The sequence below is a fragment of the Mangrovicoccus algicola genome (genome assembly GCF_014903745.1).
Classification (GTDB): domain Bacteria; phylum Pseudomonadota; class Alphaproteobacteria; order Rhodobacterales; family Rhodobacteraceae; genus Mangrovicoccus; species Mangrovicoccus algicola.
In genome coordinates this window covers 1-42,696 of sequence record NZ_JACVXA010000044.1, presented here as the reverse complement: position 1 = coordinate 42,696, position 42,696 = coordinate 1, and the positions used below count along the sequence as shown (strand labels likewise).

At 69.5% G+C, this 42,696-nt stretch carries 43 protein-coding genes and 1 riboswitch; of the genes, 21 read left to right on the top strand and 22 right to left on the bottom strand.

What is annotated here, in order from left to right:
• Both ICN82_RS14200 and greA read right to left on the bottom strand, forming a co-directional pair.
• Nucleotides 1-314 (bottom strand): hypothetical protein (locus ICN82_RS14200; protein WP_226898500.1); only part of this gene is annotated, 314 nt, incomplete at its 3' end.
• 156 nt (nucleotides 315-470) lie between these two features.
• The gene (gene greA / locus ICN82_RS14195) at nucleotides 471-941 is read right to left on the bottom strand and encodes a transcription elongation factor GreA (RefSeq protein ID WP_193183938.1); all 471 of its coding nucleotides are present in this window, start codon (nucleotides 939-941) and stop codon (nucleotides 471-473) included.
• Nucleotides 942-1,316: 375 nt separating this feature from the next.
• Between greA and ICN82_RS14190 the strand changes: the two genes are divergently transcribed.
• The 4 genes from ICN82_RS14190 (at nucleotide 1,317) to ICN82_RS14175 (ending at nucleotide 6,354) form a co-directional block, all read left to right on the top strand.
• Nucleotides 1,317-2,960: an electron transfer flavoprotein-ubiquinone oxidoreductase gene (locus ICN82_RS14190; RefSeq protein WP_193183936.1), complete on the top strand. Its 1,644-nt coding sequence runs from the start codon at nucleotides 1,317-1,319 to the stop codon at nucleotides 2,958-2,960.
• Between the two features lie 112 nt (nucleotides 2,961-3,072).
• A complete protein-coding gene (gene grxB, locus ICN82_RS14185; RefSeq protein ID WP_226898499.1) occupies nucleotides 3,073-3,720 on the top strand; it encodes a glutaredoxin 2 in 648 nt (215 codons plus the stop codon).
• A gap of 98 nt (nucleotides 3,721-3,818) precedes the next feature.
• Complete coding sequence (locus tag ICN82_RS21670; RefSeq protein ID WP_193183934.1) at nucleotides 3,819-5,540, top strand: tetratricopeptide repeat protein; 1,722 nt, start codon at nucleotides 3,819-3,821, stop codon at nucleotides 5,538-5,540.
• On the top strand, nucleotides 5,524-6,354 hold the full coding sequence (locus ICN82_RS14175; protein WP_330999011.1) for a 4-(cytidine 5'-diphospho)-2-C-methyl-D-erythritol kinase: 831 nt from the start codon (nucleotides 5,524-5,526) through the stop codon (nucleotides 6,352-6,354). Before ICN82_RS21670 ends, ICN82_RS14175 begins: the two co-directional genes overlap by 17 nt.
• A gap of 9 nt (nucleotides 6,355-6,363) precedes the next feature.
• Here ICN82_RS14175 and ICN82_RS14170 read toward each other — a convergent pair whose 3' ends face one another.
• Nucleotides 6,364-7,365, bottom strand: coding sequence for a polyprenyl synthetase family protein (locus ICN82_RS14170; RefSeq protein WP_193183930.1), 1,002 nt, complete (start codon nucleotides 7,363-7,365; stop codon nucleotides 6,364-6,366).
• A 55-nt stretch (nucleotides 7,366-7,420) separates the two neighbouring features.
• Here ICN82_RS14170 and ICN82_RS14165 point away from each other — a divergent pair, with 55 nt between their 5' ends.
• From ICN82_RS14165 to ICN82_RS14155, 3 genes are all read left to right on the top strand, one after another.
• Nucleotides 7,421-7,636, top strand: a complete 216-nt coding sequence (locus ICN82_RS14165) for a putative signal transducing protein (RefSeq protein ID WP_193183928.1) — start codon at nucleotides 7,421-7,423, stop codon at nucleotides 7,634-7,636.
• Between the two features lie 5 nt (nucleotides 7,637-7,641).
• On the top strand, nucleotides 7,642-8,403 hold the full coding sequence (locus tag ICN82_RS14160; protein WP_193183926.1) for a tRNA1(Val) (adenine(37)-N6)-methyltransferase: 762 nt from the start codon (nucleotides 7,642-7,644) through the stop codon (nucleotides 8,401-8,403).
• Nucleotides 8,404-8,521: 118 nt separating this feature from the next.
• Nucleotides 8,522-8,689, top strand: coding sequence for a YdcH family protein (locus ICN82_RS14155; protein ID WP_193183924.1), 168 nt, complete (start codon nucleotides 8,522-8,524; stop codon nucleotides 8,687-8,689).
• Nucleotides 8,690-9,178: 489 nt separating this feature from the next.
• On the opposite strand, the gene moaB is transcribed toward ICN82_RS14155, so the two are convergent.
• The 5 genes from moaB to ICN82_RS14130 all read right to left on the bottom strand — a co-directional run bounded on the left by moaB (nucleotide 9,179) and on the right by ICN82_RS14130 (nucleotide 13,134).
• Nucleotides 9,179-9,709, bottom strand: coding sequence for a molybdenum cofactor biosynthesis protein B (gene moaB / locus ICN82_RS14150; protein WP_193183922.1), 531 nt, complete (start codon nucleotides 9,707-9,709; stop codon nucleotides 9,179-9,181).
• A gap of 1 nt (nucleotide 9,710) precedes the next feature.
• Nucleotides 9,711-10,301: a metallophosphoesterase family protein gene (locus tag ICN82_RS14145; protein WP_193183920.1), complete on the bottom strand. Its 591-nt coding sequence runs from the start codon at nucleotides 10,299-10,301 to the stop codon at nucleotides 9,711-9,713.
• On the bottom strand, nucleotides 10,298-11,083 hold the full coding sequence (locus tag ICN82_RS14140) for a uracil-DNA glycosylase (protein ID WP_193183918.1): 786 nt from the start codon (nucleotides 11,081-11,083) through the stop codon (nucleotides 10,298-10,300). Before ICN82_RS14140 ends, ICN82_RS14145 begins: the two co-directional genes overlap by 4 nt.
• An 85-nt stretch (nucleotides 11,084-11,168) precedes the next feature.
• Nucleotides 11,169-11,891 carry an acetoacetyl-CoA reductase gene (gene phbB, locus ICN82_RS14135; RefSeq protein ID WP_193183916.1) on the bottom strand — a complete coding sequence of 241 codons (723 nt, stop codon included), beginning with the start codon at nucleotides 11,889-11,891 and terminating at the stop codon, nucleotides 11,169-11,171.
• A 67-nt stretch (nucleotides 11,892-11,958) separates the two neighbouring features.
• Nucleotides 11,959-13,134 carry an acetyl-CoA C-acetyltransferase gene (locus ICN82_RS14130; RefSeq protein ID WP_193183914.1) on the bottom strand — a complete coding sequence of 392 codons (1,176 nt, stop codon included), beginning with the start codon at nucleotides 13,132-13,134 and terminating at the stop codon, nucleotides 11,959-11,961.
• Between the two features lie 214 nt (nucleotides 13,135-13,348).
• Here ICN82_RS14130 and ICN82_RS14125 point away from each other — a divergent pair, with 214 nt between their 5' ends.
• Entirely contained in the window at nucleotides 13,349-13,912 is a 564-nt protein-coding gene (locus ICN82_RS14125; RefSeq protein ID WP_193183912.1) for a DNA-3-methyladenine glycosylase I, read from the top strand.
• 36 nt (nucleotides 13,913-13,948) lie between these two features.
• Nucleotides 13,949-14,162, top strand: a riboswitch (cobalamin riboswitch).
• Between the two features lie 47 nt (nucleotides 14,163-14,209).
• The gene (locus ICN82_RS14120) at nucleotides 14,210-14,881 is read left to right on the top strand and encodes an energy-coupling factor ABC transporter permease (protein WP_193183910.1); all 672 of its coding nucleotides are present in this window, start codon (nucleotides 14,210-14,212) and stop codon (nucleotides 14,879-14,881) included.
• Nucleotides 14,882-14,906: 25 nt separating this feature from the next.
• Here ICN82_RS14120 and ICN82_RS14115 read toward each other — a convergent pair whose 3' ends face one another.
• The gene (locus tag ICN82_RS14115; protein ID WP_193183908.1) at nucleotides 14,907-15,467 is read right to left on the bottom strand and encodes a TlpA family protein disulfide reductase; all 561 of its coding nucleotides are present in this window, start codon (nucleotides 15,465-15,467) and stop codon (nucleotides 14,907-14,909) included.
• Between the two features lie 31 nt (nucleotides 15,468-15,498).
• Here ICN82_RS14115 and argH point away from each other — a divergent pair, with 31 nt between their 5' ends.
• The 7 genes from argH to aspS all read left to right on the top strand — a co-directional run bounded on the left by argH (nucleotide 15,499) and on the right by aspS (nucleotide 24,152).
• Nucleotides 15,499-16,890: an argininosuccinate lyase gene (gene argH, locus ICN82_RS14110; RefSeq protein ID WP_193183906.1), complete on the top strand. Its 1,392-nt coding sequence runs from the start codon at nucleotides 15,499-15,501 to the stop codon at nucleotides 16,888-16,890.
• Nucleotides 16,887-17,180 carry a hypothetical protein gene (locus tag ICN82_RS14105; protein ID WP_193183888.1) on the top strand — a complete coding sequence of 98 codons (294 nt, stop codon included), beginning with the start codon at nucleotides 16,887-16,889 and terminating at the stop codon, nucleotides 17,178-17,180. The genes argH and ICN82_RS14105 overlap by 4 nt, the downstream gene beginning before the upstream one ends.
• Nucleotides 17,180-17,344: an argininosuccinate lyase gene (locus ICN82_RS14100; protein WP_193183886.1), complete on the top strand. Its 165-nt coding sequence runs from the start codon at nucleotides 17,180-17,182 to the stop codon at nucleotides 17,342-17,344. Before ICN82_RS14105 ends, ICN82_RS14100 begins: the two co-directional genes overlap by 1 nt.
• 99 nt (nucleotides 17,345-17,443) lie before the next feature.
• Nucleotides 17,444-18,166: an NlpC/P60 family protein gene (locus tag ICN82_RS14095; RefSeq protein WP_193183884.1), complete on the top strand. Its 723-nt coding sequence runs from the start codon at nucleotides 17,444-17,446 to the stop codon at nucleotides 18,164-18,166.
• Nucleotides 18,167-18,257: 91 nt separating this feature from the next.
• Complete coding sequence (gene lysA / locus ICN82_RS14090; RefSeq protein ID WP_193183876.1) at nucleotides 18,258-19,547, top strand: diaminopimelate decarboxylase; 1,290 nt, start codon at nucleotides 18,258-18,260, stop codon at nucleotides 19,545-19,547.
• A gap of 146 nt (nucleotides 19,548-19,693) precedes the next feature.
• Nucleotides 19,694-22,225: a TIGR02302 family protein gene (locus ICN82_RS14085; RefSeq protein WP_330999010.1), complete on the top strand. Its 2,532-nt coding sequence runs from the start codon at nucleotides 19,694-19,696 to the stop codon at nucleotides 22,223-22,225.
• Between the two features lie 151 nt (nucleotides 22,226-22,376).
• On the top strand, nucleotides 22,377-24,152 hold the full coding sequence (gene aspS / locus ICN82_RS14080) for an aspartate--tRNA ligase (RefSeq protein ID WP_193183874.1): 1,776 nt from the start codon (nucleotides 22,377-22,379) through the stop codon (nucleotides 24,150-24,152).
• An 84-nt stretch (nucleotides 24,153-24,236) separates the two neighbouring features.
• Here the strand turns inward: aspS and ICN82_RS21540 are convergent, their stop codons facing one another.
• The 5 genes from ICN82_RS21540 to ICN82_RS14060 all read right to left on the bottom strand — a co-directional run bounded on the left by ICN82_RS21540 (nucleotide 24,237) and on the right by ICN82_RS14060 (nucleotide 27,751).
• Complete coding sequence (locus ICN82_RS21540) at nucleotides 24,237-24,368, bottom strand: hypothetical protein (RefSeq protein WP_269142413.1); 132 nt, start codon at nucleotides 24,366-24,368, stop codon at nucleotides 24,237-24,239.
• A 132-nt stretch (nucleotides 24,369-24,500) separates the two neighbouring features.
• Nucleotides 24,501-25,340, bottom strand: coding sequence for an NgoMIV family type II restriction endonuclease (locus ICN82_RS14075; protein WP_193183872.1), 840 nt, complete (start codon nucleotides 25,338-25,340; stop codon nucleotides 24,501-24,503).
• 1 nt (nucleotide 25,341) lies between these two features.
• A complete protein-coding gene (locus ICN82_RS14070) occupies nucleotides 25,342-26,319 on the bottom strand; it encodes a DNA cytosine methyltransferase (RefSeq protein WP_226898497.1) in 978 nt (325 codons plus the stop codon).
• 5 nt (nucleotides 26,320-26,324) lie between these two features.
• Complete coding sequence (locus ICN82_RS14065; protein WP_193183870.1) at nucleotides 26,325-26,939, bottom strand: S-adenosylmethionine-binding protein; 615 nt, start codon at nucleotides 26,937-26,939, stop codon at nucleotides 26,325-26,327.
• Nucleotides 26,940-27,031: 92 nt separating this feature from the next.
• Entirely contained in the window at nucleotides 27,032-27,751 is a 720-nt protein-coding gene (locus ICN82_RS14060; protein ID WP_193183868.1) for a response regulator, read from the bottom strand.
• A 159-nt stretch (nucleotides 27,752-27,910) separates the two neighbouring features.
• On the opposite strand from ICN82_RS14060, the gene mce reads away from it, so the two are divergent.
• Nucleotides 27,911-28,315, top strand: coding sequence for a methylmalonyl-CoA epimerase (gene mce / locus ICN82_RS14055; protein ID WP_193183866.1), 405 nt, complete (start codon nucleotides 27,911-27,913; stop codon nucleotides 28,313-28,315).
• Between the two features lie 3 nt (nucleotides 28,316-28,318).
• Nucleotides 28,319-28,606 (top strand): DUF1467 family protein, encoded by a 288-nt coding sequence (locus ICN82_RS14050; protein ID WP_193183864.1) that lies wholly within the window; start codon nucleotides 28,319-28,321, stop codon nucleotides 28,604-28,606.
• Nucleotides 28,607-28,618: 12 nt separating this feature from the next.
• Here ICN82_RS14050 and ICN82_RS14045 read toward each other — a convergent pair whose 3' ends face one another.
• The 3 genes from ICN82_RS14045 to ICN82_RS14035 are packed head-to-tail and all read right to left on the bottom strand — an operon-like array spanning nucleotide 28,619 to nucleotide 33,090.
• On the bottom strand, nucleotides 28,619-28,783 hold the full coding sequence (locus tag ICN82_RS14045) for a hypothetical protein (RefSeq protein ID WP_193183862.1): 165 nt from the start codon (nucleotides 28,781-28,783) through the stop codon (nucleotides 28,619-28,621).
• Between the two features lie 14 nt (nucleotides 28,784-28,797).
• On the bottom strand, nucleotides 28,798-31,959 hold the full coding sequence (locus ICN82_RS14040) for an efflux RND transporter permease subunit (RefSeq protein ID WP_193183860.1): 3,162 nt from the start codon (nucleotides 31,957-31,959) through the stop codon (nucleotides 28,798-28,800).
• A gap of 3 nt (nucleotides 31,960-31,962) precedes the next feature.
• Nucleotides 31,963-33,090 (bottom strand): efflux RND transporter periplasmic adaptor subunit, encoded by a 1,128-nt coding sequence (locus tag ICN82_RS14035; protein ID WP_193183858.1) that lies wholly within the window; start codon nucleotides 33,088-33,090, stop codon nucleotides 31,963-31,965.
• A gap of 173 nt (nucleotides 33,091-33,263) precedes the next feature.
• On the opposite strand from ICN82_RS14035, the gene ICN82_RS14030 reads away from it, so the two are divergent.
• Nucleotides 33,264-34,451, top strand: a complete 1,188-nt coding sequence (locus tag ICN82_RS14030; protein WP_193183856.1) for a DegT/DnrJ/EryC1/StrS family aminotransferase — start codon at nucleotides 33,264-33,266, stop codon at nucleotides 34,449-34,451.
• Nucleotides 34,452-34,545: 94 nt separating this feature from the next.
• Here the strand turns inward: ICN82_RS14030 and ICN82_RS14025 are convergent, their stop codons facing one another.
• Together ICN82_RS14025 and ICN82_RS14020 are read right to left on the bottom strand one after the other, a co-directional pair.
• Nucleotides 34,546-35,901: an ammonium transporter gene (locus tag ICN82_RS14025; RefSeq protein ID WP_193183854.1), complete on the bottom strand. Its 1,356-nt coding sequence runs from the start codon at nucleotides 35,899-35,901 to the stop codon at nucleotides 34,546-34,548.
• Between the two features lie 31 nt (nucleotides 35,902-35,932).
• Entirely contained in the window at nucleotides 35,933-36,271 is a 339-nt protein-coding gene (locus tag ICN82_RS14020; RefSeq protein ID WP_193183852.1) for a P-II family nitrogen regulator, read from the bottom strand.
• Between the two features lie 286 nt (nucleotides 36,272-36,557).
• On the opposite strand from ICN82_RS14020, the gene ICN82_RS14015 reads away from it, so the two are divergent.
• Nucleotides 36,558-38,789, top strand: coding sequence for a transglycosylase domain-containing protein (locus ICN82_RS14015; protein WP_193183850.1), 2,232 nt, complete (start codon nucleotides 36,558-36,560; stop codon nucleotides 38,787-38,789).
• Nucleotides 38,790-39,135: 346 nt separating this feature from the next.
• Here the strand turns inward: ICN82_RS14015 and ICN82_RS14010 are convergent, their stop codons facing one another.
• From ICN82_RS14010 to smpB, 3 genes are all read right to left on the bottom strand, one after another.
• A complete protein-coding gene (locus ICN82_RS14010; protein ID WP_193183849.1) occupies nucleotides 39,136-40,488 on the bottom strand; it encodes an aminotransferase class I/II-fold pyridoxal phosphate-dependent enzyme in 1,353 nt (450 codons plus the stop codon).
• A gap of 225 nt (nucleotides 40,489-40,713) precedes the next feature.
• Nucleotides 40,714-41,565: a 3-mercaptopyruvate sulfurtransferase gene (sseA, locus tag ICN82_RS14005; RefSeq protein ID WP_193183848.1), complete on the bottom strand. Its 852-nt coding sequence runs from the start codon at nucleotides 41,563-41,565 to the stop codon at nucleotides 40,714-40,716.
• Between the two features lie 102 nt (nucleotides 41,566-41,667).
• On the bottom strand, nucleotides 41,668-42,144 hold the full coding sequence (gene smpB / locus ICN82_RS14000; protein WP_193183847.1) for an SsrA-binding protein SmpB: 477 nt from the start codon (nucleotides 42,142-42,144) through the stop codon (nucleotides 41,668-41,670).
• A 201-nt stretch (nucleotides 42,145-42,345) separates the two neighbouring features.
• Here smpB and ICN82_RS13995 point away from each other — a divergent pair.
• The coding region (locus ICN82_RS13995) for a hypothetical protein (protein WP_193183846.1) at nucleotides 42,346-42,696 on the top strand (351 nt) is incomplete at its 3' end.

Genomic DNA, 42,696 nt, shown 5'->3' with positions numbered 1-42,696 from the left:
GGGACCTGCTGCGGCACCGGGGCGGCGCGCGCCGCGCGGGCATCCTGCCGCCGCTCGGCCCCCATCGCGGCCAGCGCATCGCGCAGCGTCGCCGCCTCCTGGCGCATGTGGCGCAGGGCGCGGGCCTGCTGCCACAGCAGCCCCAGCAGGACCAGCGGGACGGCGATGCCGGGCCAGCCGATCGCCTCGGGCGCATAGGCCCGCAGCGCCAGCCCCGCCGCCAGCCAGCAGACCAGCGCGCAGAGCGCCAGCTTCTCGGTCGTGCCGGGGCGGGTCGCAGCGGGTTTCGGGAAGAGCGGATCCGTTGTCTTCACGGGGCTTTCCTGTATCGGGCGGGGCCGGGTGTCGTGCGGGGCCGGGCGGCGGAACGGAACCGGGCGCCGCCGCCCCTGCTGCCAGAGAATTATCGCGGGGCGGGCGATCCGTCAAACGCGGGCGGCGGAGCCTTGCCGCCCGCGCCGGGCATGGCGTCAGAGATAGCGGATGGCGAGGATCTCGTAGGACTTGCCGCCGCCGGGCGTATGGACCTCGACGCTGTCGCCGACCTCCTTGCCGATCAGGGCGCGGGCCAGCGGGGATTTCATGTTCAGCTTGCCGCGCTCGATATCCGCCTCGGGCTCGCCGACGATCTGGTAGGTCCGCTCCTCGTCGGTATCCTCGTCGACCAGATCGACCGTGGCGCCGAACTTGATCGCGCCGGACAGCTTCTTGGGGTCGATCAGGTCGGCGCGCGAGAGGATCGCCTCGATCTCCTTGATGCGCCCCTCGATGAAGCTCTGCTTCTCGCGGGCGGAATGGTATTCGGCGTTCTCGGACAGATCCCCGTGTTCGCGTGCCTCGGCGATCGCCTTGATGATTGCCGGACGCTCCACCGATTTCAGCTTCTTCAGCTCTTCGTCTAGCCGGGCATAGCCGGCCGGGGTCATTGGTATCTTTTCCATAGGTCTCTGCGGTCGTGTTGCGGCCCCGGGGGCCAGGGCGCCGTTGCGCGGTGTCGCGCGACTTTGGCATCAGCACAGGTTGGGGTGCAAGCCGGTCCTTTGCAATGATTCCCGCCCGCCGCGCGCTCTGCCCGGAGGCGGCGCGGGGGCGACGCAAAGTTACGCCGGGGCCGTCGCATTTCGCCTTGCGGGCAAAGCGGCTGCGGGACAGTGTGCCCATCAGGCCGGTCGGCGCCCTCCCTGACCTGGCATGAAAATTGCGTCCTTGCACGTGTGCGCGCAAGGAGGTTGCGCGATATTGACGCGCCGCGGCGCGGCACGGTAAACGGCGGGCGGATAACCGACCGGATGACAGACAGGGGTCAGGGCAGGCAGATGAGTGAAGTGACGCGGGAATCCATGGAATACGACGTCGTGATCGTCGGGGCGGGGCCTGCGGGCCTGTCCGCGGCGATCCGGCTCAAGCAGCTCGATCCCGGGCTCGAGGTCGTCGTGCTGGAGAAGGGCTCCGAGGTGGGCGCGCATATCCTGTCGGGCGCGGTGCTGGATCCCTGCGGACTGGACCGGCTGATCCCCGACTGGAAGGAAAAGGGCGCGCCGCTGAGCGTGCCGGTGAAGGAGGACAATTTCTACATCCTCGGCGCCGGCGGCCAGATGCGGATGCCGAATTTCGCCATGCCGCCGCTGATGAATAACCACGGCAACTACATCGTCTCGATGGGCAATGTCTGCCGCTGGATGGCCGAGCAGGCCGAGGCGCTGGGGGTGGAGATCTTCCCCGGCATGTCCTGTTCGGAACTGGTGATGGACGGGGACCGGGTCGCGGGCGTCGTGGCGGGCGAGTTCGGCCGCCAGGCCGATGGCACGCCGGGCCCCGCCTACGAGCCCGGCATGGAGCTTCTGGGAAAATACGTCTTCCTCGCCGAGGGCGTGCGCGGGTCGCTGTCCAAGCAGGTCATCGCGAAATACGAGCTGGGCAAGGGCCGCTGCCCGCAGAAATACGGCCTGGGGATGAAGGAGATCTGGGAGATCGATCCCGAGAAGCACCGCGAGGGTACGGTCACCCACACGATGGGCTGGCCGCTGGGCAAGAACGCGGGCGGCGGGTCGTTCATCTACCATCTCGACAACAACCAGGTCTATGTCGGCTTCGTGGTCCATCTGAACTACGAGAACCCGCATCTTTTCCCCTACATGGAATTCCAGCGCTTCAAGCATCACCCGATGGTCGCGGAGCTTCTGAAGGGCGGCAAGCGCGTGGCCTATGGCGCGCGGGCGATCACCGAGGGCGGCTGGCAGTCGCTGCCCAAGCTGACCTTCCCCGGCGGCGCGCTGCTGGGCTGTTCGGCGGGGATGGTCAACGTGCCCAGGATCAAGGGCAACCACAACGCGATGCTGTCGGGGATCGCCGCGGCCGAGGCCGCGCATGAGGCGATCGGCGCGGGCCGCGCGGGCGACGAGCTGACGGGGTACGAGACCGAGGTGCGCGAGGGCGCCATCGGCAAGGATCTCAAGCCGGTGCGCAACGTCAAGCCGCTATGGTCGAAATACGGGCTGGCGGCGTCGCTGACGCTGGGCGGGCTGGACATGTGGACCAATAGCTGGGGCTTCTCGGTCCTCGGCACGATCGGCCATGGCAAGTCGGATGCGGCGGCGACCGGCAAGGCGGCGGATCACAAGGCGATCGACTATCCCAAGCCCGACGGGGTGCTCAGCTTCGACCGGCTGACCAATGTCGCCTTCTCCTTCACCAATCACGAGGAAAGCCAGCCCGCGCATCTGCGCCTGGCCGATCCGGAGATCCCGGTGAGGGTGAACCTGCCGGAATATGGCGGTCCCTCGGCGCGTTATTGCCCCGCCGGGGTGTATGAATTCGTCGGCGAGGGGGCGCAGACGCGGTTCCAGATCAATTTCCAGAACTGCGTCCATTGCAAGACCTGCGACATCAAGGATCCGGCCCAGAACATCACCTGGACCACGCCCCAGGGCGGGGACGGGCCCAACTATCCCAACATGTAGCTCCGGCTCCGGCGACGGCCCGGCGGCAGAGGCCCGCCGGGGGTTGTCTTCGCCGCCGGGGCGGTCCAGCTTCGGCGCGACGAGACCAGGGACCGGCCGGGCCGGAAGTTGCATGATGAAGCTGTACCAATACGATCACTGTCCTTTCTGCGTGCGGGCCGACATGGTCGCGGGCTGGCGGCAGGTGCCGCATGAAAAGGTCTACCTGCTCAATGACGACGAACAGGCGCATTTCGACCTGATCGGGGCCAAGATGGTGCCGATCCTGCAATATGACGACGGGCGCGCGATCGGCGAGAGCCTGGACATCGTCGCGGCCCTGGACGCGATTGAGACCGGCGCACCGCATCTCGACCCCTGGGACGAGGTTGCGCCCCAGAGCGCGGCGCTGTCCTCGGCCTCGCGCGCGGTCAGCTGCCTGCTGTTTCCGCGCAACCTGCGGCTGGGCCTGCCGGAATTCGCGACGCCGGGGGCCATCGCCTATTTCACCGAGCGCAAGGAGGCGATCATCGGCATCTCCTTCGCGCAGGCGATGGAGGAGACGGCCGCGCACAAGGCGGATGTGGAGGCGATGCTGGCCGGAATGCCGGAACTCGCGCCGCCCGGCGACAGGCTGCGGATGGGCGACGTGCTGGTCTATCCGGTGCTGCGCAACCTGACCATGGTGAAGGACCTGGCCTTCCCCGCCTGGATGCGGGCCTATCTGGACCGCGTCACGGCGATCTGCGGCACGCATCTTTATGACGATCGCGCGATCTGAGCCCCCGGGGCCGGGCCCGGCCCTGCCTGCGTGGATGGACACGCGGGGCGGGGCGCCGTAGGGTCGGGAGAAATTTGCCAGACCGGAGACGATCCACGGTGTTCCGAAACAAAGCCCGCCTTCTCGCCGCCCTGTTCTGCCTGGGGATGGCGCCTGCCGCCGGAATGGGCGGCAATGCCGGAACCTACCTGGCGGGGCGGGTGGCCGGAATGGAGGCCGACCATCTGCGCGCGGCGGATTACTTCAGCCGCGCGCTGGCGCTGGATGCGCAGAATCCCGCGCTGATGGAGCTGGCGCTGACCTCGCAGGTCAATCTGGGCAATTTCGACAATGCCGCCGCGATCATGCACCGGATGCAGGGCGCGGATGTCCATGCCAGCCTGATGGATATCGTCCAGACCGCCGAATGGGTGAAGGCGGGCGACTATGCCGCGCTGCGCGACGCCTTCGACGAGGGCTTCACGACCGGCGACCTGCTGGAGGGCTTCCTCGACCGGCTGGTGCGCGGATGGGCGGAGCTGGGCGCGGGCGACACGTCGGCGGCGCTGGCCGAATTCGATGCCGCCGCGGCCGAACCGATGCTGCGCGGTGTCGTGTTGTATCACAAGGCCCTGGCCCTGGCCGTGTCGGGGGATCACGCCGCGGCGGCGGCGCTCCTGTCGGGCGAGAGCGAGGGGCCGCTGCCGCTGTCGGGGCGCGGGCTGCGCCTGCGGGCGCAGGTGGAAAGCCAGCTGGGCCGGTTCGACCGGGCGCTGGCGGATCTGCGCGAGGCCTATGACGGCATGATCCCGCCGCAGATGGCCGATGTCGCCGCCGCGCTGGAGTCCGGGGAGGCGGTGCCGCTGGGGGTTGCCGATGCCGGGGCGGGCATCGCGGAGGCTTTCTACACCATGGCGCAGGTGCTCTATGGCCAGGCGAGCAACAGCCTGTCGCTGGTCTATGCGCAGCTGGCGCGGGAATTGAATCCCGGGAATGTCGACGCGCTGCTGATGGTGGCCAGCATCTTCGACGAGCAGGGCAATTACGAGCTGGCCGGCGATCTCTATGACGAGGTGCCGCGCGACCATCCCGCCTATCTGCAGGCCGAGTTCGGCCGGGCCGGGGCGCTGCGCTATGCCGGGCGGCTGGATGCGGCGATCGAGGTGCTGAACCAGCTGTCGAAAACCTACCCCGATCTTCTGGATGTGCAGGTCTCGCTGGGCGATGCGCTGACCGCCGATGATCGCTGGGAGGCGGCGCGCGCCGCCTATGACCGCGCGGTCGAGCTGCTGCCGGAACCCGACGAGTCGGATTGGCAGATCTTCTATGCCCGCGGCATCACGCTGGAGCGGCTGAAGCTGTGGGAGGAGGCGGAGGCCGATTTCCGCCGCGCGCTGGAGCTGTCGCCGCAGGAGCCGCGGGTGCTGAACTATCTCGGCTATTCGCTGGTGGAGCGCCGCGAGAACCTGGACGAGGCTCTGGCCATGATCCAGGAAGCGGCGGCGCAGCGCCCGGATGACGGCTATATCGCCGACAGCCTGGGCTGGGTCTATTACCGGCTGGGCCGCTACGAGGATGCGGTGGAGCCGATGGAGCACGCGGCCGAGATCATGGCGATCGATCCGGTCATCAATGACCATCTGGGCGACGTCTACTGGGCGGTGGGGCGCAAGCTGGAGGCGCGCTTCATGTGGCGCCGGGCCCTGAGCTTCACCGATTACGGCAGTTCCAACGAGGATATCGATCCCGACCGCGTCCGGCGCAAGCTGGATATCGGGCTGGATGCCGTGCTGGCCGAAGAGGGGGCGGCGCCTCTTGCAACCCATAGCGAAGGCAACTGAAGCCGCTCCGGCCAAGATCAACCTGGCGCTGCATGTGACGGGGCGCCGGGGCGATGGCTATCACCTGCTGGACAGCCTGGTCGCCTTTGCCGACATCGCCGATCGCGTGACCGTCGAACCCGCGGCCGAGATGTCGCTGGATGTGACGGGGCCCCGCGCGGCGGGGGTGCCTGCGGATGCCCGCAACCTCGTCTGGAAGGCCGCGGCACTGTCCGGGGCGCCGCCCGTCGCGATCACCCTGGAGAAGCACCTGCCCGCCGCGGCCGGGATCGGCGGCGGGTCCTCCGATGCCGCGGCGACGCTGCGGGCGCTGGAGCGCCTAGGCCTGGCCTCCTTGCCCGATCCTGCGGATCTGCTGGAACTGGGGGCGGATCTGCCGGTCTGCCTCTCGCCGCGGGCGGTGCGGATGGAGGGGATCGGCGAGACGCTGTCCCCCGTGCCGCCGCTGCCGCCCCTGTGGTGCCTTCTGGTCAATCCGGGGGTGGCGCTGTCGACGCCCGCCGTTTTCGCCGCGCTGGAGACCCGGGAGAACCCGGGACTGCGGGGGCATATGCCGGTCGGGGCGGGGGCGTTCTGCGCCTGGCTGGCCGGGCAGCGCAACGACCTGGAGCCGCCTGCGCTGCGTCTGGCGCCGGTGATCCGCGACGTGCTCGCGGCATTGGCGGCGCAGCCGGGCTGCGCGCTGGCGCGGATGTCCGGGTCGGGCGCGACCTGTTTCGGGCTGTTCCCCGCCGAGGCTCCGGCGCGGGCGGCGGCGGCGGCGCTGTCGCGCGCCGAGCCCGGATGGTGGGTCGCGGCGGGCCGCCTGGCGTGATCGCCGGGGTCAGACCACCCGTTCCACCACGTAATCGGCCAGGTCATGCAGCACGTCGCGCAGCTCCGATGCGGGCAGGGCCAGGATAGCGGTTTTCGCTGTGGTCGCCCATTCGATCGCCGTGGCGCGGGTGGAGTCCAGCGTTCCGTGGCGCGCCATCAGGGCCAGCGCCTCCTCCAGGTCGCCCTCTTCCTGACGGCCGCGCGCGATGGTGCGGGTCCAGAAGGCGCGTTCGGACTCGTCGGCGGCGGCAATGGCGCGGATCACGGGCAGGGTCAGCTTGCGTTCGCGGAAATCGTCGCCGACATTCTTGCCGATCGTGGCGGTGGCCCCGCCGTAATCCAGCAGGTCGTCGACGATCTGGAAGCAGATGCCGAGCGCGTCGCCGTAATCGAAGAGCGCGCGGACCTGTTCCGCCGGTGCCCCGGCGATCACCCCGCCGACCTCGCAGGCCGCCGAGAACAGCGCCGCGGTCTTGCCGCGGATCACCTGCAGGTAGACATCCTCGCCGGTGGCCAGATCCGAGGCGGCGGTCAGTTGCAGCACCTCGCCCTCGGCGATCACCGCGGAGGCGTCCGAGAGGATCTCCAGCACGCGCAGGTTGCCCGGCTCGACCATCAGCCGGAAGGAGCGGGCGAAGAGATAGTCGCCGACCAGGACCGAGGACTTGTTGTCCCAAAGCAGGTTGGCCGTCGGACGCCCGCGGCGCTGGCGGCTTTCGTCGACGACATCGTCATGCAGCAGCGTCGCGGTATGGATGAATTCCACCGTCGCGGCCAGCTTGACGTGATCCGTCCCCTTGTAGCCGCAGAGCCGCGCCGCCGCCAGCGTCAGCATCGGGCGCAGCCGCTTGCCGCCCGCCTCGACCAGATGGGCGGTGACCTCGGGAATGCGGGGGGCATGTTCCGAGGCCATGCGCGTGCGGATCATCGTCCCCACCGCATCCATGTCGCCTTCCAGCATCCGGGCCAGTTTTTCGTGAGGCTTCGCAGCCGCCGTGTCCAATCCCATCACGCTTCCGTCAATACTCTCGACATCTTTGCCGGGTAATTTTTAACTGCCTGACATGAGAGAGCTTTTGCGTACGACAGACCCGACAGCCATTGCCTTCGCCACCGCCCTCCTCGATGGAGAGGGTATAGACTGCTTCCCGATGGACGTCCACATGAGCGTGCTCGAAGGCTCGATCGGCGTGCTGCCGAGGCGTCTCATGGTACGGGACGGGGATTTCCGGCAGGCAGCGGAGGTCCTGCGCGACAACGGTATCCTGCCCGAAGACTGAAGGTTATGGACGACAGCGATCTGACACATGACGCGTTTCTGGGCGGGCAGGTGCATGCCTGGCAGCCCCGCGAAGGATTCCGCACCGGGGTGGATGCGGTGCTGCTGGCGGCGGCGGTGCCCGCGCGGGCGGGACAGTTCGTGCTGGAACTGGGCTGCGGCGCGGCCGTGGCCTCGCTGTGCCTGCATCGCCGGGTGCCGGAACTGTGGCTGTGCGGGGTGGAGGTGCAGCCGCTCTATGCCGCGCTGGCGCGGCGCAATGCGGCGGAGGCGGCGACCGAACTGGTCGTGGCAGAGTCCGACCTGTTGGCGCTTCCTGCAGAGGTGCGCAATCTGGATTTCGACCATGTCATGATGAATCCGCCCTATTTCACCCGCGAGGCGGGCAGCGCCTCGGCCAATGCCGGGCGCGACATCGCCCGGGCGGGCGAGACCCGGCTTGACGACTGGATCGAGGTGGCGACCCGGCGGCTGCGTCCCGGCGGGGTGCTGACGCTGATCCAGAGGGTGGAACGCCTGCCCGAGGTGCTGGCCGCGATGGACAGCCGCCTGGGGGCGGTGCAGGTGCTGCCCGTGGCGCCGCGCGGCGGGCAGTCCGCGGGGCTGTTCCTGCTGCGCGCCATCAAGGGCCGCAAAAGCCCGTTCCGCCTGCGGCCGACACTGGTGATGCATCGCGGGATGCGGCATGGTGACGCAGGTGACGGCTATGCGCCGGAAGTGGAGGCGGTGCTGCGCCACGGTCAGGCGCTTGCGGGCTTTGAAGATTAAAGCTTTGGTGACATCTCGGCGCCAGCTTGCTCATCCGGGGCAGGGCGGCTTTCGGGGCGTGACAGGAATCGTTCCGTATGCTGCCATGTCCCCGTGTAGTCAAGAGAGGAGACGACATATGAGCCTGACGATCCACATCCAGGAACTTCAGAAGAAGCACCGATCTCTCTCGGCAAAGGTTGAAGAGGCGCAGCGCAGCCCGGGCGTCAGCGATCTCGAGATCGCCAGCATGAAGAAGCAGAAGCTGCATCTGAAGGAACAGATCGAGCGTCTCAGCCGCGCCTGAGGGCGCCCTCCGACCGGCATGCCCGAAGCGGCGTGCCCACACCCGGCCCGCATGCCGATCGCCATTCGTCGCATGCGGACCGGCGCGCAGCACGACCGGAAAAGCATCCGTGTCACGCGACGCAGCGATGGGACCTCCGTTTCCCGTGGCGGGTGGATCGCGGCACCTCACATCATCCAGTTCCGCCTCCCGCCCCCGCGGGGAGCTGTCCCGTTAAAAACGGGTCCCGGGCCATGCTTGCCCGGGGCCGGCGGACGGCCCGCGCAGACTGCGACCGGCGCATGAAGAGCCGGCGCATGAAACGTCTGGCGCAAAAAAAGGGGTCCGCCCCGAAGGACGGACCCCACCCACCTGGCCCGGAAGACCGAACTCGCTAACGCTCCGGCGCTTGGCTGCAGCCGGTCCCGCGAGACTAGCCGCCCGGGGTTGCGCGAGGGTTAAGCAACCCGCCGCAAGGCGTCGCGCTGCGGGGCCTCGGCCGGGCCGGGCTCACTTGCGGCGCATATGTTCGTCCAGCCGGGGCAGGATCTCGACGAAGTTGCAGGGGGCGTGGCGGTAATCCAGCTGGCGTTCCAGGATCTCGTCCCAGGCATCGCGGCAGGCGCCGGAGGATCCCGGCAGGGCGAACAGATAGGTGCCGCAGGCGACGCCGCCGGTCGCGCGGCTCTGGACCGCGGATGTGCCGATCTTCTGCATCGAGACGATGGTGAAGACCGTGGCGAAGGCGTCGATTTCCTTCTCGTAGACGTCGCGATGCGCCTCCACCGTCACGTCGCGTCCGGTCAGCCCGGTGCCGCCGGTCGAGATCGCCACGTCGATCTGCGGATCTTCGCACCAGGCGCGCAGCTGCGCGGCGATGGCGGCGCGATCGTCGCGCAGGATGGCGCGCGCGGCCAGGTGATGCCCCGCTGCATGGATGCGCCCGGCCAGAAGGTCGCCGGACCGGTCCTCCTCGGGGCCGCGCGTGTCGCTGACCGTCAGCAGCGCGATGCGCACGGGGATGAAGCCGCGTTCCGTCATGTCACAGATCGAACCAGTTGGGGCCGGGGCCCAGATTGACCACCCGCGTGCCGCCGATCCGGCCTTCCTCGCCCCAGCAGGCATGGATATGGCCGCAGACGGCAAGGCGGGGGCGGATCCGCGCGATGGCGGCGCGCAGCGCGGTGGAGCCGATGCCGCGGCCGTCCTCCAGCCGGTCGGCGATGCCTTCGGGCGGGGAATGACAGATCAGCAGGTCGGCCCGCTCCACCGGTGCCAGCATGGCCTCCGCCTCGTCCTCGGTCAGGTCGTGGGAGCGCCAGGGCAGCGGCGGCAGGGGCGGGACCGCCCCGCCGATCCCGGCGATGGCCAGCCCGCCGATCTCGATGGTTTCGCCATGCAGCACCCGGGCCCGCGTCGCGGCGCGCAGCGCTGCCGTCGTCTCGTTGTTGCCGGGGACATAGACCGCCTTGCTCTCCAGGGGCTTCAGCGCGTCCATCGTCTCGGCAAGGCCCCGATGGGCCGTGGCGAAATCGCCTGCTCCGACGACAAGATCTGCCCCGGCCGCGGCGTCCACCAGCGCCTGCGCCGCGCCGCGGTCGCAATGCAGGTCGGAAAAGGCGAGGATCCTCAAGAGCCGCCCTCCAGATGCCGGTCGAGTTCCAGCAGGTCGGCCCAGGCGTCGCGCTTGGCCTGCGGCATGCGCAGCAGATAGGCGGGATGCAGCATCGGCAGGACCGGCAGGCCGAAGCCCCGGGCCCAGGTCCCCCTCAGGCGGGTGATGCCGCGGCTGTCCAGCACCGCCTGGCAGGCGGCATTGCCCATCAGCACCAGCACCTCCGGTGCGGCCAGGGCGACATGGCGTTCGAGGAAGGGCAGCAGCATGGCCAGTTCCTCGGGTTTCGGGTCGCGGTTCTGCGGTGGCCGCCAGGGCAGGACATTGGTGATGTAGACGGCGCGGCCGATATCGGGGCTTTGCCGCGACAGGCCGATCGCCCCCAGCATCCGGTCGAGCAGCTGTCCCGCCTGGCCGATGAAGGGACGGCCCTGCTGGTCCTCCTCGCGGCCCGGCGATTCGCCGATGATCATGACCCGCGCGCCGGGACGCCCGTCGGCGAAAACCAGGTTGCGCGCGCCGCGCTTCAGGTCGCAATGCGCGTATTCCGCCAGCTGCGCGCGCAGGGACTCGAGGTCGGGGGCGGCCTCGGCGGCCGCCCGGGCCACCGCAACCGGATCCGGGCCGGCCTGCACCGCGGGCGCGGAGGGGGCGTCGGCCGCCGGGGCCGGGCTGCGCGGGGCCTGCTGGGGCAGCTCGTAGCGGTTCAGCGGCGTTTCCGAGATCGCCTCGTCCACGCCAAGCTCGATCTGCCATTCCAGGCAGAGCCGCAGATCATCATGGGAGAGGGACTCGGTCATGGCCCAGAGCTAGGACAGCGCGCGGCCGGGGTAAATCCCCCCTCGCGCCGCAGCGCGGGGGAGGGGGCAGGGCAATCGGCGCGGCTCAGGAGAAGAACTGCGCGCCGTTGGCCGAGATGGTCGAGCCGTTGATGAAGCCCGACTCGTCGGAGGCCAGGAAACACACGCAGCGGGCGATTTCCTCGGGCGTGCCCAGGCGGCCCGCCGGGATGCCCGCGACGATCTTCTCGCGGATCTTCTCGTCGATCGCCATGACCATGTCGGTGCCGATATAGCCCGGGCAGATCGCGTTGGCGGTGATCCCCTTGGCCGCGCCTTCCTGCGCCAGCGACCGGATGATGCCCAGATCCCCCGCCTTGGTGGCGGCGTAGTTGACCTGGCCGAACTGGCCCTTCTGGCCGTTGATCGAGGAGATCACGATCACCCGGCCGAAGCCGCGTTCGCGCATGCCCGGCCAGCAGGGATGGATGGTGTTGAACACGCCGGTCAGGTTGGTGTCGACCACCTGGTTCCACTGTTCGGGGGTCATCTTGTGGAAGGGCGCGTCCTTGGTGATCCCGGCATTGGCGACGACCACGTCGATCGGGCCCAGCTCGGATTCGACCTGTTCGATCCCGGTCTTGGAATCCTCGTAGTCGCGCACGTTCCACTTGTAGACCGCGATGCCGGTCTCTTCCCTGAATTCCTTGGCCGCGGCGTCATTGCCGGCATAGGTGGCGGCCACGGTATAGCCTTCCGCGGTCAGGGCCTTGGCGATCGCCGCGCCGATGCCGCGCACGCCGCCGGTGACCAATGCTACACGTCCCATCTTCGTCCCTCTCTTTTCGTGGGTCTCGGGGCCCTGCGCCCGGGCGGGGCGCAGGGCAGGGTTCAGGTCAGGGACGCTCGACGCACAGCGCGACACCCATGCCGCCGCCGATGCACAGCGTGGCCAGGCCCTTCTTCGCGTCGCGGCGCTTCATCTCGAAGAGCAGCGTGTTCAGCACGCGGCAGCCCGAGGCGCCGATCGGGTGGCCGATGGCGATGGCGCCGCCATTGACGTTCACCTTCGCCGGATCCCAGCCCATGTCCTTGTTCACCGCGCAGGCCTGGGCGGCGAAGGCCTCGTTGGCCTCGATCAGGTCGAGGTCGTCGACGCTCCAGCCGGCCTTCTCCAGCGCCTTGCGCGAGGCATAGATCGGCCCGACCCCCATGATCGACGGGTCCAGCCCGGCCGTGGCATAGGATTTGATATGGGCCAGCGGCGCGATCCCGCGCTTTTCGGCCTCGGCGGCGCTCATCAGCAGGACCGCGGCCGCGCCGTCATTGATCCCCGAGGCATTGCCCGCGGTGACCGACCCGTCGCGGGTGAAGGCCGGGCGCAGCTTCTGCATCGCCTCGATTGTCGCGCCCTTGCGGATGTATTCGTCGGCATCCACCGTGACCTCGCCCTTGCGGGTCTTGATGACATAGGGGACGATCTCGTCGGCGAACTTGCCCGCCGCCTGCGCGGCCTCGGCCTTGTTCTGCGAGGCGACGGCGAATTCATCCTGCATGTCGCGGCTGATCTGCCATTTCTCGGCGACGTTCTCGGCGGTCTGGCCCATGTGGTAGTCGTTGAACGCGTCCCACAGGCCGTCGCGGATCATGGTGTCGACATAGGACATGTCGCCCATCTTCTGGCCCTGGCGCAGCGCGGCGGCATGGGGGCTCAGCGACATGTTCTCCTGTCCGCCGGCGATGACCATGGAGGCATCGCCCAGCATGATGTGCTGGGCCCCCAGCGCCACGGCGCGCAGCCCCGAGCCGCAGACCTGGTTGATGCCCCAGGCGGCGGATTCGGCCGGAAGCCCGGCCTTGATATGCGCCTGGCGGGCGGGGTTCTGGCCCTGGGCGGCGGTCAGAACCTGGCCCAGGATGGTTTCGGACACCTCGGCCTTGTCGATCCCGGCGCGGGCGACGACCGCCTCGATCACGGCGGCGCCGAGGTCGCTGGCCGGAGTATTGGCAAAGGAGCCAAGGAAACTGCCGACCGCGGTGCGGGCGGCCGATGCGATAACGATACCGGTCATGAGGTAGGTCTCCCCCTTCTCCTGTGAAGCCCGGTGCCGTGGCCCGGACCGACATCTCCTGATTAGGGACCAACCGGGGGACGGAGCAACGGACAGATAGTCTCATGTCGCATCACGATTGCGCCGCAAAGACAAGCGCGCCGCGGGCTCCGGGCTTGGCGTGGCGGCATGTTCCGGTTACGTTCGCGAGGCGTGACCGGCGGAGGGCGGCAAGATGGACGGAAGATGCGGCTGGTGCGGGACGGACCCGCTCTACGTGGCCTATCACGATACCGAATGGGGCGTGCCCGAACGCGACGGCCGCGCGCTGTGGGAAAAGCTGATCCTCGACGGGTTCCAGGCGGGGCTCAGCTGGATCACCATCCTGCGCAAGCGCGACGCCTTCCGCGCGGCCTTCGAGGGGTTCGAGCCGCAGGAGATCGCCCGCTGGGGGGAGCCCGAGGTCCAGCGCCTTCTGGGCGATGCCGGGATCGTGCGCCATCGCGGCAAGATCGAGGCGACGATCGGCAATGCCCGCGCCTATCTGGAGTTCGGCAGCCCCGAGGCCTTCGCCGCGCATTGCTGGAGCTTCACCGGCGGCGAGGTGTTGCAGCCCGGGCGCGCCAGCCTCGCGGAGGTGCCCGCCGAAACTCCCGAATCGCGCGCCCTGTCGAAGGATCTGAAGGCGCGCGGATTCCGCTTCTGCGGCCCGACCATCACCTATGCCTGGATGCAGGCCTGCGGGCTGGTGAACGATCACGTCGCGTCCTGCCCGCGCCACCGCGCCCTCGGCGGCTGAGCGGCCAACGGCGCGCTTTACGCCGCGGCGCGGCTGCGGCATCCTGTCGGCGATGGTTCCCGCGCGCCAAAGGCGGGCGGGATGAGAAAGGGAACACGGTCAGGCGTACCCATCAGGGACCGAATCCGTGACTGCCCCCGCAACTGTAGGCGGCGGCGCTCCCCCGGTGGCCACTGGATCCGCGGATCCGGGAAGGCGGGGGAGGGCGAGGGCCGCGAGTCAGGAGACCTGCCATCGCAAGGCCCCGGCAAGGGGCGATGGATCAACCCGCACGGTGGGTGCGGAAAGGACAGTGACATGCATATCGAGGAAGGCGTCGTGACCGGCGCGAAACTTTTCCTATCCTACGCCACGGCGGCGGGCGGCTTCGCCCTGGCCGGCAAGATGGCGATGGAAACCATCCGCGACAGCGGCGCGGCGGCGCTGATCGGCCGTTCGGTGGCGACCACCGCGCTGGTCTTCGCGTTTTTCGAGATCCTGCCGCATTTCCCGGTCGGCGTGTCGGAGGTGCATTTCATCCTCGGCTCGACGCTGTTCCTGCTGTTCGGCGGGGGGGCGGCCTCGATCGGGCTGGCGGCGGGGCTCCTGATCCAGGGGCTGTTCTTCGCGCCCTTCGACCTGCCGCAATACGGGATGAACGTCACCACGCTGATCGTGCCGCTCTGGGCCGTGGCGGAGCTGGCGAAGCGCATCATCGCGCCGGGCACCGCCTATGTCGATCTGACCTATCTGCAGGCGCTGAAACTTTCCACCGCCTATCAGGGCGGGGTGGTCGCCTGGGTCGCCTTCTGGGCGCTTTACGGGCAGGGATTCGGCGCCGAGAACCTGGCCAATGTCGCCAGTTTCGGCATCGCCTACATGGCGGTGATCCTGCTGGAGCCGCTGGCCGACCTGGCCGTGCTGGGCATCGCCAAATCGGCGCGCGGCACGGTTTCGGGGCCGCTCTTCAACCGCCGTCTTTTGAGCTGATCCGCGGGGCCGCCTGCGGGCGGCCTCAGCTGTCGCCCTGTGCGGTCAGCGCGGCGATGATGGCGCGGGCGCTCTCGCTGTCCCATTCGGCATCGCCCTGCAGCCGCGCCACCTCGTTGCCCTGCCGGTCGATCAGCACCGTCACCGGCAGGCCCAGCACCGCCATGTCCCGCGCCAGCGCCATCTTGGGATCGCGGTGGCGGGGCAGGGCATCGGCGCCGGTTTCGTCGAGGAACCGGGTGATCGCCGCGGGGGCCTGCCGCCCGGTGGCCACGGTCACGACCTGGAAATCCTCGCCGCCCAGATCGCGCTGCAGCGCGTCGAGCGCGGGCATCTCCTTGCGGCAGGGCGCGCACCAGGTCGCCCAGAAATTCAGCAGCACCACCTGCCCGCGGTAATCGGCAAGGGAGACGGGCGCGCCCTCGAATGTCTCGAACCCGGCCTCCGAGGCGGGTCTGGGCGCGGAATGCACCACCAGCTTCTTCAGGCTGCCGTCGCGCAGCGCCTCGATCCCGGGATCGGCGAGACCCGGATTTGCGCAGAGCGCCAGCGCGGTGTAGAGGGCGACGGACCTGACAAGCTTCATTGCGACCTTTTTCTCCCGAGGGGCGGACCCGATGACTGACAAGACCCAGAATGCCATGTGGGGCGGCCGTTTCGCCGCCGGACCGGACGCGATCATGGAGGCGATCAATGCCTCGATCGGGTTCGACAAGCGGCTGGCCTCCCAGGACATCGAAGGGTCGCGCGCCCATGCCGCCATGCTGGCCGCCACGGGCATCGTGGACCCTAGCGAGGCCGAGGCGATGCGGGAAGGCCTGCTCACCGTCTTGTCAGAGATCGAGGCCGGAAAACTGGTCTTCTCCACCGCGCTGGAGGACATCCACATGAATGTGGAGAGCCGCCTGACCGAGATCGTCGGTCCGGCCGCCGGGCGCCTGCACACCGCGCGCAGCCGCAACGACCAGGTGGCGACGGATTTCCGGCTGTGGGTGCGCGACCAGTGCGACGCGGCCGAGATCGGGCTCTTGGCGCTGATGCGCGCGCTGGTCGCCCAGGCCGAGGCCGGGGCCGACTGGGTGATGCCGGGCTTCACCCATCTGCAGACCGCCCAGCCGGTGACCTGGGGCCATCACATGATGGCCTATGTCGAGATGTTCGCCCGCGACCTGTCGCGGTTCCGCGACGCGCGCAAGCGGATGAACGAATGCCCGCTGGGCGCCGCCGCGCTGGCGGGCACCTCGTTTCCGATCGACCGCCATATGACCGCCGAGGCGCTGCGCTTCGACCGGCCTATGGCCAATTCGCTGGATGCCGTGTCCGACCGCGATTTCGCGCTGGAATTCCTGGCCGCCTCCTCGATCTGCGCCACGCATCTGTCGCGCTTCGCCGAGGAGCTGGTGATCTGGTCCTCCGCGCAGTTCCGCTTCGTCAAGCTGTCGGACCGCTTCTCCACCGGCTCCTCGATCATGCCGCAGAAACGCAATCCCGACGCGGCCGAGCTGATCCGCGCCAAGGTCGCGCGCATCACCGGCGCGCTGGTGGCGCTTTTGACCGTGATGAAGGGGCTGCCTCTGGCCTATTCCAAGGACATGCAGGAGGACAAGGAACAGGTCTTCGACGCGGCCGACACGCTGATGCTGGCGCTGGCGGCGATGGAGGGGATGGTGCGCGACATGGCCGCGAACACCCCGGCGCTGGAAGCCGCCGCCTCGGCCGGCTTCTCCACCGCCACCGACCTGGCCGACTGGCTGGTGCGCGAGCTGGGCCTGCCCTTCCGCGAGGCGCATCATGTCACCGGGTCGCTGGTGGCGCTGGCCGAGCAGGCGGGGATCGACCTGCCCGAACTCAGCCTCGAACAGATGCACACCGTCCATCCCGGCATCACGCCGGCGGTTTTCGACGTGCTCGGGGTTCACAACTCGGTCGCCAGCCGCCAGAGTTACGGCGGGACCGCGCCCGACCAGGTGCGGACCCAGATCGCACGCTGGAAGGAGATCCTCGGATGAGAGCAATCCTGGCGGCCCTGCTGCTGCTTGCCATGGCGGCCTGCGCCCCGGTCAGGCCCGATGTCGGCGGCTCGGTGGGGCCGGGCGGCGCCGCGGCGCATGCGGGCGTGGAAACCGGCCGGATCAATGCAGGCGTCTCGACCAATGGCAGCTATGCCTCGGTCGACGTGGTTGACACGCGCAATGTCGATGTCGCGGTGGGCACGCATGGCACCTCGGCCTCGGTGCGGCTGGGCAACAGCCCGGTGCGCGTCGGCGTCGGCCGCGGCGGCTGGCGGGTGGGCTTCTGATGCGGGCCGCGGGACTTGCCTGTCTGGCGGCGCTGGCGCTGCTGGCGGGCTGCGGTGCCGACGGGCCGCCGATCCGCCCCGCCCCCGAGGAGGAGGACAGCGCCCCGGCCCCCGGCCTGACGGTCAGCGGCACCGCCTCGATGGGCGTCACCGGCGCGCGCTGAGCGCGCCCGGGACCGGCGTAAGGAAAATCAGGCTGGTCCCGCGGCTTCGGGACTGGCAGGCTTCCCCTGCGGAAATTGATCCGCCAGAAGGGGGAGCAAATGACTTTCATCGAATGGGCGCAGCGGCGCCTGATCGCCCAGGGATTCAATCCCGGATCGCCGGACGGAATCTGGGGGCGCAACACGCGGGCGGCGGTGCTGGCCTTCCAGCGCGGGCGGGGCCTGCCGGTGACCGGCACGCTGAATGCCGCGACCGTCACCATGCTGCGCCAGCCGCCGGGGGCCGCCCCCGGTGCCGCGCCGGAGCCCGCCGGGCCGGGGCCGGACCTTCTGGACCGCTTCCCCTGGATGGCGCTGGCGCTTCGCAAGCTGGGCCTGCACGAGGGGCGCGACAATGCCGATCTGCGCAAGTTCCTGAAATCCGACGGCAAGACCCTGGGCGATCCCGCGCAGCTGCCCTGGTGCGGGGATTTCGTGGAAACCTGCATCGCCGTGACGCTGCCGGAGACGCCCCTGCCGGGCAATCCCTACCTGGCGCGCAACTGGCTGAAATTCGGCCATGACGTCGATCCCTGCTTCGGCTCGGTGCTGGTCTTCTGGCGCGGGTCGCGCTCGGGGATCTCGGGCCATGTGGGGTTCTACTATTCCGAGGATGACGACGTGTTCCACGTGCTGGGCGGCAACCAGTCGAACAAGGTCAGCATCGCCTCGATCCGCAAGGACCGGCTCCTGGGGGCGCGGCTGCCGCTGGAGGCGGGGCCCTATCCGCGGCAGGTCGTGGCCTCGGCGGCGGATTTCAAGCTGACCACGAACGAGGCCTGAGAGAACGAGGCCCGGGACCGGGGCGGCGGGCGATTGCATCCGCCGCTTTCCCTGCTATCAAGCGCCGGGCTTCGACAGGAAGGGCGCGGACATGGACCATTTTCTCTATCGCGACGGCAATCTTTTTGCCGAGGATGTGCCGCTGGCCGAGATCGCGGCGGAGGTCGGCACGCCCTTCTACTGCTATTCCGCCGCGACGCTGCTGCGCCATTTCCGGCTGTTCGAGGAGGCGCTGGCGGGGCTGCCGCACCTGGTCTGTTTCGCGGTGAAGTCGAATTCCAACCAGGCGGTGCTGCGGCTTCTGGGCCAGGCCGGGGCCGGGATGGACGTGGTCTCGGGCGGGGAATATGCCCGTGCCAAGGCCGCGGGGGTGCCGGGGGATCGGATCGTCTTCTCCGGCGTCGGCAAGACCCGCGCGGAGATGCGCGCCGCGCTGGAAGGCGGGATCCGGCAGTTCAACGTCGAGAGCGAGCCCGAGATGGAGGCCCTGTCGGAGGTTGCCGTGTCGCTGGGCGTGACCGCGCCGATCGCGGTGCGGGTGAACCCCGATGTCGACGCGAAGACCCATGCCAAGATCGCCACCGGCAAGTCCGAGAACAAGTTCGGCATCCCGATCTCCCGCGCGGCGGCGGTCTATGCCCGCGCCGCCGCCCTGCCGGGTCTGGAGGTCGTGGGGATCGACGTTCATATCGGCAGCCAGCTGACCGACCTGGAGCCCTTCCGCCAGGCCTATCGCAAGGTGGCCGAGCTGACCGGAACGCTGCGCGCGCAGGGGCATGACATCCGGCGGCTGGATCTGGGCGGCGGGCTGGGCATCCCCTATGCGCGCTCGAACGAGGCGCCGCCGCTGCCGCTGGATTACGGCGCGATGATCCGCGAGGAGCTGGGCCATCTGGATTGCGAGATCGAGATCGAGCCGGGCCGCCTGATCTCCGGCAATGCCGGGATCATGGTGTCGGGGGTGATCTACGTGAAGGCGGGCGAGGATCGCAGCTTCCTGATCCTCGACGCGGCGATGAACGACCTCGTGCGGCCCTCGATGTATGACGCGCATCACGACATCGTTCCGCTGGTCGAGCCTGCCCCCGCGGCGGACCAGGCGCGCTATGACGTCGTGGGCCCGGTCTGCGAGACCGGCGACACCTTCGCCCGCGGCCGCGACCTGCCCCCCTGCGCGCCGGGCGATCTGGTGGCGTTCCGTTCCGCCGGGGCCTATGGCGCGGTCATGTCCTCGGAATACAACACCCGCCCCCTGATCCCCGAGGTGCTGGTGCAGGGCGGCGACTGGGCGGTGATCCGGCCGCGCCCGGGCCTCGACGAGATCATCGCCCGAGACCGCGTGCCGGGCTGGCTGTCGGCGGCCTCCGGCGAGGACGCCTGATTTCCGGGCAACGGGCGGATCACTGCCCGTTCACGCCCCTGTCACCGGGGAGGGTCCTGCGGGCTCTTTGACGGATTACAATTCCGCGTTATCGTCCCCGGAACCCTCCCTGCCGGAAGGTGGGGGGAGAGAGCGGAGCACGCGCCTTGCCCCAGGACCCCGAGACCCGGCCGATCACCGACCGCCTGCGCCTCACGCTGGCGCTGACCCGCGCCGGAATGGCTGCCGAGCGGCTGCTGCGGGCCTTCTGGCCGCTGTGGAGCATCGCGCTGGCGGGGCTTGCCGTTGTGATGCTGGGGCTGCACGACCTTGCCGCGATCGAGCTGGTCTGGATCGGTCTGGTCATCGTGCCGCTGGCCGGGATCTGGGCGCTGGTGCGCGGGCTGCGCCGGTTCCGCTGGCCGTCCGGCGCCGAGGCGCGGGCCCGGCTGGACGCGACCCTGCCGGGACGGCCGCTGGCCGCGCTTGGCGACACCCAGGCGATCGGGGCGGGCGATGCCGCCTCGCGCGCGGTCTGGGAGGCGCATCGCGCCCGGATGAGCGCGAGGCTGGCCGCGGCGAAACCGGTGCGCCCCGATACCAGCCTGACCCGGTTCGACCCCTTCGGCCTGCGCTTCGTGGCGCTCATGCTTTTCGCTGCGGGGCTGCTTTTCGGGTCGGTCTGGAAGGCGGATACCATCGCCGGGATGGCGCCGGGGCGCGGCGGCGCCGTGGCCTCCGGCCCGACCTGGGAAGGCTGGATCGAGCCGCCGCGCTATAGCGGACAGCCCAGCCTCTATCTTGCCGACCTGCCTGCCACGGGGGTCTCCGTGCCCGAAGGGTCGAAGGTGATGATCCGTCTCTATGGCGAGGTCGGCGCGCTGACCCTGGCGGAAACCGTGTCGGGACGGACCGAGGATATCGGATCGGTCAGCGACCCGGTTCAGGATTTCGAGGTGGCGCAATCGGGCGAGATCACGATCGCCGGGCCGGGCGGGCGCAGCTGGGCGCTGGACGTCGCCCCCGATGCGCCGCCCTCGGTGACGGTGGAGGGCGCGCTGGATGCGGATGCGGCCGGGGAATTGTCGCTGCCTTTCGCGGCGGCGGATGATTTCGGGGTCGAACACGGCCGCGCCACGGTGACGCTGGACCTGGCCGCGGTGGATCGCAGCTATGGCCGCGCGCCCGAGCCGGAACCGCGCGAGCCGCTGGTCATCGACCTGCCCATGCCGATTGCCGGGGATCGCCGCGCCTTCGAGGAGGTGCTGGCCGCCAACCTGTCCACTCACCCCTGGGCCAACCTGCCGGTGCGGGTGCATCTGGAAGTCGCCGATGCGATGGACCAGACCGGCCGTTCCGCACCGCTGGAGACGGTGCTGCCGGGGCGGCGGTTCTTCGTGCCGCTGGCCAAGGCGATCATCGAGCAGCGCCAGGCGCTGCTGTGGAACCGAGCCAATGCCGCGGAGGTCGCCATGGTGCTGCGCGCCGTGTCGCACCGGCCCGAGGGCCTGTTCAAGGCCGAGACCGACTATCTGCGGCTGCGCTTCGCCGTGCGCGGGATCGAGGCCTCGCTGGGTCACGGCAGCGGCCTTTCCGCCGAAAGCCGCGACGAGATCGCCCGCGCCCTGTGGGACCTGGCGCTGCGGATCGAGGATGGCGACCTGTCGAACGCGATGGAGCGGCTGCGCCGCGCGCAGGAGCGGCTGGCCGAGGCGATGAGGAACGGCGCCTCCGAGGAGGAAATCGCCGAGCTGATGCAGGAGCTGCGCGAGGCGATGCAGGATTACATGCGCCAGCTGGCGGAACAGCAGCAGGAGCAGGGACAGCAGCAGGCCGAGAACCAGGAGTCGATGGAGATCACCGGCGACCAGCTGCAGGACATGCTGGACCGGCTGCAGCAGCTGATGGAGGAAGGCCGCATGGCCGAGGCGCAGCAGCTGCTGGATATGCTCAGCCGGATGATGGAGAACATGCAGATCGCGCAGGGCCAGGGCCAGGGGCAGGGCAGTCCCGGCCAGCAGGCGATGAACGACCTGCAGGAGATGCTGCGCGACCAGCAGGACCTGTCGGATGAAAGCTTCCGCGAATTGCAGGACCAGTTCAACCAGCCGGGCCAGCAGCCGGGCCAGCAGCAGCCGGGCCAGCCCGGACAGCAGCAGGGAGAGGGCCAGCCCGGCCAGCCGGGGCAGCAGCCCGGAGAGGGCGGGCCGGGACCGGGGCAGGGCCTGGCCGACCGGCAGCAGGCCCTGCGCGATGAGCTGAACCGCCAGCAGCAGCAGATGCCCGGAAGCGGCGGGGCGGGCGAGGCGCTGGACCGGGCCGGGCGGGCCATGGACGGGGCCGAGGAGGCGCTGCGCGGCAATGACATGGCCGGGGCGCTGGATCGCCAGGCGGAGGCGATGGATGCGCTGCGCGACGGCATGCAGGCGCTGCAGGAGGAAATGGCCCAGGGCCAGATGAACGGCGAGGGCCAGCCCGGCGGACAGCAGGGCCAGGCCGCCGAGGGCACCGGCCGCGACCCGCTGGGGCGGCTCAGCGGCGAAGACGGCAATCCCCAGACATCCGGCGGTCTCGTGCCGGAGGAAACCCCGGCCGGGCGGGCCCGCGACCTGCAGGACGAAATCCGCCGCCGCGCCACCGACCGGGAGCGCCCGGAGGCGGAGCGCGACTATCTCAACCGGCTGCTCGAACGGTTCTGAGGCCCCTCTGCGGCCCCTCTGCGGCCCGTCCTGTCCGCCCGGGCGGCGGGGCGGCGGCGGCCCCGTGCGGCGGCAAGGCTTGACACCGGGGCGCTGGCGGGATTGAACGCCGCGAACCCGTATTCCTGCCTCCAAGCCGCCCGAGGATCACATGCACGCCTTCCGTACCCATACCTGTGCCGCCCTGACCTCTGCCGAGGTCGGTCAGACCGTTCGCCTTGCCGGCTGGGTGCATCGGGTGCGCGACCATGGCGGCATCCTGTTCATCGACCTGCGCGACCATTACGGCATGACCCAGGTCCTGGCCGACCCCGACAGCCCGGCCTTCAAGGACGTGGAAAAGGTCCGCAGCGAATGGTGCATCCGCATCGACGGCACGGTGAAGGCGCGCGACCCCGAGCTGGTGAACCCCAAGATCCCGACCGGCGAGATCGAGGTCTTCGTGCGCGAACTGGAAGTGCTGGGCGCCGCCGAGGAGCTGCCGCTGATGGTCTTCGGCGAGCAGGAATACCCGGAGGAGACGCGGCTGAAATACCGCTATCTCGACCTGCGCCGCGAGAAGATGCAGGAGAACATGAAGCTGCGCTCGGATGTCGTCGCCTCGATGCGCCGCCGCATGTGGGACAAGGGCTTCCGCGAGCACCAGACGCCGATCATCACCGCGTCGTCCCCCGAGGGCGCGCGCGACTTCCTGGTGCCCTCGCGCCTGCATCCGGGCAAGTTCTACGCGCTGCCGCAGGCGCCGCAGCAGTTCAAGCAGCTTCTGATGGTCTCGGGCTTCGACAAGTATTTCCAGATCGCGCCGTGTTTCCGCGACGAGGACCCGCGCGCCGACCGCTCGCCCACCGATTTCTACCAGCTCGACCTGGAAATGTCCTTCGTCGAGCAGCAGGACGTGTTCGACACGATCCAGCCGGTGATCCAGGGCGTGTTCGAGGAATTCGGCGGCGGCCGCGCGGTCGACAGCGACTGGCCGCAGATCGGCTATCGCGACGCGATGAAATGGTACGGCACGGACAAGCCGGACCTGCGCTGCCCGATCCGGATGCAGGACGTGTCCGAGCATTTCCGCGGCTCGGGCTTCGCCATCTTCGCCAAGCTGCTGGAGCAGGAGGGCACCGAGATCCGCGCGATCCCCGCGCCCAAGGGCGGCAGCCGCAAGTTCTGCGACCGCATGAACGCCTTCGCCCAGAAGGAAGGCCTGCCGGGCATGGGCTATATCTTCTGGCGCGAGGCGAATGGCGAGATGGAGGCGGCCGGTCCGCTGGCCAAGAATATCGGCCCCGAACGCACCGAGGCGATCCGCCAGCAGCTGGGCCTGGGCGTGGGCGACGCGGCCTTCTTCCTCGGCGGCAAGCCCGAGAGCTTCGTCAAGGTCGCGGGCAAGGCGCGCACCGTGATCGGCGAGGAGCTGGGCCTGACCGACATGGACCGCTTCGCCTTCGCCTGGATCGTCGATTTCCCGGTCTACGAGAAGGACGAGGAAACCGGCCGGATCGATTTCGAGCACAACCCCTTCTCCATGCCGCAGGGCGGGATGGACGCGCTGAACGGCGATCCGCTGGATGTGCTGGGCTATCAGTACGACCTGGCCTGCAACGGCTATGAACTGGTCTCGGGCGCGATCCGCAACCACAAGCCCGAGATCATGTTCAAGGCCTTCGAGATCGCGGGCTATGGCGAGGAAGAGGTGCGCAAGCGCTTCGGCGGCATGGTCAACGCCTTCCGCTTCGGCGCCCCGCCCCATGGCGGCTGCGCGGCGGGGATCGACCGGATCGTCATGCTGCTGGCCGACGAGCAGAACATCCGCGAGGTGATGCTGTTCCCGATGAACCAGCGCGCCGAGGACGTGATGATGGGCGCTCCGAACGAGCCCACCAACGAACAGCTGCGCGAACTGAACATCCGGGTCGTGCCGCAGGAGTGAGGCGCCGCTCGCCCCGTCGAGCAAGGCCCCTGCGGGGGCCTTTTTCGTGGTGCCGCGATCCGGCGGGCGCCGGAGGGCTGCGCCTCAGGTCGCCCGGCCGATCAGCAGCGCGATGGTCATCATCGTCACGTTGAACGCCATCAGCTTGCCGAGATAGGCGGGAGAGGGCTCCGCCGGGTTGAGCTTGGTCCAGAGTGTTCCGAGCCACTGTTTCACAGACGTGGTCCTTTTTTAATATTATGGGGCGTATATGTTAGCGCCAGCGGCCCGGTACAAGCCGCCGATGGGGTATTGCCGCCTTGCGCTGAGCGAAGGGCTGGGCCGACTGCGCCGCGGAGGATGCGCGGGTCAGGCCACCAGGTCGAGCGGCAGGTCGGAGATATCCTTGAGCCGCTTGCCCTCGACCATCATGTCGAGCGTGTCCAGGTAGCCCTCGTCGCCCGTTCCGTCCAGCGTGGCGCGCAATTCGGGCAGGGCGAAATGGTACACGCAGTCGATATCGCCGGTCCCAAGCGCCAGCGAGGCGATGCGCGAGGGCAGGGGTTCGCCGGTGACGACCGCGACATGCGGCAGGCGGCCCTTGCGGTTCCTGACCAGGTTCAGCCCCTCGGAGCGGGCATTCTGGGCACGGTCCGAGCGCAGCGTCCATTTGCAGCTGATCGAGGCATGCAGCAGGTCCAGCGGCTGCGCCCAGGCGCGGATGGAGGCATGGCGCGCCACGGTCGCATCGACCAGCGTCTCGCGGGCATTGATCGCCGCGTCCGGTTCGGGACGCCGCGCGATGACGATGTCGGGCTTGATCAGGTAGTCGGATCCAAGCGCCGTGGCGATGTCGCGGTTGGACCGCGCGATCGCCTCCAGCTCGTCGAGATGGGCATATTGCTCGAACCGGGCGATGCCGCCGCCCTTGGCGATCTCGAACCGTCCCGGGCGCAGATGGGCCAGCGCGGGCAGGATTTCCTCGAGGAAGGCGGCGCAGAGCGTCTCGAAATTGGCGCCGGCCGTCTGTCCGGGCAGTTTCACGGCGGTCCGCGACGGTCCCAGCCGGTCGAGAATGCCGAGCGCGATGCGTCGGCTGGGCGCGGAGGAACTGTCTGCATTCGAGGGGATGCCGCGATCCGACACGGTCAGCGGCCCGGCCAGAAGCGCCGCGTGAAACGCGGTGCGGGCGGCGGCAAGCCGGGCCATGTCAGGCGATCATCACGCTGCTGCGGATCAGGGCCTGGCCGATGCGGCGGCCGACCGCCGCGGAGACCGGCGGCGGAAACGCATTGCCCACCTGGCGATAGGCGGGGGTCTTGCGGCCGACGAAGGTCCAGTCATCGGGAAAGCCCTGCACCCGCGCGACCATGGGGACGGTCAGGCGCGGCATGCCGGTGAATCCGGGGGCGGGGGGGGCATCGGCCAGGCTGCGCCCGTCCACGCCCAGCTTGGCCCAGGCGGCGCGGGCCCGGGTGGGGCCCAGGTCGGGGCCGCCATGTTTCAGCGATCCGCCGACGATGGTGGGCGCGACCTGGGCGGCCTGCGCCGCCCAGGCGGTCGCCCCTTCCCAGCCGCCCGCGGCCATCTGGTCATGCAGCAGCGCGCCGACGCCGGGCGGCGCTTCGGGGTCGGGATCCGGCCAGTCGAAATCGGCCCCCGCGGCGACGCCGACGATCACCACCCGCGGGCGCAGCTGGCTGACCCCGAAATCCGAGGCGGAGAACAGCCGCCAGCCGACCTTGTAGCCGAATTTCTCCAGCGCCTTGCGGAAATCGTTGCGGAAATCCTCGAAGGTGGGATCGAGGAAGCCGCGGACATTCTCCACCATCACCGCGCGCGGGCGGCATTCGTCGACCACGCGCAGGAAGTCGGGGAAAAGGTTGCGCTCATCCTCGGCGCCCAGCTGCTTGCCGGCCTTGGAGAAGGGCGGACAGGGCAGCCCGCCCGCCAGCAGGTCGATGCCGCGAAAGGCGCGCGCATCGAAGGTCTTGAGGTTGGACTGCTCCCCCGAGAGCACCCGCCATTCGGGGCGGTTGAAGCTCAGGGTCTTGCGGCAGACGGCCTCGACCTCGACCAGCGCCTCGTGGCGGAAACCGGCCCGTTCCAGGCCGAGCGCCTGTCCGCCGGCACCGGCGCAGACTTCGACAGAGGCGATCTCGCAATGCATCGGGGGGCTGCCATCCATCTCCGTCACTCCGCCGCAATCGCCGAATTATGGGCGCAGCTCTTCCAGTCCGGGCTGTCGCTGTCCTCGGCCCGGTTGCCCCGGACCGTCCAGCCGCCCCGGATGCCGCGACCGAAGCGTTCCAGATACGGCCCCCGGCTGCAGGATTCAATCGCTTCGTGCGGTTCGCCGGGCATCCGCGCATCTTCGCGCCTGCGGGCCTGCAGCATGGTCACCCGGCGTCGCGCGGAGGTACCAGGTCCGGGTGTCCCGGAAACTCCGATCCCGGCCGGGTTGCGGAACGCACACCCGATCCCGCGCCTGCCCGAACCGCCATTCTTGCGGTTCCCGGGCCGGCGGAAGTCGGATTCGCGCCCCGGGGCGGCCGGATCCCGCAATTCATCGGACAGGAATGCCCCGGACAGCCGGATACCGCAAACCGCCCGCCCGGCCTGGCTGCGCAGCACCGGCCGGGGGCAGAGTCTCTGCAGTCCCATGGCTGCAGAGAGGGTCAGGCGGCGATGTTCGGGCGCAGCCTTGCCGGTGCGGTCGGCAAAGCGCCGGGGCGGGTCGGCCAGCATGGTGCCAAAGCGGGTTCCGCCGGGAAATCCGCGCAAATCTTGGGCCGTTGCGTGCTTCATCCGCCAGATATCGTATTGCCTGTGTTGCCGTTTCGATGAACACTAAGCGAACATCGGGTCCATGGCAACGCTTTCGTCCCGTGCTTTCGCGCTTAGATCGCGATCTGCCTTTCAAGGCGGCTCTGCACGATATTGCGCAATCGGGACAGGGCGACGGGATTGGCCGCGCCGCGGGCCTGGGCGCGCAGGATCGCCTCGGCGGCGGCGCAGAGCGGCCCGTCCTGGGCGGATCGTGCCACGCCGGAGACGAATTGCGCGATGTAGTCGATGGGCTGTTCGGATTCCGCCACCGTCAGCAGTTCCGCCACATGGGCGAGGTCGTCGCGGAATGCCAGCATGTCGGGATCGACGGTATCCTCCGTCACGGCGCGCAGTCCCAGCGGCCGCGCCTCGGGAGGCAGCACATGCAGCACGGTCTGCTGGAAGTCCCCCAGGGAGCGGACCGGTTTCTCCAGGAAGCCCTGCGCCCCGGCGGCGAAGGCGCGTTCGGCGCCGTCGGGATCGCCCGAGGTGGCCAGCACCGCCTGCACGGGCCGGGGACCGCCGCGCAATTCGCGGATGAGGTCCTCTCCGTGGCCGTCGGGCAGGCCCAGATCGACGATGGCGACCGACGGACGGTAGGTGCACAGGTGCTTGTGCGCGGAGGCCAGGCAATCGGCCCGGCGGATGCGCGCGCCCGAGCGCAGGCACATCAGCCGCACCGCCTCCGAGGCGAAGCGGCTGTCTTCCACCAGAAGTATGGTCAGCCCCAGCAGCGGCCGCGAGGCCGTGGGCTGGCGCCGGATCAGATAGGTGTCCACCGGGTCGGTCATGGTCTCCTCCTCCTTGCCTCGTCCCCGGGTCATTTCCGCAGGGAAGGGTGAAGGATGGGTTAAGTGAACCCGGTCTCCGCGGGATCTCCGGCGCGTCGCGAAGCATTGCCTCCTGCGGCGGCGGGCGGCTAGGATCATCCGCGGAGCAGGAGGACAGCCATGATCGGACGCCTGAATCACGTGGCCATCGCCGTGCCGGACCTGGAGGCGGCCTGCGCGCAGTATCGCGACGCGCTGGGGGCCGCGGTCGGTGCGCCGCAGGCGGAGCCCGGTCACGGGGTCACCGTGGTCTTCATCGCGCTGCCCAATACCAAGATCGAGCTGCTGCATCCTCTGGGGCCGGACAGCCCGATCGCCGGTTTCCTGCAGAAGAACCCCGCCGGCGGCATCCATCATGTGTGCTACGAGGTGGAGGACATCCTGGCCGCGCGCGACCGGCTGGTTTCGGCCGGGGCGCGGGTGCTGGGCTCGGGCGAGCCCAAGACCGGCGCCCATGGCAAGCCGGTGCTGTTCCTGCACCCGAAGGATTTCAATGGCTGCCTGGTCGAGCTGGAGGAGGTCTGACCCATGTCGATCACCTCCGCGATCGTTCTTTTCGCCGTGATCTGGTGGCTGACCTTCTTCGTCGTGCTGCCGCTGCGGCTGAAAAGCCAGGCGGAGGCGGGGCAGGTTGTGCCGGGCACCCCGGTCTCGGCGCCCACCGATCCCCGGCTGCGCCGCAAGGCCGCGATCACCACGCTGGTCGCCGCGATCCTCTGGGCGGTGATCGCCGGGGTGATCCTGTCCGGCGCCATCACGGTGCGCGATTTCGACGTGATGCACCGGATGGGCCCGGCCGCCGCGGCGCGGCCCTGAACCCCGGCCGCGTCAGCTCCGGCGGCGCAGCACCGCCACCGCCCCGCCCGCACAGGCCGGAAGCAGGGCCGCCAGCGGCGCGGGAAAACGGAGGGTCATGAAATTCTCCCCGGGATCGAAACCGACCTGGGGACGATCCTGCCCCGGTCCGCCTTCCGTGCCCGTGCGCGGCGACACGGAAGGCCCCGGGCTCAGTCGCCGCGATCCGCCGTCCCGCGCCCGGATGCCGGGCGCAGGCCCAGCCGCGCCTTGGCCCATTCCCGCGCGCTCTGGAAGATCACGTAAAGCGAGGGGATGACGAAGATGCCCACCAGCGCCGCGGCCAGCATGCCGCCGAAGACGCCGGTGCCGACGCCGCGCCGGGTCAGTTCCGCGGCGCCCGTGGCGCTGACCAGGGGCCAGAGCCCGGCGATGAAGGCGATCGAGGTCATCATCACCGCGCGGAACCGGGCGCGCGCGCCGGTGACGGCCGCCTCCAGGATCGGCATTCCGTCGATCTCGCGCCGCTCCTTGGCGAATTCCACGATCAGGATGCCGTTCTTGGCCGCCAGCGCGATCAGAACGACCAGCCCGATCTGCCCGTAGATATCCAGCGGCAGCCCGGTCACCAAGAGCGCCGCCATCGCGCCGAAGACGCCGACCGAGACAGACAGCAGGACCGGCACCGGGATGGTCCAGCTTTCGTATAGCGCGACGAGGAAGAGATAGGCGAAGACCAGCGCCAGGACGAGGATCACGGTGGTCTGTCCCGCCGCCTCCTTTTCCTGCGCCGCCGTGCCGGTCCAGTCATAGCTGTAGCCCTGGGGCAGGGTCTGCGCGGACAGCTCCTCCATCGCGGCCAGCGCCTCGCCGGAGGAGACATCGCCCGCCGGGCCGCCATTCATCGTGAGCGCGCGGAAATTGTTGTAGCGCACGATCGCGGCGGGGCCGGTGATGTATTGCGCGGTGGCCACGGCGGCCACCGGCACCATCTCGCCCGCGGCATTGCGCAGGTGGATGCGGCCGATATCGTCCACGCTGGCCCGGTCGCTCTGCTGCGCCTGCAGCGTGACCTGCCAGGACCGGCCGAACAGGGTGAAATCGTTGACATAGACCGAGCCCAGCGTGCCCTGCAGCGCGGCGAAGAGATCATCGACCGACACGCCCAGCGACTGCAGCTTCTCGCGGTCGATATCCAGGAAAAGCTGCGGGGTATTGGCCGAGAAGGTCGTGTAGGTGGCCGACAGCCGCGGATCCTGCGCGGCGGCCAGGGTCAGGCCGGTGGCGACCTGCGACAGTTCCTGCGGGGACCGCCCCTGCGTGTCCAGCAGCATGTATTCGAAACCGGACCCGGTCCCCAGCCCGATGATCGGCGGCAGGTTGAAGGCGAAGACCTGCGCCTCGCGGATCGGATAGGCCTGCACCATTGCCGACTGGATCGCGGCGAAGACGCTCTGCTCGGGATCGGGACGTTCGGCAAAGGGCGCCATGCGCGCGATCAGGAAGCCGGAGGAGGATTTCGCCGCTCCGTCCAGCATCGAATAGCCGCCGATGGAGATGACATCCGCCACGCCCGGCAGGCCCGACAGGATGGTCTGGACCTCCTCCAGCGCCGCCTCGGTGCGGTTCAGCGAGGCCCCCTCGGGCAGGCGCACCTCGGTGAAGAACGCCCCCTGGTCCTCGGCGGGCAGGAAGCCGCCGGGCACCTTGGTGATGATCCAGCCCGTCCCCGCCAGCGCCGCGCCCAGCAGCACCAGCCCCAGCACGGCGCGCCGGGCGATGGCATGGGCGATGCGGGCATAGCCGTCGCGGGCGCGGTCGATGCGCCCCGAGATCCAGGCCATCACGCCGTGGCGCGGACCCTGATGCGGGCGCAGCAGGATCGCCGCCAGCGCGGGAGACAGGGTCAGCGCATTGACCGCCGAGATCACCATGGAGACCGAGACGGCGACGGCGAATTGCTGGAACAGCGCGCCGGTGATGCCGGGGATGAAGGCCACCGGCACGAAGACCGACAAGAGCACCGCGGCGGTGGCGATGATCGGCCCGGTGATCTGGCGCATCGCCAGGGAGGCGGCCTGGTGCCCGGACAGCTCCGGGTTCTCCTCCATGATCCGCTCGACGTTTTCCACGACCACGATGGCGTCGTCGACGACGATGCCGATCGCCAGCACCAGCGCCAGAAGCGACACGGTGTTCAGCGTGAAGCCCATGGCCAGCATCACCGCGAAGGTCGCCACCAGCGAGACCGGCACCGCGACCAGCGGGATCAGCGTCGCGCGCCAGTTGCCGAGGAAGACGAAGACCACCAGCACGACCAGAAGGAAGGCCTCGATCAGGGTCTTCTGCACCTCGTGGACGGAATCGAGGATGAATTCGGTCGTGTCATAGACCACCGAATAGGCGACATCCTGCGGGAAATCCGCGGCGGCGCGGTCCATTTCGGCCATGACGCCTTCGGCGGCCTGAAGCGCATTGGCGCCGGGGCTCTGATAGACGCCGATCATCACCGTCTGGGCGCCGTTGAGCCGCGCGGAGGTGTCGTAGTTCTGCGCCCCCAGCGACACGGTGGCCACGTCGCGCACCCGCAGGAAGGACCCGTCGGGATTGGCGCGCAGCACGATCCCGCCGAATTCCGCCGGATCGGCCAGCCGCCCGGTGGTGGTCAGGTTCAGCTGGAACAGCGGATCGTCGGTCATCGGCTGGGCGCCGACGCGGCCGATCGCCGCCTGGGTGTTCTGGGCGCGGATCGCGGCGGTGACATCGCCGGGGGTCAGCCCCAGCTGGGTCAGCCGGTCCGTGTCCAGGCTGATGCGCATCGAGTAGTCGCGCGTGCCGAACAGCGTGGCGTCGCCCACGCCGGGCACGCGCTTGATCGCGTCCAGCACGTTGATCGTGGCATAGTTCGACAGGAACAGGTCGTCATACGTGCCCTCGGGCGAATAGATCGCCAGCGACAGCAGCATGCCGTTCGACGCCTTCTTGACGCTGACGCCGCTGCGCGTGACCTCGTCGGGCAGGGTGGCCTCGGCCAGGGCGACGCGGTTCTGCACGTTGACGGTGTTGATGTCCGGATCGCTGCCCACCGCGAAGGTCACCGACAGAGAATAGGACCCGTCCGAGCCGCTGGTCGATTTCATGTAGAGCATGTCCTCGACGCCGTTGACCTGCTCCTCGATCGCCTGGGCGACGGTGGCCTCAACGGTCTCGGCATCGGCGCCGGGATACATGGCCGAGACGCTGACCACGGGCGGCACGATATCGGGGAACTGTTCCACCGGCAGGCGGCTGAGCGAGATCAGCCCGGCCAGGGTCAGCACGATGGAGATGACGGCCGCCAGGCGCGGGCGGTCGATGAAGACCTGCGAGATCATGGGTCAGCCTTCCTGCGGATCGGCGGCGGCGGGGGCGGCATCGACCTTGATGCCGGGGCGGACCTTGTTCAGCCCCTCGGTGACGACCATCTCGCCGGCCTCCAGCCCGCCCGTGACCTCGGTGACGCCCTGGCGCGTGCTGCCGGTCTGGATCTGGCGCTGTTCGGCGGTGCCGTCCGGGCCCACGACCATCACGAAACTGCCCGCCAGGTTGCGGCTGACCGCCTGGGCGGGCACGGTCAGGATTTCTTGCGCCGTCGTCGCCATCAGCGTGACGGTGACGAATTCCCCGTCGCGCAGCTTGTGATCGGGATTGTCGAAGGCGGCGCGGGCCAGCACGGTATCGGTGCCCTCCGAGACGCGGCTGTCGAGATAGTCGATCCGCCCCTGCTGCGGGGCCTGGGTGCCATTGGCCAGGGTCAGGCTGACCACCGCCTCGGTGGGCGCCTCGCCGCGCTCCACCGCGGCGTCGTATTCCTGCAGCACGCGCAGCGGCACGGGGAATTCGGCATGGATCGGATCGCTGCCGGTCAGGGTCACCATCGTGCCCGCATCGGGACCGACCAGCGCGCCGGTATCGTATTGCGCCAGCCCGGCGATGCCGTCGAAAGGCGCGGCGACAACCGTGTAGGACAGGGTCAGCTCTGCATCCTGGCGCTGGGCCTGCAATGTCGTCAGCGCGCCCTCGGTATTGCCCAGCGAGGCCTCCGCCTGGTCCAGGTTGCTCTGCGGCACGGCCCCGCGGCGCACCAGTTCGGCCTGGCGGTCGCGTTCGATCCGCGCCAGGTCGCGTTCGGCGCGGGCGGACTGGATCTGCCCGTCGATCTGGTTCAGCGCCGCCTGGTAGCTGTCATCCTCGATATGGAACAGCGGATCGCCCTTCGCGACGCGCTGGCCCTCGGTGAAATCGACGCTTTCGAGGAATCCCGTCGCCCGGGCGCGTATGTCGACGACCTGCGCCGCGACCAGCCGCCCGGTGAAGCTGGCCTCGCCCGCCCGGGCCTGCATCTCGGCCGGGGCGACGACCACCGCCGGGGCGGGCGGTTCCTGTGCCGGGGCGGGTGCCGCGCCCAGCAGGGCCAGCGCGGCGGCCAGGGCCGCGGCGGGGATCGGGAAGAAAGTCTGTGTCATCGCCTGGGCCGTTTCCGCATCACTGTCTTGTTACCTTCAGGAAACCATGTTCCGCGGATTCGGGCGTCGTCGCAATTGGCCGCATGGCGGAGTCCGCGGGCGGCAGGCCCTGCTGCCGCGTTGACCTTGGCCGCGGGCTGGGTCACGCAGGGGCGAACAGGCGGAGACCCGGCATGACCACGCGTTTCACAGGCAATTTCACCCAGCAGGAGCCGATCCCCGAAGAGGCGATACAGGCCGCTGTCGCGGTGATGCGCTCGGGGCGGCTGCATCGCTACAACCTGGGGCCGCAGGAGGAGGGCGAGGTTTCGGCGCTGGAGCGCGAATTCGCCGCCTGGTCGGGGGCACGCTACTGCCTGGCCGTGGCCTCGGGCGGCTATGCCATCGCCACGGCGCTGCGCGCGCTGGGGGTGGGGCCGGGGGACCGGGTGCTGACGAATGCCTTCACGCTGGCGCCCGTGCCCGGCGCCATCGCCTCGCTGGGGGCGGTGCCGGTGCTGGTCGAGGTGACGCCGGATCTGGTGATCGACCTGGAGGACCTGGCGGCCAGGGCGGATCAGGCGAAGGTGCTGCTGCTGAGCCACATGCGCGGGCATCTGTGCGACATGGACCGGCTGATGGAGATCTGCGACGCGGCCGGGATCCGGGTGATCGAGGATTGCGCCCACACGATGGGGGCGCGCTGGCGCGGGGTGCTGTCGGGGCGGCACGGGGCGATGGCCTGCTATTCGACCCAGACCTACAAGCACATGAATTCCGGCGAGGGCGGGCTGCTGATCTCGGATGATCCCGACCTGATGGCGCGGGCGGTGCTGATGTCGGGCAGCTACATGCTCTATCCCCGCCACGGGGCGGCGCCCGCGCCGGAGGTGTTCGAAAGACACCGGCTGGACATGCCCAACATATCCGGGCGCATGGATCACCTGCGCGCGGCGATCCTGCGGCCGCAGCTGGCCGGGCTGGAGGCCCGCTGCGCGGCCTGGACCGAACGTTACCGCGCGGTGGAGTCCTGCCTTCGGGACGTGCCGGGCGTGAAGCTGCCGCCGCGGCCGCAGGCGGAGGCCTTCGTCGGCTCGTCGATCCAGTTCCTGTTGCCCGGGCGGGATGCGGCGGCGATGCGGGCCTATGTGGCCGCCTGCGCCGCGCGGGGGGTGGAGCTGAAATGGTTCGGCGCCGACAGCCCGGCGGGCTTCACCTCGCGCTACGACCACTGGCGCTATGCCGCCCCCGCGCCGCTGCCCGCGACGGATGCGGTGCTGGCGGGGCTGCTGGACATGCGGCTGCCGCTGACCTTCAGCCTGGAGGATTGCCGCGTGATCGGCACGATCCTGGCCGAGGAGGCGCGCGCCGCCGCCGGGTGAGGGGACCCGGACGGACCCGGACGGGACAGGGGCCGGAATGGCAGAAGGGCCGCCCATGGGGCGGCCCTTCGCGTTTCGGGGAGGTCGCGGAGGCTCAGGCGCCGGCGCGGCCGAATTCCGGGTAGGCTTCCATGCCCAGCTCGGCCTTGTCGAGACCTTCGATCTCGTCCTCTTCCGGCGCCCGGATGCCCATGGCCGCCTTCAGGATCATCCAGACCACGCCGGATGCGACGAAGGTGAAGATGGTGATCGACAGGAAGCCGATGATCTGGGTCACGACATTGGCGTCGCCATTGGTCAGCGGAACCACGAGCGTCCCCCAGAAGCCGCAGACGAAGTGCACCGGGATGGCGCCGACGACATCGTCGATCTTCATCTTGTCCAGCGCCGGGACGACCAGGGTGCAGATCACGCCGCCGACCGCGCCGATCAGGGTCGCGGTGCCGAGGCCCGGGGCCAGCGGTTCCGCGGTGATCGACACCAGGCCCGCCAGCGCGCCGTTGAGCACCATGGTGAGGTCCGGCTTGCGGTAGAGCAGCGTGGTCATGATCAGGGCCGCCAGCGCGCCGCCGGCCGCGGCCGTGTTGGTGTTGGCGAAGATGCGCGACACGTCGGCGACGTCGGAGACGGTGCCCATCGCCAGCTGCGAGCCGCCGTTGAAGCCGAACCAGCCGAGCCACAGGATGAACGTGCCCAGGGTCGCCAGGGTCAGGTTGTTGCCGGGCATCGGGATGGTGCGGCCGGCCGCATCGTACTTGCCGATGCGCGGGCCGAGGATCAGCACGCCCGCCAGGGCTGCCGCGCCGCCGCAGGCATGCACGACGGTCGAACCGGCGAAGTCCTGGAAGCCCATGGCATCGAGGAAGCCGCCGCCCCATTTCCAGGACGCGGTCAGCGGGTAGATGAAGCCGGTCAGGACGGCGGTGAAGATCAGGAAGGGCCACAGCTTGATGCGTTCGGCCAGGGTGCCCGAGACGATCGAGGCGGTGGTGGCGCAGAACATCAGCTGGAAGAAGTAGTCGGAGCCGGTGGAGGCATAGGCCAGGTCGTCGAGCGCATCGGCGGCGACGCCGACCGGCTCAAGCACGGCCACGGCCGGGAACAGCGCGGAGAAATAGCCGTCGATCGCCCAGTCGCCGAGCGGGTACATCAGGTTGTAGCCGATCAGGTAGTACATCACGCCCGCGATGGCGAAGAGCGAGACGTTCTTGAGGCACTGCATCGTGACGTTCTTGGAGCGGACGAGGCCCGCCTCCAGCATCGCGAAACCTGCGGCCATGAACATCACGAGGAAGCCGCCGACCAGGAAGAGGACGGAGGTCAGGATGAACTTGACCTGGTCGGTCGCCTCGCCCGTGGGGGCGGCCACCTCGGCCTCCTGCGCGTAGCCGAGCGCGGGCAGGGCAATCGCGGCTGCGGCCGCTGCCAGCAGGGTTTTGTTGAGTTTCATCGTAAAAAGGTCCCTCACTTGATGCTTCCGCTCACAGCGCATCTTCGTTTTCTTCGCCGGTCCGCACGCGCACCGCCTGCGCCACGTCGAGGACGAAAATCTTGCCGTCGCCGATCTTCTCGGTCCGGGCCGTTTCCTCGATGGTCTTGACCACCTGGTCGGCCATGTCGTCCTTGACGACGATCTCGAGCTTCACCTTCGGAACGAAGTTCACCGCGTATTCGGCGCCACGGTAGATTTCCGTGTGGCCGGATTGCGATCCGAAGCCCTTGATTTCGGTGACCATCATGCCGCGAACGCCGATGGCGGTCAGCGCCTCGCGGACCTCCTCCAGCTTGAACGGCTTGATTGCAGCAATGATCAGTTTCACGATTGTCCCCTTCCAGTAAGCGCGCCTGCATCGGCATGTATCAGCCTATAGCAGGCTCGAGACGCTGATGGTCGGATCTGCGGCTCTTGCGGTAGGTGACACAAGCGGCCACGTGACATTTCGGAGCCGGTCCGACGGTGTGAGTGCCTTTTTTGTGTGCATAAAATCACGTTCTGTCAATTTTTAGGCGACATGAAAACTCTGCGCGCCGCAGGGCCCGGGCTACCGCTTGGCCTCCGGAAAGGTTAAAAACGCAGCGAATGCGCGAAGTCAGAGCGAGCAGAACATGAGCAGGCCAACAACTCCGCGGCGCCCGGTCCGAGCCACCGGCGGGCGCCCGGCCCCCAAAGCCGCGAAACGGCCGTCCGCAAAGGACAAAGCCGCCCCCCGCACCAGGAAGAAGGCGGCCCCCGCGCGGCGCCGCGGCGGCGGAAACGGCGGTGGCGGGCGGCGTGCGCCCTGGCCCGTGCGGCTGGTGCGCGGGCTCCTGCGGGCGATCTGGGGCGCCGGATGGCGCCTGGCGGTCTTCGCCGGGCTGATTCTCGCGGGCTGGGTGGGGGTGGTCTATTCGACCCTGCCGCCGGTGTCGCAGCTGATGGACGGCCGCGTGCGCGGCTCGGTCACGCTGCTGGACCGCAATGGCGAGACCTTCGCCTGGCGCGGCGACCAGTATGGCGGCGGCGTCCATGCCGATACCGTCTCGCCGGATCTCAAGAACGCCATCGTCGCCACCGAGGACCGCCGGTTCTACCGTCATCCCGGGGTCGATCCGATCGGGATCATCGGCGCGATGCGCATCAACATGGCCGAGGGCCGCTCTCCGCTTTCGGGCAATGGCGGCTCCACCATCACGCAGCAGACCGCCAAGCTGCTCTGCGTCGGGCGCGACTATGATCCGTCCTCGGGCCAGAGCGAGGCGCAATACGAGGCCGGGTGCCGCGAAAGCACCCTGGCGCGCAAGGCGCGCGAGGCGATCTACGCGATGGCAATGGAGGTGAAATACTCCAAGGACGAGATCCTCACCATCTACATGAACCGCGCCTATCTGGGGGCGGGGACGCGCGGCTTCGAGGCGGCCAGCCAGCTGTATTTCGGCAAGCCCGCCAGCGAGGTCGGCCCGGCCGAGGCGGCGATGCTGGCGGGGCTGCTGAAGGCGCCCAGCCGCTACGCCCCCACTGCCAACCTGGCCCGCAGCCAGGAACGCGCCACGGTCATCGTCGGGCTCATGCGCGACCAGGGCTATCTCTCGGCGGAGGAGGCGGAACTGGCGCGCGCCCATCCCGCCACGATCTCGGCAGCGGCGGCCAACCGCACGGGCGGCTATTTCGCCGACTGGGTGATGAGCGTCGTGCCCGAATATTACGGCCGCGGCACCACCGAGGACGTCACCATCCGCACCACGCTCGACATGGACATGCAGCTCAAGGCGGAGGCGGCGCTGGCCGAGGTGTTCCGCACCAAGGTGCGCGAGGGATCGACGGCCGAGGCGGCGATCGTCGTCATGGGGGCCGATGGCGCCGTGCGCGCCATGGTCGGCGGCCGCGATGCCGATGTGCCCGGCGGGTTCAACCGCGCCGTGCAGGCCAAGCGGCAGACCGGTTCCGCCTTCAAGCCTTTCGTCTATGCCACCGCGCTGGACCTGGGTCACAGCTACAACGACATGGTCGAGGATGCGCCGCTGACCATCAACGTGCCGGGCTCCGGCCCCTGGACGCCGCAGAACTACACGCGGACCTATCACGGCTGGGTCTCGCTGACCGATGCGCTGAAGGACAGCCTGAACATCCCGGCGGTGAAGGTCTCCGAGGCGGTGGGACGCGACAACGTGATTCGCGTGGCGACCGATTTCGGCATCGATTCCACGATGTTCGACGGGCCCTCCCTGGCGCTCGGCGTCTCCGAGGCCTCGCTGCTGGAACTGACCGGCGCCTATGCGGGGATCCTCAATGGCGGCCAGTCCGTGGCCCCCTACGGGCTGACGACCCTGTCGGTGCGCGGCGAGAGCGCGCCGGTCATGGAGAAGGAGGGCGGCATCGGCGAAAGGGTGATCTCGCGCGATGCGGCGATGCAGCTGGTCTACATGATGAACCAGGTGATCGAGGGCGGCACCGGCCAGCGTGCCCGCCTGGACGGCCGCCCCGCCGCGGGCAAGACCGGCACGACCAGCTCCGCCCGCGACGCCTGGTTCATGGGCTTCACCGGGGATTTCGTGGCCGGTGTCTGGATGGGCTATGACGACAACACGCCGCTGACCGGGGTGACGGGCGGCGGTCTGCCGGCCGAGATCTGGCACGAGGCGATGTCGCGCATCAATGCCGGGCGGCCGGTCACGCCCCTGCCGATGATCACCCCCAGCGAGCGCCAGCCCGAGCGCATGGTCGGCGGCGGCAGCCCCGCGCCGGGCGGTGCGCGGCCGGCCCAGCCCCAGGTGCCCGACCTGTCGGACCTGCCGGAACAGGCGCAGGGCCTGGCCGAGAAGATCCTGAAGGACGTGCGCGGCCTGTTCGGAAGGAACTGACCGGGCGGGGTCCGGCCGCTGCTGCGGGGTCCGGGCCTGGCCCGGGGCGCGGCATGTCCTGCGGGCCGGACCGGCGTCTTGCTCCCTGGGGGAGGCGCCGGTCCGGCCCGCGAGGGATCGGGCCGGATCGCGGCGCCCCGGGGCGTGCGGCATCCGCGCCCGTGACCCCGTCGCAATCCGGGGCAGTCCGGCGTCCCGGGAAGGCGGCCGTTCCGGGACATGGCGGTTGTCCCGATGCGGCCGCGGGCACTCTGCGGCGCCAGGCTGATCTGCCGCTGCGGGGACGAGGGGCGGGCGAGGATCGGCCCTCGCTACGGGGCCGGGCCGACGGGTGCGGCGCCGCGGGTCAGGGGGGCGGTTCCGCCCCGGCCGGCTGGGGACCGTCCTGCGTGTCGGCGGATGCCGGCGTCTCTTCCGCCGCGCGCCGCTCTGCTGCTGCCCGGCGCCATTGCGCATCCTGTTCCGCCTCGCTTTGCCCGCTTTCCGGCGCGGTCCCCTCCTCCCGGGGCAGGGGGGCCTCCCCGGAGGCGGCGGTCCCGGCGGGCGGGTCCCCGGCAGGGTCGCCGGAATCGGGGAGGCAGGCCAGCATCGCGGCCAGGCCCCGCGGCGCCGGGCCGGTCGCGGCAAGGCAGGGGGGCAGGGCCTCGGCGAGGCGGGCGATCATCGCCTCGTCCAGGCCCGAGAGATTGACGCGGCCTCCCGCGGCGGTGGCGATCCCGTGATCCGTCCACAGCTGCAGGCGGCCCGCGGGGTCCAGCGGCAGGCAGGCGAAAAGCCCCCGCCCCCCGGCCAGAGGGCTCCAGTCTGTCCCCCCGATGCGCTCCGCCAGTGCCTCGGCGAGGGCCGCGCGGGTGGTGCCGAGGCTCATGCGCAGGCGGCGCATCTCGGCCTCCCAGTCATGGCGCAGCTCCGGACTGGCCAGCAGATGCGCGGCGGCCCGGGCGCCGGCCAGGGGCGGCATGCCGATCGCAAGCGCGGTGAGCCTCTGCAGGTGAAGCAGGGCGGCGCCTGCCTCTTCGGGCGTTTCGGCCTGCAGGTAGAGAAGCCCGGTCCGCTCCTCTTCCAGGCCGAACCCCTGTGCCGCGCTGACGGCCAGCAGGGCCTCCGGCACGGCGGCCATCAGCGCGGCGGGGCCTTCCATCGCGGCCGCGGGCCCGGCGGCCGGTCCGGCCTGGGACAGGTCGATCAGCGGCACGGCGCCCGTCTGCCGGCACAGCTGGGCGAGGGCGCTCCATTCCCCGGGCCCCAGGTCGAGCCCGGTCGGATCATGCCCGCAGGCCTGAACCAGGATCACGTCGCCGGGCGCCGTGGCACCGAGCCGGTCCAGCATGGGCCCCGTCGCGATCCCGGCCGCGTCGGACCAGGGGTAAGGGCGGATATTCAGGCCCAGATGGACCGCCAGGGCGGCGTCGCGGTCGCGTCCGGGGGCGGGCAGCCAGACGGTTGCCTCCGGATGGGTGCCGCGCAGAAGATCCAGCGCCAGGCGCAGCGCGCCGCGACCGCCCGCCGTGACGGTGGCGACGAGGCGGTCCGCCTCGAGGAAGCAGCCCCCGGTCAGGTAGTCATGCAACAGCCCGGCCAGACCGGCATCCCCGGACGGGCCGGGCGCGGGGCCCCGGCGGGTGCCGTCGCCGATGGCGCGGCGGCGGGCGCGGGCCATGCTGTCCAGGTGCAGCGGCAGGCGGGACGTGTCGAGCACGGCGTCCCCGGAGAGGTCCAGTAGGCCCTCCCGCAGCCCGGCCGCGGCCGCGACCCCGACGGGATCTTCCGTTTCACGATGCCAAGGGAGGGGCCGAATGCCCCCCAGCAACCTGCCCATGCCGATCCGATCACTGAGTGCCTCATTGGGCGCCACTGTGGCGGCGGCGCCTTAAGGGCGGGTGTAGCCGGACGGGTTGCCTAGAACTGTAACGGTTTTCCGGGCTCAGCCCGTGACGGCGGCCAGCCCGTCATACATGCCCCATTCGGCCCAGGAACCGTCATAGAGCGCATGGTCGGTCTTGCCCATGCGTTCCAGCGCCAGGCTGAGAATTGCCGCGGTCACGCCCGATCCGCAGGAGGTGATGACCGGCCGCGACAGGTCGACCCCGGCCGCCTCGAAGGCGGCGCGCAAGGCGGCGGGCGGCTTCATCGTGCCGTCATCGTCCAGCAGCAGCCGGTAATGCAGGTTCTTGGATCCGGGGATATGCCCGGCGCGCAGCCCGGGGCGCGGTTCGGGCTCCTGTCCGGCGAAGCGCGACGGCGACCGGGCATCGACGATCTCGTGATCGCCCAGCTTGGAGGCGGCGGCCACCTGGGTGACATCCTTGACCAGGTGGTTCTGGCGGGTCACGGTCATGTGGCGGTCGCGCACGATCGGCGGCAGGTCCTCGGTCTCGCGCCCCTCGGCCAGCCATTTGGGAAAGCCGCCGTCCAGAACCGCGATGTCGGTCTTGCCCATCAGCCGGAACAGCCACCAGACCCGCGCCGCGGAAAACAGCCCGGCGCCGTCATAGACGACGATCTGGTGTCCGTCCCCGACGCCCAGCTTGCGCATCCGCGACATGAACTTCTCCACCGGAGGCGCCATGTGCGGCATTTCCGAGCGCAGGTCCGAGATCTCGTCGAGATCGAAGAAGCGGGCACCGGGGATATGGGCCTTCTCGTATTCGGCGCGGCCGTTGCGCCCGGCATCGGGCAGGTACCAGGAGGCATCCAGGATCCTCAGATCCGGATCGCGCAGATGGTCCTCCAGCCAGTCCGTGGTCACCAGGGTCTTCGGGTCGCTCTCAGCCATGGCCGCCTTCCGTGCTGTGCCTCTCGCTCAGGGGTAGCGGCATGGCCGGGCGCAGACAAGGCCCGCCATCCGCTGCGGCGCAGAAACCGGATCCCGGGCGGATCACCCGCCGTGGCGCAGCAGCCGCGCCTTCTGGCGCTGCCAGTCGCGCTTGGCTTCCGTGGCGCGCTTGTCCTGGGTCTTCTTGCCCTTGGCGATGCCGATCTTCAGCTTCACCAGTCCCTTGTGGTTGAAATACATGACCAGCGGCACGAGCGTCATGCCCTCGCGCTGGGTCGCGGACCACAGCCGCGCCAGTTCCCGCCGCGACACCAGAAGCTTGCGCTTGCGGCGTTCCTCGTGGCCCCAGGTCTTGGCCTGCTCGTAGGGGGCGACGTAGCCGTTGATCAGCCACAACTCGCCGTCCTCGACATTGGCGTAGCTGTCGGCAATGTTCGATCCGCCGAGGCGCAGCGACTTGACCTCGGAGCCCAGCAGCATGATGCCGACCTCGAGATCGTCCTCGATCGCATAGTCGTAGCGCGCGCGGCGGTTCTCCGCGATCACCTTGTAGTTCGGATCTGATTTCGCTTTTGCCATGGGATGCGGGATATAGGCGTTTCGCGCCCGGTTGAAAAGGCGCCCCGCGCGCCGCGCCGCATTTCTGCCCCGATGCCGCCCTGGTTCTGCCGCAAACCGGTAAAATGCAAGGCGCTTCCCGGCCCGGACCGGGGCGAAATTGAGGTATTGTCAATCATGTCCTGCGATACCCCGCATGCCGAAAAGGCCGGGAGGCTCAAGATGATCGACCAGGTTTACGGGCGCGAACTGCCCGACATGGAGGACTGGCCCCAGCATCTGCTGGAGGAGGCCATCAGATGCAAAGTGCAGTTCGGGGTGCTGGTTCTGGGCCAGGGAATGGTGACCGGCCACATGGTCCGCGCCGTCGCCGGGGCGCGGCTGGCCGTGATCCGCATCGACCACGATCCGCGCGACATGCTGGTGGGCGCCGACTACCCCGCCGAGATGCGCTATGTCAGCGAGATCCGGCATCCGTGCAACCGGTTTTCGCTGATGCGCCCGCCTGCCGCGGCGCGGGCCTCGGCCCCGGCCCGGCAGGAGGCCCGGCAGGCCGCGAGGCGGCTTCTGCAG

What these genes read in the sequence shown, in the direction of transcription:
- smpB (WP_193183847.1), bottom strand. Translation starts at nt 42,144, where the DNA reads ATGGCAAAAGCGAAATCAGATCCGAACTACAAGGTGATCGCGGAGAAC.
- ICN82_RS14095 (WP_193183884.1), top strand. Translation starts at nt 17,444, where the DNA reads ATGACTTTCATCGAATGGGCGCAGCGGCGCCTGATCGCCCAGGGATTC.
- ICN82_RS14070 (WP_226898497.1), bottom strand. Translation starts at nt 26,319, where the DNA reads ATGGATGGCAGCCCCCCGATGCATTGCGAGATCGCCTCTGTCGAAGTC.
- ICN82_RS14030 (WP_193183856.1), top strand. Translation starts at nt 33,264, where the DNA reads ATGACCACGCGTTTCACAGGCAATTTCACCCAGCAGGAGCCGATCCCC.
- ICN82_RS14025 (WP_193183854.1), bottom strand. Translation starts at nt 35,901, where the DNA reads ATGAAACTCAACAAAACCCTGCTGGCAGCGGCCGCAGCCGCGATTGCC.
- ICN82_RS14075 (WP_193183872.1), bottom strand. Translation starts at nt 25,340, where the DNA reads ATGGCCCGGCTTGCCGCCGCCCGCACCGCGTTTCACGCGGCGCTTCTG.
- ICN82_RS14035 (WP_193183858.1), bottom strand. Translation starts at nt 33,090, where the DNA reads ATGACACAGACTTTCTTCCCGATCCCCGCCGCGGCCCTGGCCGCCGCG.
- greA (WP_193183938.1), bottom strand. Translation starts at nt 941, where the DNA reads ATGGAAAAGATACCAATGACCCCGGCCGGCTATGCCCGGCTAGACGAA.
- ICN82_RS14160 (WP_193183926.1), top strand. Translation starts at nt 7,642, where the DNA reads ATGGACGACAGCGATCTGACACATGACGCGTTTCTGGGCGGGCAGGTG.
- ICN82_RS14165 (WP_193183928.1), top strand. Translation starts at nt 7,421, where the DNA reads ATGAGAGAGCTTTTGCGTACGACAGACCCGACAGCCATTGCCTTCGCC.
- phbB (WP_193183916.1), bottom strand. Translation starts at nt 11,891, where the DNA reads ATGGGACGTGTAGCATTGGTCACCGGCGGCGTGCGCGGCATCGGCGCG.
- ICN82_RS14115 (WP_193183908.1), bottom strand. Translation starts at nt 15,467, where the DNA reads ATGAAGCTTGTCAGGTCCGTCGCCCTCTACACCGCGCTGGCGCTCTGC.
- lysA (WP_193183876.1), top strand. Translation starts at nt 18,258, where the DNA reads ATGGACCATTTTCTCTATCGCGACGGCAATCTTTTTGCCGAGGATGTG.
- ICN82_RS14155 (WP_193183924.1), top strand. Translation starts at nt 8,522, where the DNA reads ATGAGCCTGACGATCCACATCCAGGAACTTCAGAAGAAGCACCGATCT.
- argH (WP_193183906.1), top strand. Translation starts at nt 15,499, where the DNA reads ATGACTGACAAGACCCAGAATGCCATGTGGGGCGGCCGTTTCGCCGCC.
- ICN82_RS14120 (WP_193183910.1), top strand. Translation starts at nt 14,210, where the DNA reads ATGCATATCGAGGAAGGCGTCGTGACCGGCGCGAAACTTTTCCTATCC.
- ICN82_RS14170 (WP_193183930.1), bottom strand. Translation starts at nt 7,365, where the DNA reads ATGGGATTGGACACGGCGGCTGCGAAGCCTCACGAAAAACTGGCCCGG.
- grxB (WP_226898499.1), top strand. Translation starts at nt 3,073, where the DNA reads ATGATGAAGCTGTACCAATACGATCACTGTCCTTTCTGCGTGCGGGCC.
- ICN82_RS14125 (WP_193183912.1), top strand. Translation starts at nt 13,349, where the DNA reads ATGGACGGAAGATGCGGCTGGTGCGGGACGGACCCGCTCTACGTGGCC.
- ICN82_RS14050 (WP_193183864.1), top strand. Translation starts at nt 28,319, where the DNA reads ATGTCGATCACCTCCGCGATCGTTCTTTTCGCCGTGATCTGGTGGCTG.
- ICN82_RS14060 (WP_193183868.1), bottom strand. Translation starts at nt 27,751, where the DNA reads ATGACCGACCCGGTGGACACCTATCTGATCCGGCGCCAGCCCACGGCC.
- aspS (WP_193183874.1), top strand. Translation starts at nt 22,377, where the DNA reads ATGCACGCCTTCCGTACCCATACCTGTGCCGCCCTGACCTCTGCCGAG.
- ICN82_RS14140 (WP_193183918.1), bottom strand. Translation starts at nt 11,083, where the DNA reads ATGACCGAGTCCCTCTCCCATGATGATCTGCGGCTCTGCCTGGAATGG.
- mce (WP_193183866.1), top strand. Translation starts at nt 27,911, where the DNA reads ATGATCGGACGCCTGAATCACGTGGCCATCGCCGTGCCGGACCTGGAG.
- ICN82_RS14065 (WP_193183870.1), bottom strand. Translation starts at nt 26,939, where the DNA reads ATGAAGCACGCAACGGCCCAAGATTTGCGCGGATTTCCCGGCGGAACC.
- ICN82_RS14105 (WP_193183888.1), top strand. Translation starts at nt 16,887, where the DNA reads ATGAGAGCAATCCTGGCGGCCCTGCTGCTGCTTGCCATGGCGGCCTGC.
- ICN82_RS14040 (WP_193183860.1), bottom strand. Translation starts at nt 31,959, where the DNA reads ATGATCTCGCAGGTCTTCATCGACCGCCCGCGCCTGGCGGCCGTCATC.
- ICN82_RS14130 (WP_193183914.1), bottom strand. Translation starts at nt 13,134, where the DNA reads ATGACCGGTATCGTTATCGCATCGGCCGCCCGCACCGCGGTCGGCAGT.
- ICN82_RS14100 (WP_193183886.1), top strand. Translation starts at nt 17,180, where the DNA reads ATGCGGGCCGCGGGACTTGCCTGTCTGGCGGCGCTGGCGCTGCTGGCG.
- sseA (WP_193183848.1), bottom strand. Translation starts at nt 41,565, where the DNA reads ATGGCTGAGAGCGACCCGAAGACCCTGGTGACCACGGACTGGCTGGAG.
- moaB (WP_193183922.1), bottom strand. Translation starts at nt 9,709, where the DNA reads ATGACGGAACGCGGCTTCATCCCCGTGCGCATCGCGCTGCTGACGGTC.
- ICN82_RS14015 (WP_193183850.1), top strand. Translation starts at nt 36,558, where the DNA reads ATGAGCAGGCCAACAACTCCGCGGCGCCCGGTCCGAGCCACCGGCGGG.
- ICN82_RS14190 (WP_193183936.1), top strand. Translation starts at nt 1,317, where the DNA reads ATGAGTGAAGTGACGCGGGAATCCATGGAATACGACGTCGTGATCGTC.